This is a genomic window from Mucilaginibacter sp. (genome assembly GCF_965277465.1).
GTDB lineage: Bacteria > Bacteroidota > Bacteroidia > Sphingobacteriales > Sphingobacteriaceae > Mucilaginibacter.
The window spans coordinates 230,687-288,357 of sequence record NZ_CBDICW010000002.1; the positions used below are offsets into that span (position 1 = coordinate 230,687).

Genomic DNA, 57,671 nt, shown 5'->3' on the forward strand with positions numbered 1-57,671 from the left:
AGCTAACCGCCCGGGTGGTTACACTCGTATCATCAAAATGGAAAACCGTTTAGGTGACAACGCCGAAATGGCAATGATCGAGTTAGTTGATTACAATACAGTTTATGGTACTGATGTAGCTAAAACTGAAAAGAAATCAACCCGTCGTCGTGGTGGTGCTGCAAAAACTAAAACTGCTGAAACTGCTCCGGTAGCTGCAGAAGCTGTTAAAGCTGAACCAGTAGCTGAAGCTCCGGCTGTTGAAACTCCTGAAGCACCAGCTGCTAACGAAGAAAACGCAGAAAAAGGCGAATAATTAATTCACCTTTAGTATATTAAAAAAAGCCCTGTCCAATTTGGACGGGGCTTTTTTGTATTTTATACTTGCCTGTAAATTAATTAAAATTGTTGTTTAATTTAAATTTGGTAACCTGAAAATTATAATTAACTTGCAATTAAGGTAGTGAGCCTTGTACCTAACCTAAACCTGGGCCAAAACTAAATTATGAAGAACATGTCAACTAATTTTGGAAAACCTCTTACCAAAAAAGAAATGAAAGAAATTCAGGGTGGTAAACTACCTGGTTGTGGCTCATTAGGCCAAAACGGTGTTTCTTATTCGCAAGGATGCTGTACAGGCCTTAGCCAATGCCCTGGAACACACTTGTGCGAGTACCCAAGTAATTCATGTTTCGGAGTTGCGTAAAGTATTAAATAACCAGGGTAGCCCGGTTATTATACCAGGGCCACCCTGGTTATGACAAAATATCATCCTGCACTTATCTGCTAAAAATAATCAGTTATAAATTAAAACTATCCCCATTAGTTATATATCATTAAAACTGCAAGTTTTTTTATATTCTAACTTCCTATATTGCACCAGTTGTCATATTACTGCCTTTAGTGTCTGCCTTTTAAGTACTTCATAGTTCTGCCAACCTGTCACCAGTGTGTGCAATATGCTGCCTTATTTATAATTATCCCGACATTGTTAAACTATATTTTCTGCCAAAGCAATATTGGCACAACCCTTGATAAATAGGTGTTATAGTAAAACAATCAATCAAGAAAATATATTCAAATGGCTAAAATAATTGGAATCGACTTAGGAACAACTAACTCCTGCGTTGCAGTAATGGAAGGTAATGAACCCGTAGTTATTGCTAACAGCGAGGGTAAACGTACTACGCCGTCTGTAGTAGCTTTTGTTGACAATGGCGAGCGTAAAGTTGGTGATCCGGCTAAACGTCAGGCAATCACAAACCCAACAAAAACTATTTATTCTATAAAACGCTTTATGGGTAACCAGTTTAACGAGGTTACTAAAGAAGCATCACGTGTACCTTACAAAGTGGTTAAAGGCGATAACAACACTCCGCGTGTTGAAATTGGCGACCGTATGTATACCCCGCAAGAAATTTCAGCGATCATTCTTCAAAAAATGAAAAAAACTGCTGAAGACTTTTTAGGTACCGAAGTTACTGAAGCAGTTATTACTGTACCGGCTTATTTTAACGATGCACAGCGCCAGGCTACTAAAGAAGCCGGTGAAATTGCTGGTTTAAAAGTACGTCGTATTATAAACGAACCTACTGCTGCTGCATTGGCTTATGGCCTTGATAAAGCACACAAGGATATGAAAATTGCTGTGTTTGACTGCGGTGGCGGTACACATGACGTTTCTGTACTTGAATTAGGTGATGGTGTATTTGAAGTTAAAGCAACGGATGGTGATACACACTTAGGTGGTGATGACTTTGACCAGGTAATTATTGACTGGTTAGCTGACGAATTTAAAAACGACGAAGGTATTGATCTGCGTAAAGATCCAATGGCTTTACAACGTTTAAAAGAATCTTCAGAAAAAGCTAAGATAGAATTATCAAGCACTGCACAAACTGAAATTAACTTACCATACATTACTGCTGTTGACGGTATGCCTAAGCACTTGGTTAAAACTTTAACCAAAGCTAAATTTGAGCAATTAGCCGATAGCTTAATTAAACGTACAATTGAGCCTTGCCGTTCAGCATTGAAAAATGCAGGCTTAACAACTGCTGATATTGACGAGATCATTTTAGTAGGTGGTTCAACCCGTATCCCTGCTATTCAGGAAGCTGTTGAAAAATTCTTCGGCAAAGCACCTTCAAAAGGTGTTAACCCTGATGAAGTAGTTGCTATTGGTGCAGCTATACAAGGTGGTGTATTAACAGGTGAAGTTAAGGATGTATTGTTGTTAGATGTTACCCCGCTTTCATTAGGTATTGAAACTATGGGCGGTGTAATGACTAAGCTTATCGAAGCTAACACTACTATCCCTACCAAAAAATCTGAAGTGTTCTCAACTGCGTCTGATAGCCAGCCATCAGTAGAGATCCACATATTACAGGGTGAGCGCCCTATTGCTTCGGGTAACCGTACAATTGGCCGTTTCCACTTAGATGGTATACCTCCTGCACCTCGTGGCGTGCCACAGGTTGAAGTAACGTTTGACATTGACGCTAACGGTATATTAAACGTAGCTGCAAAAGATAAAGCAACAGGTAAAGAGCAAAAGATCCGTATTGAAGCATCATCAGGCTTATCAGATGCTGACATCAAACGTATGAAAGAAGAAGCTGAAGCAAACGCAGATTCAGACAAAAAGGCTAAAGAAGAAGTTGAAAAACTTAACGCTGCCGATGGTCTGATCTTCTCAACCGAAAAACAATTGAAAGAGTATGGCGATAAGATCTCTGCTGATAAAAAAGCACCGATCGAAGCTGGCTTAGCTAAATTGAAAGAAGCTTATGCAGCTAAAGACTTTGGTGCAATTGATACAGCACAGGCTGAATTAAGCAATGCATGGAACGTAGCTTCAGAAGAAATGTACAAAGCAGGTGCTGACGCAGGTCAGGCACAGCCAGGAGCAGGTGATGCAGGTGCACCACATGCCGAAGGTAATGCTGATGCAGTTACTGATGTTGACTTCGAAGAAGTAAAATAATTCGCTCAATTAATTGAGAGGTGATCATATTGAACCCCGGCTATTTTAGCCGGGGTTTTTTTGTTTAAAAAGATCTGTTAAAATTGGATCTGAAACATGAACTGAAACCGGGAAGTTCACATAAGAGTTTTCTTATTTGCGAAATAATAATTACAGATTCGGGCGTTTCCCTGCGGGCCGGGCTATCCGCTCATACTGCACCAGGCCTTAGCCACAGGCCGGTATCCGCTGCCTATCCCTAACGCAAACTATGATTTATCAGGCCTCGTCATGATTGAACATTCGAAGCATTCGGGCAGAGGCCCTGCGCTCATCCTTCGAGTGCCTCAGGATGACAGCCCGAGCCAAATGTTATAATCATTCGTCGTTGCAAGGAGGAACGACGAAGCAATCCTCCGGTTTGAAGAGCCGGTCTGTACAGTCGGTGACTGCTTCGTAGCCTCGTAATGATGCTGGGATAATAGGATGGATTTTTCTATGCTAATCAATAGGCTATTTTTATCCCCTTACTATCGTTATCAAACAAACTATAATCAGTACCATTATCAACATCAGGCCAGATCTTAACTGGTTTGCCGTTTACTTCAAAGGTTTTGATATGGCCTTTAAATCCATGCATCACTAATTTTATTTTGCTGTACTTTGAAGTAAATGACCCTTCAGCAGCCGACAGGCTGATGCTGCTTTTATCAGCATCAAAGCTAATCTCGCGTTTGTAATAAGAACCCTTTTGGTAATCGTAAGATGAGCCATCATCTTCATAATAAACAAAGCTGTTAGCTTCATTGCCGTACCATACGTTTACCTCTAAAATACCATCGCCTTTTTCGGCGGTGCTTTGTATCACATTTTGCATAGGGATAATGCCACCGGCTTTAACAAACACTGGCAGATCTGTTAACGGCGACGGTACATTGACCGATTTACCACCTTCATACTTTTCGCCCGAGCTTAAACGATACCAATCGCCTTTGGGCAGGTAAACATCTTCGGTTAAGCGGGTGCTTTCAACCGGGGCAATTAGCAGGGCATCGCCAAATAAAAACTGGTTCTGGTATTTTTCATTATAAATACTGGTATCCTGTGTGTAGTTGATTGCCAATGTGCGGCTAACCGGGATACCTGTTTTGTGCGACTGGTAATAACTAGAATACAAGTATGGCAGTATGCGGTAACGCTGCTCAATGTCTTTTTTGATGATAGCCTCATTCTCTTTACCCCAGCGCCACGGTTCGCGGTACTTGGTGCCTTTCATGGCATGGTTGCGGAACATCGGTGTATAAACGCCTAAAGAGTTCCAGCGCACCATTAGTTCGGGTGTAGGGTCGCCGGAGAAGCCGCCAATATCAACCCCAACCATTGACATGCCTGTTAAACCCAGGCTGTTCACCAGGCGCTGTCCTAACAGCATATGGGCATCATAGGCAGAGTTATCACCCGTCCACACCGCCGAATAGCGCTGCGTACCTGAATAGGCTGCACGGGTGAGTACAAATGGTCGTGTATTGCCTAATAATTTCTTAGTGCCCTCGTAAGTGGCCCTTGCCATCTCCATGCCGTATACATTACGTATCTCTGGCATATAATAATCGCCGAATTTTACCATCCACGGGATATTTTGTCCCCAGGCGGCAGGTTCGTTCATATCGTTCCAAAAACCGGCAACGCCCGGTTCTGTCAATGCGCTGAATGATGTACCCCACCACTTGCGTACATCTTCCCTGAAAAAATCAGGAAAATGACAGCGACCCGGCCAAACACTGCCTACAAATTTTTCGCCGGTAGGGTAGGTGGCAAAATAGTTTTTGGCAACGCCCTCGTCATACTGCTTATAGCCCGGCTCAACCTTTATGCCCGGGTCAACAATATTAACCAGCTTAAAGTTCATGGCTTTCAGCTTATCAATAAAGCTTTTAGGATCAGGGAAAGTTTCTTTGTTCCAGGTAAAGATCTTGTAATGATCCATGTAATCAATATCACAATACATCACATCCGCCGGGATATTTTGCTTGCGGAATGTTTCGGCAATATCCAATATTTCGGCAGCGCTCATATAACTCCAGCGGCATTGCTGGTAACCCAAAGTCCAGAGTGGGGGCATTTCCATGCGCCCGGTTAGCCAGGTATAGTCCTCAATAATTTTACTTACACTTTGCGCCCCAAAAAAGTAATAGTTCATATCGCCGCCATCGGCACCAAACCAGCTCATCTGTTCATCGGTGGTAGCACCAAAATCAAAATAACTTTTGTGGGTATTATCAAAAAACAGTCCGTAGGTTAGGCCGCTGTGCAGGCCGATAAAGAATGGAAAGGTTTCATACAGCGGATCAGATTTAGGGCCATGATCCGGCGCATCAGTATTCCAGTTTACGTAGGAGCTGCCCCTGCGGTTCAGGTCGCCTGTTTTTTCACCCAAACCGATAAATTTTTCATCCGGGTAAAGTTTGCGGTAGTTAACCACGCGCGATCCCTGCCAGTTGGTACCGAAACGCGGGTCATCCTCGCTTAATACTTTGCCATCAGCTGTATAAAAGTTAAACCGTAACGGCGATTTACCGATACGCAATTTTAATGAAGCGGTTGTGAGCACAATTTCATCTGCCGATTCGGTGTAGTTTAGCTTTTCGCCGGGCTTTTGGATCACCGCGAAGGAAGTATCGGCGCTGTGCTGCTTGCTGATACTAATACGGATAACGCTCGGGCTGTATACCCAGATGCGTGCCTCGGCTTCTTTGGTTTTTATAATTAAGACGTTGCCTTGTTTGGCGGTACTTTCTGTGTTTCCTAAAATCTCTGTTTGCATGTGTTGTTGGGCAATTATCCTTGATGAATAAAGTAACAATAGGATAAGGATTGAACAGTAATAACGTTTCATTAAATTGAAAATTGGTTGGAGTCAAAAGTAAATAAAAATCTCCGGGAACGTTACCGGAGATTTCTTTTCGTGTTAAAATAGGTTAAAATATGTTGAGTGTGTGCCAGTAGTATTAGTTTAGTATAATATGTTTTACAAAGCAATAATTTGTGTGTGTATGTTATTGGCAGCGTGTAGTATAGCCGGTGCGCAAATTATTAAAGTACAGCAAGGCTTATTATTGAAAAGCGGTACAAGCAACAGGCTGGGAGGGGTAAGTATTATAAATAAACGCAGCCAGGCTAAGGCAGTGTCAAATACATTGGGTGTTTTTAGCATCCAGGCTTCGGCAGGGGATACCATTAGCTTTAAGGATGATAATTACTTGGGTGCCGAGTTTGTTATTAAGGATTTTACCGACCAGGTGATATTTCTTGAACCGGCCATTCAGTTAAACGAGGTTATTGTAAAGGAACATTCATTAAATGCTGATATAAAAGAGGTTCAGCGTGGGTACCGGGAAAAGAGTGTTTTTTATACGGGTACGCCTCATTACTACTACCTGATATTAAAACCCATGACCTTTATTTACGAGAACTTTAAAAGTGAAGTAAAGGATGCCCGCCGCTTTAACCGTTATGCCCACCAGGCATTGGCATCAAAAAAAGTTGATGAACGGTTTAATGATTCCGCCATTAAAAAGGTGATCCCGATAGGGGATAATGAGGTGGAAGCATTCAGGCTTGCTTACATTCCCACCCTTAAGCAACTTAATGTATGGAATGATTACGAACTGATTAACTATATAAAAACCTCGTTCGCGAGCTTTAAAAGGAATGAGCATTTATACAGTAAACTAATACTTGGTAATTAAAATTGCTAAAAAAAAAGATCCCGCCGTTGGGCAGGATCTTTTAATATCAAACAGTATAAAGAATTAATCCCAAAGGTTTGCCGGGTAGGTTCCGTTAGCTACCAGTTCTGAAATGCTTTTTTGTACAATTGGTTTATCTTCTTTATAAGTTACACCAAACCATTTTGAATCGGTAGGGATCACCTTAAAGCTGGCCTCGCCGCTTTTTATCAGTTCATCGCCAATAAGCGGTATAAAGAACTCGGCTTTAGGATCGTTTGCATTCTTTTCGGCAAAGGCTTTAAACAATGGTGCTGTTAATTTAAATACAGCTGGTGTAAAGCCCCAAAAGTTCATAGATACAGGCGTGTTTGAAGCCAAAGGATATTCTTTACCATCTTCTTCATAAACAACGCTGCCATCTTTTGCAAAGTAAACTTTCAAGCGCTCGTTAATAGCCACCATGTTACCGTTTTCATCAACCTGGCAAACACCACGTGATACGGTACCATACTCTGATAAAGTTTTATCAACCTGGTAGCCTATAATTGAAAATTTATCGTCAGCCGCTTCGTTATTTAAAAAGTCGGCCATTTTTTTGAAGGCATCATAACCATAATAGTCATCAGCATTAATTACACAAAAAGGCTCATTGATCTGGTTGCGTGCTGACAATACAGCATGGGCAGTACCCCAGGGTTTTGCACGTTCAATCTCTTTATCAATACCAAAAGGTTTAAGGTCAAAGCTTTGAAACACGTAATCAGTTTCAATACGGCCTGCCAGTTTAGGTTCAAAAATAGCTTTAAACGGTTCTGCAAATTCCTCGCGGATTATAAAGCTTACTTTACCAAAGCCGGCTTTAATGGCATCGTAAATAGAGTAATCAATAATAGTTTCGCCGTTAGGGCCAAAACCATCAATTTGTTTCATGCTGCCATAGCGGCTGGCCATTCCTGCGGCCAATATTAGTAAGGTAGGTTTCATAATGTTTTTAAGCGCAATATAATAACTGTAAATTTGACATTTTTATCTTGTTCCTTCCGGATAATAATAATAGTTATTACAGTAAATAGTTTTTATTTGTGTAATATTTATTTAATATATCTAAAATCCTGTCCGGCTTTAATATTTAACAAAGTTTCGTATATCAAACGGATCACATTGTCAACATCTTCTTTGTGTATCATCTCAACCGTTGTGTGCATATACCTTAATGGCAATGATATTAAGGCAGACGGTACACCATCGTTTGAGTAGGCAAATGCATCAGTATCGGTACCTGTTGAGCGTGACGACGCCTGGCGCTGAAACGGAATACCTGCTTTATCTGCCGATTCTATCAGCAATTTGTTCAGGTTGTTTTGCACCGCAGGCGCATAAGATATTACCGGACCACGGCCACAGGCCAGATCGCCCTGGGTTATCTTATTGATCATCGGCGTTTGCGTATCATGCGTAACATCGGTAACAATAGCAACATTAGGTTTAATGTGATGGGCTATCATTTCGGCGCCACGCAGGCCAATTTCTTCCTGTACCGCATTTACTATGTATAAGCCAAAAGGCAGCGTTATGTTATTTTCTTTTAACAGGCGCGCAACTTCGGCAATCATAAAGCCACCAGCACGGTTATCTAATGCGCGGCCAACATAATAGCGGTCGTTTAACACCATAAACTCATCCTCGTAAGTTATTACGCAACCTACATGGATGCCTAATTTTTCAACTTCGTCTTTTGAGGTGCAGCCGCAATCTAAAAAGATATTTTTAAGGGTTGGGGCTTCTTCCTTTTCACCTGCGCCACGGGTGTGGATTGCCGGCCAGCCGAAAACGGCCTTCACAACGCCTTTATCGGTATGGATATTTACCCTTTTTGAAGGAGCTATCTGGTGGTCAGAGCCACCATTACGGATCACATATATCAAACCATCGCTGGTTATATAGTTTACAAACCATGATATTTCATCGGCATGTGCCTCAATAACTACCTTGTAGGGGGCATCTTTATTAATGATACCCACCGCAGTGCCATAGTTATCTACATAATGATCATCAATGTATGGTTTAAGATATTCAAGCCATAACTCCTGGCCTTTCCACTCAAAACCGGTGGGCGATGGGTTGTTTATATATTTTTCGAAAAATGATAGTGATTTATCATTTACAATAGCGATGTGCTTATCAGCTTCGTGTTTTTTTTTAGCCATGTTTTTGTCAAAAGACTCTGGTAGACAAAGGCAAATATAACGATATTGATGATAGGTAGAAATGAAATTGTCTGTTACTGAGAAAAGGATGCCCCTGTAAAGCATAACCCATATTTGTTAATGCCTTAATATCAAATTTACATAACAAGTGTTCCTTTGCGGCGAGTAAATTTCAAATAAGATCAGTTAGTTAGTGGAACCAGCCTGCATAAAAATGGGCTGGTTTTTTCATTTTACTTTCATTATTAAATCATAATTTAGGTTGCACTATTTATCTACACTATGAAATTATTAAAACCAGGTTGCCTTATACTTTTGCTTTTTTTAAGTGCCTGTGGTTTAGCACAATTGGTAACCGTTCCGGTTCCGGTTGATTATACGGCCAAAATAACTTTCAGCCGCGACTCAACCACAATACTCATCATTAACCAGTTTGATAGCAATACGCTAAACATCAGCAATAAGAAAAAGCTTGATGTATTTACAGCCGGTGCCTTTACTGCCGCCCGTACTGCCGAGAATTCTTTTAACACTTTAAGGCATGTTAAGGTCATTAACATGGTTGATTCGGTTGCGTTTAAGGTTAACCCTGATTCGGTAAAAACACTGGCGCTTAAATATCATGCCGACTATGTTTTGGTTTTGAAAAACTTTGCTGCCAAAATTGGCTTAACTGAGGTAGCTGGCGGTACAGCTTATTATGATATTAATGCCGAGGTAGACTTTATGCTGTACGAAAGTAATGGCTTATTTTACAAAAAATTAAAAGGTACGGTTGATGATCCGCAGTCTGACAGGCCGGATGTTGGTTTATTAGGTAACCTGCTTATCCACCCTACTGTGAAGGGTAATAAATCGGCCTTTACCAGTGCCGCCACACATGCAGCCCAAAATGCATTGCAGGATTATTTTCCCTACACCATTACGCACGACAGGCCGCTTTATAACGACGATTATTTGAAACCTGCCGTAAAACAAATTTTAGCTGGAAATTTAAACAAGGCAGACAGCCTGCTTACGCCATTAACGCATGATGTAAACCCGGAGATAGCCGGAAAATCGGCCTATAACTTGGCGGTAGTTTACGAAGCGAAGGGAAATATTGAAGGTGCTATTGATATGGCCCAGCAATCATCAGATAAAAAGAAGAGTGATTATGCCACCGCTATTTTAGCGGATCTGAAACAGGAATAACGGCCTTTTCCATGATCACATAATCCAAACCGTTTTTAGTGAAGGCTTCACCGGTTTGAATGTAACCCAATTTATGATAAAAGCCAATGGCATTGGTACGGGCATTGCACCAAATGCGGGTGCCGCCGTTTTCCGCTATATAATTAGTGATGTAATTTAAAATATTACGGCCTATCCCGTTGTTTTGCAGGCTTACATCAACAGCTAATTTTCTGAACTGAAATTCAGTGCTCTGCTGAAATACTGAAACTACGCCCACCAGTTTATCATCCTTATAAGCACCAAAGTGGATGCCTTCGCTGTCAACCTCCATTTCCATCTGGTGCTTCATCATACCCGGATATAAAACATCGCGTCGCAGTTTCCAGGTAAGCTCGGGAGGTATTTGTTCTATAATCATTACTATTTAAGTCCAGTTAGGGAGGTAAAAGGCTAAAGGTTTTGCTAAGTCTGATAATTCTATAGCACGATCAAGTGTTCACGCTTGATCGTGCCTTTCGCCTTTTGCCTACAATGGAATGTTCCCGTGTTTCTTTTTAGGATTATTAACTACTTTATTCTCTAACATTTTAAAGGCACGGATCAGTTTTAAGCGGGTTTCGGCAGGTTCTATTACCTCGTCAATAAAGCCACGTTCGGCGGCGCGGTAAGGGTTGGCAAATATGTCCGAATAGGTAAGTTCCATTTCTTTCCATTTGGCTTCCTTGTCTTCGGCTGCATTTATCTCACGCTTAAAAATAATTTCGGCTGCACCCTTAGCACCCATTACCGCAATCTCTGCCGATGGCCATGCATAGTTCATATCCGCACCAATATGTTTGGAGTTCATTACATCGTAAGCACCACCATAAGCCTTGCGGGTTATTACAGTAATACGGGGCACAGTGGCTTCGCAAAATGCATAAAGCAATTTGGCGCCGTTGGTGATAATGGCATTCCATTCCTGGTCGGTACCCGGCAAAAAGCCCGGTACATCTTCCAAAACCAATAAGGGGATATTAAAGCTATCGCAAAAGCGCACAAAACGCGCACCCTTGGTTGATGAGTTAATATCTAACACACCCGCTAAAAATGCGGGCTGGTTGGCTATAATGCCAATACTGCGCCCTGCCAAACGGGCAAAGCCTACTACAATGTTCTCTGCAAAATCTTTATGCACTTCTAAAAACGAACCTGCATCAATAATATGGTCAATAACTTCCCTTATATCATAAGGTTGTGAGGCTATTTCAGGGAGTATGGTATTCAGTTCTTCTCTTATCTCGTTCTTAGTTTCGTAAGGCAGGGCCGGGGCTGTATCTTCACAATTTTGCGGCATGTAACTCAATAGTTTTTTTACATGCTGAATGGCTTCTATCTCATTGGCGCAGGCAAAATGCGTTACGCCCGATTTGGTGGCATGGGCATTTGCCCCGCCCAGCTCTTCGGATGTTACTACCTCGTGAGTTACCGTTTTTACTACGTTTGGCCCGGTAACAAACATATAGCTGGTATTTTCAACCATTAAAATAAAATCAGTAATGGCTGGTGAGTAAACCGCTCCGCCGGCACATGGGCCCATAATGGCCGAGATCTGTGGCACAACGCCCGATGCCATTGTGTTTTTATAAAATATATCGGCATAGCCGCCTAATGATACCACACCCTCTTGTATCCGTGCACCGCCCGAATCATTGAGCCCTACAACCGGGGCGCCATTTTTCATGGCGAGGTCCATTATCTTGCAGATCTTTTCGGCATGCGTTTCTGATAGGGAGCCACCAAAAACGGTAAAGTCCTGCGAAAAAACATAGATCAGCCGGCCATTTACGGTGCCATAACCAGTTATCACACCATCACCGGGATATTTCTCTTTTTCCATCCCAAAATCGGTAGACCGGTGCGAAACCAGCATCCCGATCTCCTGGAACGAGCCCTCGTCCATCAAAAAATGTAGGCGCTCACGTGCGGTAAGTTTTCCTTTTTTATGCTGACTTTCAATGCGTGCCTTACCGCCACCTAAAAGGGCCTCGTCACGTTTTTGCTTTAATAACTTTATCTTATTATTCACAGTTCGGGTTTATAATTGCAAGATGGTAATTTTAGCTGAAAGATGGAACGCCCCGGCGATAGAAATTAAGCAGCATAGTGCCTGCACCAACTATATTAGCGCAATTAAGCTAAAGAGCAAGCCGGATTTTGTAAATTCGTATGTCTTATAATATTTCTTAAAAAATAACATTGGTAACCTATCACATCATATCTGTACTTGTATTTTTAACAGCCGTTTTTGCCTATGTAAACGACCGCTGGATAAAATGGCCACCTACCATAGGTATCATGGTAATTGCTTTGCTATCCTCTATAGTGTTGGCGGTATTAGGTAATTTAATACCGGGCATTTCATCAAAAGCATTGCTGCTGGTTTCAAATATTAACTTTGAGCAGGTATTAATGAAGATAATGCTTAGCTTTTTGCTGTTTGCAGGATCGTTACATATTGATGCCCATAAACTGAAAAAGGAGATCTGGCCGGTAATGCTGCTGGCTACCATCGGTACGTTTTTATCTACCTTTATAGTAAGTGTTTTGGCCTATTTCCTGTTCCAGGTTTTCGGCATCAATATCCCTTATATCTACTGCCTGTTGTTCGGCGCCTTAATATCACCAACAGACCCGATTGCTGTAATGGGCATACTAAAACAGGCCGGCATCCCAAAATCCCTCGAACTAAAAATAGCAGGCGAATCGCTTTTTAATGATGGGGTAGGTGTGGTTGTTTTTTTAACCATTTATGAGATTGCCGTAAACGGGATGGATAAGTTTTCCGTTGGTAATACGGCGCTGCTTTTTTTAAAGGAGGCAGGCGGCGGTATTTTATTTGGTGCGCTATTGGGTTATGTGGCCCACCTGTTTATCAAATCAATTGATAATTACAGGGTGGAGGTTTTAATTACCCTAACGGTTGTAATGTGCGGGTATTCGCTGGCCGATTATTTCCATTTGTCGGGGCCGCTTGCCATAATTATTGCGGGTATTATAATGGGTACCAAAGGCAAGGGAGATGACCTTTCTCCCGAATCCCGCGATTACCTCAGTAAATTCTGGGATTTGACTGACGAGATCTTTAACGCCGTTTTATTTTTGCTGATAGGCCTGGAAATGCTGGTTATAAAAATAAACCCTACCATTATGCTGATAGGTGGTATAATGATCCTATTGGTATTACTCGCCCGGTATTTTTCTGTTTCGTTCCCGATAATGTTTTTAAAACTTTGGATAAAGTTTGAGAAAAATGCCATTTTAATATTAACCTGGGGTGGCTTGCGCGGAGGCATTTCTGTTGCGCTGGCACTATCACTACCCGAGAGTATGCACCGGGATGAATTTGTACTGATCACCTATATGATTGTTGTTTTCTCCATAATTGTACAGGGGCTTACCGTTGGTAAATTAGCAAAGATGGCCTAATCCCTCAATGTGATATTTAGGCTGAATATAAAAAAAGGGAATTATCGAAAACCATTATTGAACTGAGTGCTTTTATATAGATAAATAAAAGGATCAGTATGAACACGTATCAGCAAAAATGGATAGAAGTTTTAACCAATGCCTATATACCGGGATGGAAAATTGAAGCACAGGGAGAAGATATACATATTGATATGCCCAACATAACCGACCTGAAACTGATCAGGGATAATTTACCTGCCACAATTGGGGCCATGGCTTTAGATATAGAAGTACCTAAAGAAAGGCTAAAGTTTATTTTTCATAATGGCTACGAAAACTTTGAATACCTGATAAACCCCAATGATCAGGATTTAAATAAGGAATAAAGGTTGGGATCAAATGAATCCAACTAAAGGAATGCCAATGATTAACTATCCAGCTTAGCCCTGGTTGAAAGTATTACAACACTGGTACCCATAATGGCTATAAATGCAAATGATGCCCTTAAGGTGGCCAACCCTGCTATAAAACCAATTACGGGTGGCCCAACCAAAAACCCAATAAAACCTATGGTTGATACGGCTGCAAGTGCAACGCCCGGAGTTAATGTTTTTGATTTGCCTGCTGCGCTATAAACCATTGGCACTACCGACGATACCCCGGCACCAACAAATAAAAAGCCGATCATCGCGGTATAAAAGTAAGGGAATATCAATGCGATCAGCAAGCCTATAGTGGTTAAGCTGCCGCTAACCTGTAAGGTACGTTTTAAACCAAAGCGGTGCGCAAACCAATCGGCTATAAAGCGGCCACCGGCCATGGTGAGCATAAAGGCAGTAAAGCCGGCACCTTGTAAAGCAATAGGGGCAGCTACTACTTTTTTAAAGTAGATCACGCTCCAGTCAAACATGGCACCCTCGCAGATCATCGAACAAAAAGCAATACTACCCAGCGTCAATAACGGAACAATCAGGCTTAAGCGTTTGCGAAGCGGGATTGCTTCTTCTTTCCCGGTTTTTACAACACCGGCATCATTATGCAAATATTTGGAAGCGGCAATAACGCCTATTACCAATATAATTAAAACGATAACAAAATGGTGGAAAGGATCAACACCATGCCCTATCATAAATGTGCCTATGCCTGCCCCGGTAAACCCGGCAAGGCTCCACAAACCATGAAAAGATGCCATAATAGGTTTATTGTATAAACCCTCGGCAGTTACGGCCTGTGTATTAACAGAGATATTAACCGCATTGCTCGAAAAGCCGAACACCACCAGGCAAATAATAAGCTGGAAGGTATTTTGCGCCAAACCCAAACTAAGCAAAGTAATACCATAGGCAATTATGGCCCCAAGCAATAGCTTTTTACTCCCTATTTTGGTGATAACCCAGCCAGAAAAAGGTAATGACAGCATTAACCCTACAGGAAGCGAAAAAAGCACCGCACCTAAACCAGCATCCGAAAGCCCCATTTTTGTTTGTACCGTTGCAATACGCGATGCCCAGCTTGCAAAGCACAGACCGGCCATAAAAAACAGGATCCCAACAGCAATGCGGAGCATTCTTTTTGAGGTGGATGGTTTAAGAATAGTAGAATCTGCCATTAATAATGCCTTAACAGTAAGTGTAAATAGCACACTTTAAGTACTGGCTGCAAAGGTATTTGAATTTATCGGGAGTTAAAAAAGATAGTTGCCTTCTTTATTATATGGGTATAAAAAACCCGGGACTATACTTTTAAGCATGCGTCCCGGGTTTATATATGTTTTAAATCTTTTTATCAGCCTTTTTCCTGGTTATAAAAAAGGTAGCCGCCGCGCATCCTATACCCGCAATAACAGCCATAACAACATTTTGAATGCCGTTATCCTGAAAAATATATTTCATCACCATTAAATAGGTAAGTGATGTTAGTATAAAGGCAAGCCCGAGTGCTTTAAATGCTGGCATATCAATTACATTTTTATGTTAAACGATCCCAGTACATGTGGGAAGGGGTTATTTTGATCATCAACCATATCAACACTAAATGTACCTTGTAAAGTACCTTTAAGGTTGGCGTAGGTTAACAATGTTATTTTTGTTTTTCCGGTACCTAACTGGTCATTTGAATACTTTCCGGCTATTACCCCCACCAGGTCGTATGTTCCAACTTTTGAGCCAAAGAACGAAAGTGTGAATATATCAGTTTGAGTTGATCCAAAGCCTATTATGGTTGTTTGCCCCTCTGTAGGCGATAAAATAGCCTCAGGAGAACCCGGGAAATAGGTGATAAATGAATCGTTTGTTTTATAGGTAATGGTTTTACCATTTATTAGTAATACAATGGTATTTACAGCACCAAGCGGTAAGCCGTTTCCATCATTAACAGTTGAACCCGTTCCGGTGCCAGTACCTGTTCCTGTGCCAGTACCCGTTCCGGTGCCAGTACCTGTTCCTGTGCCAGTACCCATTCCGGTGCCAGTACCTGTCCCGGTTCCAGTACCTGTGCCGGTACCAGTACCCGTTCCAGTACCAGTACCGGTACCTGTTCCTGTTCCAGTACCCGTTCCTGTGCTTGTTCCAGTACCCGTTCCTGTGGTAGTTCCGGTTCCCGTTGTCGTTCCCGTTGGGTATATAGGTGCGTCTAATTTACAACCAGCTATGGAGCCAATTGCAAGTAACGCTATCATGATTTTATAGTAAAGTTTTCTCATCTCGTCGCTCTGATAAAGTATTAGTAAAGGCTTATAAAAGTAACACAAATTATTTATTTTAACGCCTGTTAATAAACAATTTATAAAATTTATAGTAATTCATTCAGGGAATAATTTTCCTGATAAACGATAGAGATATAAAGCTAAAGCTGTTCTTAAACTCAGATTTTAGTTTTGCAATTGATTAGCGCAGGAGGCTATTTCTCATTCATTACCAAAGTATAAATAGCCCTCGGCTGTATGTTTAGCGGGCTGCTACTGCTAACAATTTTCAATGGTTTCATATCATCGGCTATTGCAGCTGTAGTTATGTATGGCTGGATACTTTTACTGAATTTACCTGCAGGGATATTAAGCTTTATTTGTTTGGCGCCGGTGCCATTATTTATAATAACCAGCACTAATTTTTTATCGCCGTAATAAGCGCTTATCAGCAAATCCTTATCAGCCGTATCCGGCAATTGTATACGTGCCATGCCTGGGCGTATAAACCGGCTGTAATGGCCCAATGCCCAAAGGTTTTTAGTAACCTGAAAATTACCCGACTTAAAATCCTTATTCGGATCAAGGGCTAAAAGGTAATAACGGGTGTTAAAGTCGGCTTTGCCTGGTTCCCATGAGTTCCAGAACTGCCATGCCGAAGCATTTCCATCTGCCAGGTCATGGTGTATCAGCTTTGCTAAAAATATAGCGCAATCTATAGCGCTCCGTTTATCTTTTGATCCTTCTTTAAATCCATCAGCTAACATTGAATATTCCGATTGCCAGTAAGCTACCTTGTATTTGCCGGCGGTATCGGCAAGTTGTTGTCTTATGTTAATGGTGTTCTGTACGCCATCTTCGGTAAAATAACCGTGCCCGGCAGCATACCTGCCCAGGTGTTTTAAATCACCCAAATAAAGCGGACTCCCGATTTGCCAAAACTGCTGTATCTGGTTGCCTGTTTCGCTGTTTTTTGGGTTATTGTATAAATAGGTTAGCATCCCCGCTTCGGGGATCAGGATCTGGGTTGATAGTTTTTTTGCAGTTAAGGCCTCATCCAATGTTTTAACAACATGATAAATTTCTTTATTGGTGTAAGGGCTGCCTTCCTGGCTGGCCTCACCATATTTATCATACCATTCCCACTGTGGCTCATTTACAGGGCTGATTAAGTTAAAGCGGATATTTTCATGGTTAAAATGTGCCAATACTTCGGCTAAGAAGTTTGCATAGGCCTCGTATTTATCAGCCTTAAGGTTGGCATTTTTACTTTTAGTGGTTTTATAACCCAGGCCATTTTGTGTATAATAAACGGGAGGGCTATTTACAAAAGCTATCAGGTTTTCAACGCCATAATCCCGGGCTTTTTTAATGAACCATAAATAGCCCTGTTCTTTGCTCCAGTTATAAGTACCGTCGGCATTTAAAAAACACTCAACCCTGCGGTTGGGGTCTTTAATACCGCTGCTGTCGCCTTGCTCTGCTGTGCCTGCGCCAATGTTAAATCGCCACGCCGAAAGGCCTATCCCTTCTAAATTTCCTTTTTTATCGATGCCCTTACTGAACAATAGCTTCGCCATGTGCTCCTTAGTGCTATCCGCCCAATATTTACCCACCGGATCGCTGAACCAGCAACCCGAAGCACCAAAATTTTGTATGGTTTGTGCTTTTTGTTTGATATTGACTGTTACTGTAACCGGGTTTTGTGCCCGTAAGCCTAAGCTTGTTAGCAGGATAAGGGCAGAAAGGATATGGCGTTTAGCATTCACAAGCAAATGTTGATGCCGTAAAAATAGCATATCGCCAATATTATATGTCAATTATACAATAAAAAAAGCCCCTTTTCAGGAGCTTTTGTATCGCTTTAATATTTTATCAGCAATTGCCTTCGGGTCCGCAGGTATCACCTTCAATAATTTTAAAATCAGGTTTAGGGTTTTCCTGCTGCCATTCGCCAAAGGCTTTAGCTAAAGTTTGCTCAAACACGGGCACAGCCTGCGCGCCTGATATGGCGTATTTATTATTCATCACAAAAAAGGGTACGCCCTGTATGCCCAGGTATTGCGCGGTATCAATATCGTGCTTTACATCCTCGGCAAAGGTATCGCTTTCTAAAGTTTGTTTAACCTCGGCAGCATCTAAACCTATGGCCCGGCCTAAGTCAATCAGTACATCGTTATCGTCAATATTTTTGCTGTCGGTAAAATAGGCTTTAAATAATTGTTCTTCGGCCTCAACGCCTAAACCATGTTTTTTAGCAAGGTGGCTAAAGCGGTGGGCCTTAAAGCTATTGGCAACTACGGCTTTATCCATATTATAAGTTAACCCAGCCTCGGCAGCCATTTTGGTTACATGGGCATTCATTTGCTGTGCATGCTCCAATGTCCAGCCTTTTTTGTCGGCAAGGTATTCATCTATACTAACGCTGGTATCTGTTTCCATGTCAGGGTTGAGCTGAAAGCTGCGCCATTCAATTTCAACATCGTCTTTATGTTCAAATTGCTGTAAAGCGTCTTCAAACCTGCGTTTGCCGATATAGCAAAACGGGCACATCACATCCGACCATATTTCAACTTTCATAACTCTCCTTTTTACTATACCAAAGATAATTTACTACCTTAACATCACCGTAAGCTGAAAGTAAAACTTTACCTGTCATCACCCCAAAAATCTGCAATGAAAACTATTTTCAAAAGCCTATCCATCAGTATTCTGCTTGTCTTTAACCTGCATGTTAGCACCACTGCGCAAACCAATGCAAACACAACCAGTGGCAATTTATTTAGTGCCGGGTATGCTGCCGGGTTTATTGGTGGTTTGTACGATGCCTACTATCCTTATAAACAGCTAAAAGAACATGGTAATTTTGGCCTTGGCGCCCCTGCCAAATTAGATGGTGAACTGCTAATACTGAACGGCAAACTTTACCAAACCCAAAGCACCGGTAAAACCACTTTAATGAGCGATACCGGGAAAACGCCTTACGCTATCGTCTGCTTTTTTCATGCAGATAAAGTTTATAAACCGGGCATGGTGTTGACCAAAGCAGCCCTGTTCCACTACCTGGATAGTGTGCTTACCAATATAAACGGTATCTACGCTATCCATATTAAGGGGAGTTTTAATTATGTTAAAACAAGGGCTTTCCCGCCGGTTGAGCAAAAGCCTTACCTTCCATTGGCTGCTATGCTAAACAAGCAGCATTTTTTTGAGTTTAAAAACATTAGCGGCGATCTGGTTGGCTATAAGTTACCTGCATTTATGGAAGGCGCACATATCAGCGGTTATCATTTTCATTTTTTGGCAGATAATAAAGAAGCTGGCGGCCATATGATAGACTTTATTGCCAGTGATATTACGATTGAGGTACATACCCTGAACAGCTATACGATGGATCTGCCACAAAACGACGACTTCAAAAACTTCGACTTTAAAAAGGACAGGAAAGAAGAGATTAAGAGCGTGGAGAATGGAAAGAAACAATAACAACGGGTGTTTTTAGTTTTAGATACAAGGATTTTAATTGATGACCATGCGGTTCACCCTGATATTTACCTGTTTTTTAATGCTGATGGTTTGTAGTATATCGGCACAAAATACTTTTACCAATCCATTGTTGCCTGTTGGTCCTGATCCCTGGGTGGTATACCATAACGGATATTACTACTACACAAATTCAATGGGCAACCGGCTTGAGCTTTGGAAAACCAAAAGCATGGCCAATTTGGGTAAAGCCCAACATAAAGCAGTATGGCTGCCGCCTGTAAATAAGCCTTATTCTAAAGAATTATGGGCTCCTGAAATGCATTTTTTACGGGGTAAATGGTATATGTATTTTGCTGCTGATGATGGCGATAACCAGCATCACCGCTTGTATGTACTCGAAAATTCATCAGCCGACCCAATGGAAGGTGAATGGGTATTTAAAGGACAGATTGCCGATGATACCAATAAATGGGCCATTGATGCTTCGGTATTTGAAAACAAGGGGCAGTTATACATGATCTGGTCGGGCTGGGAAGGGGATGTTAATGGGGAGCAGAATATTTATATCGCTAAAATGGCAAATCCTTATACCATCAGCAGTAAAAGGGTCAGAGTATCAAGCGCCATATATGATTGGGAAAAACACGGCGACCTGAGCGATGCTCCTCACCATGTAAATGTTAACGAAGGCCCCGAAATGCTTAAGCATGGTAATAAATTGTTCCTCGTTTATTCGGCCAGTGGCTGTTGGACGGATCATTATGCTTTGGGGATGTTAACCGCATCAGCCGATGCCGACCTGCTTGATGCCGCATCCTGGATAAAATCAAAACAACCTGTATTTAAAGAAAGTGTTGAAAACAGCGTGTATGCGCCGGGCCATAACGGCTTCTTTAAATCGCCAAACGGGAAGGAAGACTGGATAATATACCATGCTAACCCAAAGCCCGGTTGCGGCTGTGACGGGCAACGATCGCCCCGCATACAAAAATTTACCTGGAACCCGGATGGCTCACCAAATTTTGGCATACCGGTTAAAACAGGCGACGCTTTGGCTGCGCCGGGGGAATGATATGGGGTATATTGAACTAATATATTTGAATTAAAACTTGTGCCGGAATGTGGAGTACCTCATTCAACTTGCGTATCATATTCAGGCTTAGTTTTCTTTTGCCCGAAAGGATCTCCGATTTTCGGGAACGATAACCAAGAATTTGTCCTAATTCTTTTTCGGACAGTCCCATCTGGTCTAATCGGAATTTTATTGCCTCTAATGGATTTGGCGATGGTACAGGGTAGTGTACAGTTTCATATTCTTTTACCAGAATACTTAACACTTCCAATTCATCAGACTCAACTGAATCTACTTTAATGTCAATTTGCATTAACTCATAAACACGGGCTAATGAATTGTTATATTGTTCTTCTGTTTTAATCGGCTTTAACATAACTTATTATTTTAGCATCAATGTTATCATATTGTTTATATGTTCCAAACCAAACAACAAAAACAATCTTTAAGCGGTATTCAATATCAACTATAAGGCGATAGCTATTTCCATGAATATTAAATACTACCCTTTTATTATTAAGTATCGAGGCATTTCTATATTGTGCCTTTAGCTCGCCTGAATTGTTCCATTCTGCGGTGTTTACTTCATCATACCAGCTAAACAACGCTTGTTCGGCCAAATGGAAATCCTTTGCATATTCCTTTAAAGTTTTAACAGCTATAATACGCATATCTAAATACAAATATACAATTATGTTACCAAAATGGGAACAAATCATTAATTAGTCTTCAGGGCTATTATTTGCCCCACAAAAAAAGAGCTCACCACCGGGCAAGCTCTTTTCTTTTTTCTTAATACACTACTGTTATTTAAAATCATCGGCAGTAACGCCTTGGTTTATTTTAACATCAGTAACAGTCATAACAAAAGTTTGTGCCTGTCCGCCGGCCGATTGTGTTATGGTTTGTTTATAAGGCAGCATTACATTGCCTATTTTGCGGTAATCAGCAAGTTCAAGGGTTTGTAAAATACTGGTAGCACCTGTTACCGTAGTGCTTTCGTTTTTAACCAATAGCTTACTTTTTACATCGTAATACTCACTATTTGTTTTTCCGGTTGGGTCTGTTACATCAATTTGATAGGCATCATTACCGTCAACTTTCTGGATGCCCTTAACCACTAACTTAAATGCAGGGTTAGTAAGGTAATCTATTTGCTCGGTTAAGGATGTAAATACCTTTTTCTGTGCTATCTCTTCGGCAGTAAGGTCTTTTTTGTTAGGTCCCTGCTGCTGGTAACCTTTATCGCCATCAAAAGCTTCTTTCATAACTACGTTACCGCCCATTGTTACGGTCATAGTTTCCTTGTTAGGGACCATTTTTTTCTGGGTAACATTCAGGTTCATGCCCTGCATTGACATGGTTAGCGTTGCCGAAACAGAGGTAACCTTCTTTAATTCGGCTGTGCCGCCAACAGCATCAATATAGCTTTTAATTATATCGGTAGCTTTAACATCAGGTACAGCGGCTGACGCAGCCCCTTCAACTATCGGGTTAGCATAAGTATCGTACAACTTAACAGGGTAGCCGCTCTTCTTAAGCCCATCAAGCATTTGTGCGGTATTACCTACCACTACCACACGGGCATTATCATAGCTAAAGTATTTTTTAGCAACGCGCTCAATATCATCGGCAGTAACTGCGTTAACTTTTTGCAGGTAGGTAGAATAAAAATCAGCAGGCAGGTTATAGATCAGCCTGTTCCGGGCAAATGTTGCCGTACGTGCCGGATCTTCGAGCCCAAGCGCGAACGAACCATTATAAAGCGCTTTAGCATTCTTAAGTTCCTCATCGGTTACCTTTGTGGTGCTGATGCGTTTTACCTCGTTTAAAAATTCAGTAACTGCACTGTCAACCTTAGCATTCCTTACAGATCCCTGTGCCGAAAATACACTCTGGTATCTTTCTGTTCCTATTGAGGAGTAAGCGCCATAGGTAAAGCCATGTTTTTCGCGCAGGTTCATAAATAAACGACTTTCGGCGCCGCCGCCTAAAATATAATTGGCCAGTATGGCTGCAAAATAATCAGGATCGTTTTTCTTCAGGTCAACCAGGTTCATTACGTGGATCTCAGATTGAACCGCACTTGGCACGTTCACCACATCAATTTCAGTTTTAGCAGGATTAGACACCACCGGAATTTTAAGCAATGCCAAAGGCGCGCCTTTCCATGCACCGAAAACTTCGTTAGCTAAAAGCTTTGCATCGGCAGGTGTTATATCACCAATAAAAGTTAAATAAACCCTTGATGTGGTGATGTATTTGCTGTAAGTATCCTTAATATCCTGTAAAGTGATACTGTTAATGCTTTCTTCAGTTTCATACTCGCCAAGCGGATGGGTTTTGCCGTAGACAAGGGCATTATCAACCCGGCTTGCAATTGCAGGTGCACTTTTAGCCTGCGATTTAATACCGGTGATAGACTGGCTCTTTAATTTATCAAAAGATTCCTGCGTAAAAGCGGGTTCTTTTAAAGCCTGGCCCATCAGGGTAAAAGCACTTTTAAAATAACGGGTAAGCGAGCCAACGCTACCACCCGATGCGCTCAGCTCCACATTGGCGCCTAATTTTTCAACAGCGTTATCAAACGTTGCTTTGGGCATAGTTTTGGTGCCCTCGTTTAGCATTGCACCCATCAGGTTGCCAACGCCAGCTTTGCTGCCTTCAATGGTAGGCCCGGCATCAATAAAATATGTGGCCGATACCTTTGGCAGGCGATGATCCTCAACAACCAAAACCGTGATACCGTTTGGCATTTTGTAAATAACCGGATCTTTAATGGTTAAAACCGGGGCAGGGCCGGCTGCGGGCTGTTTGCTGCGGTCAATAGTTATTTGTGCCTGTGCAAATTGCATCAATAATGCGCCGGCAGCTATCAATATGTATTTCTTCATGATGTTTTTTCGTGATATAATTAATTATTGAGCTTTGCCTTTTCCGGGCAGATAATACAATACCAGGCGCTGGTTATTATTCAGATATTTGCGTGCGGCATCCCTTATCTCTTCGCGGGTTATTGACCTTATCAGTTTCAACTCTTCATTAATATTGTTGGTATCCTTATGATCAAAAGTGTAGCCATTGGCAAGGTTTTCGGCTATGCCTAACATGCGGGTATTGGTGCTCACAAAGTTATTTTCAAACTGGTTTTGCAGCTTCTCATAATCATCAGGAGTGATTAAATCTTTTTGCAGTTTAACTATCTCTTCGTCCATGTCAGTTAGCAAGCCGGCAGGTGCTGCGCCATTGTTGGGCAACGCACCTATTATGTACATGCCATAATCTTCGAGCGGGTAATTAAAGGCAATAACCTGTAAGGCATCCTTTTTTTCATCAACCATTTTTTTATACATGCGTGAGCTTGCCCCGCCAGACAGAATAGAAGAGATCATTTGCATCACTTTTGAATCGCGGCTGTCCCTGCCCGGTACCCGGTAGGCAGCAATCATAAACGGAATTTGGATGTTGGCATCATAAGCCGTATCAACAATAGTTTTGGTGATAGGCGCTTCCTCCACCTTTTTGTAAACAACATCTGCACCGCGTGGCACAGGGCCAAAATAGGCGGCTACCAATTCTTTGGTTTTAGCTATATCAATATCGCCTGCAATAGTTAATACAGCATTATTGGGCACGTAAAACTGTTTAAAAAACTCTTTGAACTCATCCAGCTTGGCTGCGTCTAAATCCTTCATTGATCCGATAACGCCATTACCGTAAGGGTGGGTAGGGAAAAGGTCGTGGCCGATGTCATTAATTAAATTACCATAAGGGCGGTTATCAAAGCTTAAACGTTTTTCTTCCTTTACAACTTCATTTTGCGTTTTTACGCCTATTTCATTTATTACAGGATGCATCATCCGCTCGCTCTCCAGCCACAAGCCTGTTTGCAGCTGGTTTGATGGGAATACCTCGTAATAAAAAGTTCTGTCTTGTGTAGTGTTGGCATTGTTCTGACCGCCATTGGCTGATACTATCTTCATGAACTCGCCGCGTTTAATGTTCTCGCTGCCCTCAAAAAGCAAGTGTTCAAAAAAGTGCGCGAAGCCTGTGCGGCCTGCAACCTCATTTTTTGAGCCTACGTGATACATAACTGACACCGCCACTACGGGCGCGTGATGGTCATCGTGAAGAATAACGTGCAGGCCGTTCGGCAGGTCGTATTCTGTAAATTCTACTTTTTGTGCTTTAGCCTGAAAACCCAAAAGGGCCACTGCTGATAGGGCACAAAAAACGTTTTTCCTTATTTGCATATTGTGAATTTGATTTATGGCTAAAAATATTAATTTATTCTTAGCTGGCTTAGTAAATAATGTTAATTATTACTAAATAATACAAATTACACCGGGATAATACGCTGTGCTATAAGGGTAAGGATACAATAAATGATATTGCCTGTTTGGGATAGTTACAATATAATATTTAAAATGAAGTGTAAAAAATGTTCGCCCGGCGGGTATTAAACTTTCGGGCGAACATTTGGGCTGCATTATTTTACTGCCGGTAAGGTTTCTTTTACCTTACTGCAATTGGACATGCCCATATAAGGGTCCTTACCTTTTTCGGTTTCGCTGATAAAGTATTGCTGTTTCATTTCGCAATACTGGTGATAAAGGGGTGCTTTGTTCAGCTTCAGATCTTTTAATACGGTATAAAGGTTATTTGATAAACTGGCAAAGTGTTCGCGCTGGTGATGCAGCATATCAACCTCGCTGATGTGCCTGCTATCAAACTGAAGCTTTGCCGAGTAGTTGGTCCACATAGCAAGCTGGCTTTTATTCATGCTTTTTACGGGTACACTGTTTATGGCAGATAAAAGAGTTTTAGCATCACTTTTTGCCAGGCTTGCATCGCCTGCTGCCAAAGCATTTTTAAGGGCGATGTAGTTATCAATAACTGCATTTATGGGTTTGCTTAAAGCTGCATCCTGTGCATTTGACCGGGTTGTAACTATTAAAGCTATTATAATTGAAAGACTGAATATTTTTAATGATCTCATGTTGTTTAATTTATGTGGTTATATTAAAGTTGAAAAATGGTTCCCTGCAGTTACCTGCAGGGAACACATAAGTTTATGTATTTGTTAGCTGCCTAAAAAAATACGGCTATCCTTAGCTTGGCAAAAAATGGGGTACCGGCGGTAAAGCTCATTTGGTCAACCGGGGCGGCTTCACCTTTTAGCCTGCTTACTTCTTCGGCCTCAAACTCGTTCCATTTAGTATTCAGCAGGTTTTCTATGCTGATGCCGAACTCATACCTTTTTTGGGTGTAGTTTAACTTAAGGTCGGTTACAAAATAGCCGTCGGCTCTTAGGGTGTTGGTGTTGTTGCCAGGTCTGCTGTGCAGGTAGCGGTAGCTAAGGCCACCGTTTATGCCGTTATTGAGCTTAAAATCCAGTCCGCCGGTACTGGTAAATGTAGGGGCAAGGGCAAGGTAACCTGTATTTTTGGCACTATCAGCCAGGCGGGGCCTGGCAAGGTTCACGTTAAGATCAGCAAACAGCCAGTTAGCCAACTGGTACCTTACCGATACATCAACACCCATCCGGCGGGTTCTGCCGCCGGGTGCAATATCGCCATCATCGGTATAAACAAACTCCTGCTGCAGGTATAAATACCACAGCGCAGCATTGATGTATAAACGCGGAACAGGTTTCCAGTTAAGCCCCAGATCGGCACCGTAAGCGGCAGGCAGCACATCCAGCCCATTGTTGCCAATAACCGCAATGGCATTGTTTGAATGAAAACCCTTGCCAGCCTTTAAGTACAATTGCAAAGCAGCATTGGCCGTGTATTGGATATTAACCTTAGGGCTAACAACTGTTTTGTTTTTGGCCGAATCCTGAAAGTTAAAGTGGAAATAATCAAGCCTTGAACCTACGTTGAAAAGCCATTTACCACTCTCTAAAGTTTCATCCAAATAAACGCCGGTATTGTTTTGTTTAATGTCGCCGCGGGTAATATCATCCAAAAACTGGTATTGTTCGGTAACATGGCTGTAAGCCGTGCCATAAGTTTGATCAAACCTTGAACTTAAGCCAATTGACGACGTAAGTACAGCATTACCCAGATAATTTTTTTTGGTAAGCTTGCCGTTATAACCAAACATATCGCGCTCCTCGTGCTGCTGCCTTTCATCGCCGTTCAGGCTGTCTTCAGCAAAAAAGGTTGAGTTTACATGCAGATCGAATGTGTAATGGGTATAGTAAAGTTGGTTTTCGAGGGTAAGGTTGTTTTTTAAATCAGATGTTAGTTTTACAATGGCATTGGTGCGCGTGCTGCGGCCGCCCTGTGCGCTGTCGATAGTAGCAAAGCGGCCTATCTTTATTGGCGACTGTACCTGGTAGGGGTTGCCATTATCATCAATGGCATTGGTGCCGCTGGCAACTGCGCGCTCAGGAATCTCGCCCGAGGCTCTCCAGCTGGTTTTAAAGGTTGATGCGGTAACGCTGAGCTTATTATTAGCGCCTAACATGGTAGTAAATTTACCGAACAGGTTAAAGCGTTTATACCGTTCGCCAAAATCAAAAGGGCCATTGGTGTAATTATATTCGCCGGCTATGTAGGCATTGGTGCCGTTTTGTTTGGCTTTGGTGCTCAGCAGATCTATCATACCCATAATCCGGGCGGTTTTAAACTGGCCTGCTTCCAGGCTGATCATGCTTTTATCCAATGCATCCTTAGTGGTATAGTTAAGGTAGCCGGCTGTGGTGAAATCGCCTTTTTCGGTATAGTAAGGGCCTTTCCCGAAATCATAGGTCGATACGGTTTCAGGGATGAGGAAGTGCAGGTCCGCATAACCCTGCCCGTGGATGTGTGACGCCATATTAACCGGCAATCCATCTACCGAAACATTAAGATCAGTACCATGATCTGCATCAAAGCCGCGGATAAAGATCTGCTCGGCCTTGCCGCCACCCATGTGCTGGGCAATAAACAAGCCGGGAACCAGTCGCATCAGATCCTGGGATGAATTTACCGGGCGCAGGTTCAGATCGAGCGCACTCAGGGTATGGAACGAGCCGCTGTTTAGCGTAGGTGCTATGCGCACTTCCTGCAGGTTAATAGCCCCGCGGTCAAGTGTGATTAAGGTGCGTTTAATATTGCTTTCAACACGCAATTGTTTATCGGTATAGCCCATATAAGTTATGAGTAAGGTAGCGGTATCAACAGGTAATGAAAGCTGAAAGTTGCCGTACTTATCAGTCACGGTAGCTTTGTTAGCTATATGGGTACGGATGTTGGCATATTCAACAGGCTGGCGGGTAATGGCATCAATAACCTTACCCTTGTATATTTTTTGTGCGTAGCCGGCAGTTATCCCCAAAGTAAAAAGGATAAACATACCAGCAGCTTTTTTAAGCAGAGAATGCATTTTTATATGTTTTGCGTTCCGGTTTTTATAACCGGAACGATGTAAATAGAATAGTTTATGGTGTGGCGGTTTATTTATTGCTGTCGGTTTTATGGCGTAGAACCCACCCCTGCCACTACACGGGCTTGCTCGCGCTCCCTCCAGGGAGGGGAATTAACTAATGCTTATGGCCTTTAACAGAGCAAACGATAAAGTGCAATAAGAATCAGATGCTGTAATTAAACAGCAATAAAATTTTAAACAGCAAAAAATAAAATGGGTTATAACTATCCGAGCCGGGGCGGCTGGAAAATAGGGAGGTAAACCTTAGGCAAGGTAATGCGGCGTTCAGGTACCTGAATTACCTGCAATACCTGCGAGTAAAAACCTACTTCGGGCTTTTGTGTAAATAAAGCCTCCTGGAAAAGGTTTTTTTGCGATTGGCGCTCGTCGCTTCTCTCTTTTTCTTCTGCCTGTTTTATCTTCTTCATAAAATAACATTTGCCGTTACAGTGCAGCCAGGGTTTATTCCGGTTTTCACAAAGTTTGGTGGCAATGTAGTTTCGGTTGAGTTCAAAACCAGCATAAATAAACAGGCGCGAGAAGTTAGCAGAGACAATTGAAGCGATCAATAGCAGAACTGTGAACCTTTTGAGCATAATTGGTGCAAATGTAAAAACTGTTAATGGAGTTACAACAGTACTTACCACCGATTTTTAAAAAAGGTTGCTTTTAATAAGCTTGCGTTTTAAACAAAAAGGGCGTTTTATACATGATGCAGCCTGTATTGCTCATCGTATAAAACGCCCTTGATATCTTTAAATTAAATATTATTGATTGCTGCGCTTAAGCGTAAAATGCATTTTAGTGCCGTTAAAATCAACATTCATCCCGATAGAATCGGCAGCAGGGTAGTATTTACCAGTATGCGGAATGTCCTGCCCGTTTGATGAAACTTTAAAGCTCAGGTCATTACCGGTTAGCTTTCCATCAGTAATGTCTGCGGCACCTTGCGGCGAATCTGCCGAGCCTGTTATTTTATCACCATCAATTTTAAGGTTATAAGTTACCGGGATCTCATTACCATCGGGGGTTTTTAATGATCCGGTCCATTTGCCGGTTAAGTCGGCCACTACAGCCATGCAAACCATAAAGCAGCATACCAATGCCGTAGTTGTTAAGATTTTGATTTTCATTGTTTAGTTTTTTATAAGATATAGTAATTATACAAGTGTTACAACAAGCTTAAAATTAAGCTAAAAAACCCTGCCTTTATGGGGCAGGGTAATCGGTTTGGGTGGTATAGTGTTTTTAAATTATTTGGCTCTTTTAAGTACGGTATGTGTTTTTTGCCCACCAAAATCCACATCCATAGCTATTGAGTCCGCATAAACCTTACCTGTATGCGGGTAGTCATTGCCCTGTACCGTCACTTTAAAAGAGAAGGTATCATCTTTTATTTTACCATCATCAACGGTAACTGTTCCGCCGGGTGATGTAGCTTCGCCGGTAAGTTTTTCACCGTCAACTTTAAAGGTGTAAGAAACAGGCAGATCCTGCCCGTCGGGCGTGGTAATGCTTCCACTCCATTTACCAGTAATATCTGCTATAACAGCAAAACAAACCACAAAGCAGCACAGCAGTGCCGTAGTTGTAAAAAATCTTTTTTTCATAATTGGTGATCTTAATTCCCTAAAAATAAAGTTTTTATTAAATAAAAGTACTGTAGAGAATAAAATATTTTTTAAGCGGACAATTTGTTCATTAACCCTGCTCTTATATCCCGGTAGCGGGTGTTTTTCTATGGTATCCGGGTTAACGTAGCGTGCGATTTAATATCGCCCATACTAATATCAACCCCAACCGAATCGCCATAAAACTTACCGCTATGGTCAATTTCCATGTTATTTATCATCACATTAAAAGTAAAAGTGCTGCCTGTTATTTTACCGTCGTTAATGGGCAGTTCGCCTTTTGGTGTTTTTGCCGTGCCTGATAGCTCTGCGCCATTGATCTTAAAATGATAAAGCAGCGGATATTCATCACCCTGGTCGGTTTTAAGCGTGCCTGTCCACTTGCCGTTCAAATTTTCAACAGTTGCAAAGCCGGTTAAAAAGCAGCATAATAAAATTACGGTGGTAATAATTTTTGGAGTTTTCATAACTCAGATTTTTTATTTAAATTGATAACTTATGATGTTGTTACCTGTTGTTTTTCAATCATTAAAGGTAGAATTGGTATTAAATTTTATCATAAACAATATGTTAAGTTTGTTACCAATGCTTAATGGCGGCTTGTGTTTCTATTAACATAGCCGCCTTTACTAACATTTATATACCAATTATAATTTTATGTATTCAGTTACCCGTTACCTGTTGGTTTTTTGCTGCCTTTGTGCCTTTGGTACCTTACATGCCCAAACTTTTAACATAAAAGATTACGGCGCTGTAAACGATGGTAAAACAGTAAGCACCGCCGCTATTCAAAAAGCCGTTGATGCCTGTAACCAAAATGGCGGCGGCAGGGTATATGTGCCGGCGGGCGTATTTGTAACAGGTACCTTCCATTTAAAAAGCAATGTAAACCTGTACCTTGAAAGCGGCGCAGTATTACAGGGCAGTGCCGAGCTGAAAGATTATGAAAGCTATACCAAAGAAGGTTACGGCATTAATTACTACGGCATATTATATACCCTGAATGCCGAAAACGTTTCCATAACCGGGCCCGGAACAATTGACGGTAATAACAAAGTTTTTTTTGAGTTTGATAAGGCGAAGAAAATTGATGCCAACAGCGCCCGTTTTACCCGGCAAAAAGATAATTACCGTAAAGTAGATAACGGCATTGGCGATGGCCCGGTGGTGCCTAAAGACCGCCCAAGGCAAATGGTAATTTTTAGTAATTGTAAGCATGTACAGCTACGCGATATTTCTTTGTTAAACTCACCGTTCTGGACGCTGCACTTTGCCGATTGTGATGATGTAAGCGTTAACGGCATCTGTTTATGGAGCGGTTTATTGGTACCCAATGCCGATGGTATTGATGTAACCAGCTGCACCAATGTGATGATCACTAACTCCGATATTCGTGCTGGTGATGATGCGCTGGCCATTGTGGGTTATGACCATCATTTTGAGATCCCGGGGTTTAATGGCTTAAAGCATGTTTCAGAAAATATTATTGTTAGCAATTGTAACCTGCAATCGTACTCAAGCGGTATCCGCATTGGTTTTTTAGATCAGAACACGGTTCGCAACATCCACGTAAGTCATTGTAATATTACCAACTCAAGCAGGGGTATTGGCATTTTTTTGCGGGATGTGGGTTCGTTAGAGAATATCACCTTCAGCGATATGACCATTGAAACCAAATACCATACCGGCGATTGGTGGGGTAATGGCGAGCCTATCCATATTTCGGCTGTGAGGGGTAAAGCAGATGTAACGCTTGGCGTTATAAAAAATGTGGAGTTCAATAACATTACCTGTAAAGGCGAGAACGGTATTTTACTTTACGGATCAGACCAAAGCATTATCCGGGATGTGCGTTTTAACCATGTATCAATGGAGTTTACCAATAGCAAACTGAACGATGTTATGGGTGGCAATATTGACCTGCGTGGTTGTTTGGATGAGCGCGAACAATTGTTTGCTCATGATATTTCGGGCCTTTATGCGCACTATGTAAATGGCTTAACCCTTAATGATTTTAAACTAACCTGGGATAATACCATCAGCCAGCCATATATTACCAATGGCATAACGGTTGATAATTTCAAGAACCTTAAAATTGTAGATTACGAAGGAACGGCAGCACCTGCGAGTAAAAACGGTTATGCCATTATACTAAAAAATGGCGACGGTGTTAAAACCAACAGCAAGGCTACCATAAGTAAAGAGCAGGTTGAGGGGTTTGAGCGTTTTAAATAAACTTCACACTGGCAGTCCGGTTAAAGAGAACGACTGTCATCCTGAGGTGCTCTAAGGGTAAGTGCAGCGGGCTTTGCCCGCATGTTGGATATGTATTTCTTACACTATTCTACCCAATTAAAATCACCATTGCTGTTTAATAAGTTAAAATACAGTTAAAATTGGGTAATTATCCTTTATTATAAATTTTTATAGAACCGTACTTTTGATATACAGTAAGTTTACAATAAACAAGCTTGTTTTTAGGATTGCGATATACTTATAAAGGGGATATGATAAAGAACATCTTTTTACTGGCTATTACTTTTTGCAGTCTTTCTGCTTTTGCACAAAAGCAGGATTATCCTATTCAGCCCGTACCTTTTACCAGTGTAAAATTAACCGATCAGTTTTGGACCTCAAGGATCGAAACTAACCGTACTGCAACCATCCCGGCATCATTTGCCCGTTGCGAAAGTACAGGCCGTGTAAAAAACTTTACCATGGCCGCCGAGCATAAGGGTAAATTCTGCACCACCTATCCTTTTGACGATACCGATATTTATAAAACCATTGAGGGTGCTTCTTATTCATTAGCCGTACATCCTGATGCTAAATTATCAGCCTATATTGATTCACTGATCACTATTGTAGGTAAGGCGCAGGAGCCCGATGGTTATTTATACACCGCCCGCAGTATTGATCCTATTCACCCGCAATCATGGGCCGGCCCCGAGCGTTGGGTTAACGAATCAAAAATGAGTCACGAGCTTTACAATTGCGGCCATATGTACGAGGCTGCTGTTGCCCATTATATGGCAACAGGCAAACGCAATTTTCTTAATATCGCCATAAAAAATGCCGATCTGTTGGTGCGCACCTTTGGCCCGGCTAAAAGGCATGTTGCCCCCGGCCACGAAATTGTAGAGATGGGCCTGGTTAGGTTATACCGCGTTACCGGCAAAGCCGATTACCTGAGCCTGGCTAAATTTTTTATAGATCAGCGCGGCATTAAAAAGTATGATGCCAAAAGCAAAAACGTTTATGAGAATGGCACCTATTTTCAGGATAATATCCCGGTTATTGACCAGGACGAAGCCGAGGGCCATGCCGTACGCGCCATGTATCTTTATTCGGGGATGACAGATGTTGCGGCGCTTACAGGCGATACCGCTTACATAGCAGCTATTGATAAGATCTGGAACAATATGGTTACCAAAAAAATGTATGTGCAGGGCAGCATTGGTGCCGTTGGCGATGGTGAACGTTTCGGTGATAATTATGAGCTGCCAAATGCTACTGCTTATAATGAAACCTGCGCAGCTATAGGCAGCGTTTTCTGGAACCAGCGTATGTTTTTGCTGCATGGTGATGCTAAGTACATCGATGTAATGGAAAAAACCTTATACAATGGTTTAATATCGGGCGTGGCTTTAGATGGTAAGTCGTTTTTCTATACTAATGCCATGCAGGTAAGCAACAGCTTTTCGCACCCTGATCTTGAGCGCGGCCGTTCGGGTTGGTTTGAGTGTTCATGCTGCCCCACCAATGTGGCAAGGTTGCTGCCATCAATTCCCGGTTATATCTATGCGCAAAATGGCAATGATGTTTATATCAACCTGTTTATCAGTGGTACCGGAAATTTAATGGTGAATAAAAAAGCGCTTAAAATAACCCAGCAAAATAATTACCCCTGGGATGGCGGATTGACATTTACTATTGATCCCGCTTCGGCAATGGATATGAACCTGAAGATTCGCATCCCTGGATGGGCAAAAGATCAGGCTATCCCCTCAAACCTGTACAGCTATGAACAATCATCGGCACAAAAAATAACGATAAAAGTTAACGGCAAAGCTGTTGACTACCAAACGAAGAACGGTTATGCCGTTATCAGCAAAAAATGGAAAAAGAATGATAAGGTTGAGCTTACCCTGCCAATGGATGTGCAAAGGGTAGTTGCCAATACCAGCCTTGCTGATGATAATGGCAAAGTTGCCCTGCAGCGCGGCCCTATAATGTATTGCGCCGAGTGGGCCGATAACAATGGTATGGCTACCAATTTAATTGTGCCGAAGGGTACCGTTTTTACAACAACTTATGAGCCCGCATTGTTAAATGGTATAACAGTTTTAAAAGCTGAGGTAAAAAGTGTTAATATTGATGAAGCAGCACAAACCATAACCACCGAAAACAAAACAATGACTGCCATTCCTTATTATTCGTGGGCCAACCGCGGTAAGGGCGAAATGACGGTTTGGTTTCCGGAACAGGTTAAGTATGTGGAATTATTAACCAAATAACCATTTAACCAATGAAGAAGATTTTAATACTGACCTCCTTCGCTGCGGCCCTGTTTTGCAGGGCTTCGGCGCAGGAAATTACTATCAACAAAGGATGGAAGTTTTCTACCGGAGATTCAACGCAATGGGCATCACCAACTTATAACGATCACAACTGGAAACCTATTGATTTATCCTATAACTGGGAACGGCAGGGTTACCCCAGCTATGATGGCTTTGGCTGGTATAGGCTGCATGTGGTTATCCCATCATCATTAAAAGAAAAATCATTTCTGAAAGATAGCATCCGGATAGATCTGCACAATATTGATGATAACGATGAGCTTTATTTAAACGGAAAGCTGATTGCCAGATACGGCGGTAAAGGCGGTGATATTAAACAATCAAACTATGGCCCGCGCAGCTATGTAATAGCAGCCAATAACCCCGCCATTTTATGGGATAGAGAAAATGTACTGGCCGTACGCGTATTTGATACCGGCGGCGATGGCGGTATGTATGGCGATAAGTTCCAGATCAGCATGGCCGATATTATGGATCATGTAAACATCAATACCGATGCTGATTTTAGTTATGGCGATAATAACAGCCTGAATAAATCAATCAAACTATCGGCAGCGGGCAGCTATGATTATAAGGGTAAATTATCATTCACGGTAACTGATCCTGAAAACGGCACCGTGCTTTATGAAAAAACAAATGATGCTGATTTTTCAACAGGCAAACCGTTTACCTATACCTTCAATATAGCCAGGCTCGAAAAAAAATCATATAACATCAGCTATAAGTTTACAGAAGAAAAATCAGGAAGATCTGTCAGCAAATCAGAGGGTACACCTTATGTGCTTACGCCTTACCCAAGCCCTAAACCACGTATAAACGGGCCCGATGTTTATGGCGCGCGCCCCGGTCATCCGTTCTTATACTTAATCCCGGCTACGGGTAAAAAGCCGCTTACTTATTCGGCTGCGGGCTTGCCTGCCGGTTTAACGGTTGATGCAGGTACGGGTATTATTTCGGGTGTGGTAAGTCAAAAGGGAGAATATCCGGTAGTAATTACCGTACATAACAGCCTTGCTACTAAAACTAAAAAATTCACCATCAGCATAGGCGACAATATTGGTTTAACACCTGCATTAGGCTGGAACAGCTGGAACGCATGGGGCCTTACCGTTAACGATCAAAAGGTACGCACATCAGCCAAGGCATTTGCCGATAAACTGAGCGCACACGGCTGGAACTATATTAACATTGATGATGGATGGGAGGCAGCACAGCGCCAGCCAAACGGCGAGATAACGCCTAATGAGAAGTTTCCGGATATGAAGGGGCTTACTGATTATATCCACAGTATCGGTTTAAAAATGGGTATTTATTCATCGCCCGGCCCGCGTACCTGCGGCGGCTATTTAGGCAGCTGGCAGCACGAGGATCAGGATGCTAAAACGTATGGCGACTGGGGTATTGATTACTTAAAATACGACTGGTGTTCATACAGCGAGGTTACCGTTAAAACTCCTGCACTGGCCGACCTTAAAAAACCTTACGAAGTAATGCGTGCTTCGCTGGATAAAATTCCGCGCGATATTATGTTTAGCCTGTGTCAGTATGGCTGGGGCGATGTATGGAACTGGGGAGCCGAAGTTGGTGGTAACAGCTGGCGTACAACCGGCGATATTGAGGATACCTGGAAAAGTATGTCGGGCATTGGTTTTCACCAGATAGCCGAGGGGCCTCACGCACAACCCGGGCATTTTAATGATCCGGATATGTTGGTGGTTGGCAAAGTAGGCTGGGGCGATAACCAGCACAACAGCCGTTTAAGCCCTGATGAGCAATATACCCACATCAGCCTTTGGAGCTTATTATCAGCACCGCTATTAATTGGTTGCGATTTGGGCAAGCTGGACAGGTTTACTTTAGGTTTGCTTACCAATGATGAGGTTTTGGCCATAGATCAGGATGCTTTAGGCAAAGAAGCACGCCAGGCCGTTAAAAAAGACGAATACCAGGTTTGGATAAAAGATCTTGCCGACGGCGGCAAAGCTGTGGGCTTGTTCAATACATCAGATAAATACCAAACCATCACTCTTAACCGCGATGAAGATGGTTTAAAAGGCCTTACCAAAATCAGGGATGTATGGCAGCAAAAATATTTAATAACCAGTGGTAATACATACACCGTTAAAGTAGCGCCTCATGGGGTTATGTTAGTAAGGCTGAGTAAATAAAACCCGGCCTGTATAAAGAGAATTAAAAAGGATAAAAGGAATAAAAAACAACAATATGAGCGTAATTTGGAAAGGGGTTTTCCCGGCAGTAACCACAAAATTCAATGATAACGATGAAATGGATTTTGAAGCATTCGATAAAAATATCGAAGCACAATTAGAAGCAGGTGCCAAAGGTATCATCATCGGCGGTTCATTAGGCGAAGCCAGTGTATTAACTGAAGAGGAGAAGATTGAGCTGTTAAAACAAACAGTTAAAACAGTAAACAAGCGTGCTTACGTAATTTTTAACATCGCGGAGCAAACTACAAAAGGAGCCTTATTTTTTGCAGACTGTGCACTAAAATATGGTGCCGATGGCTTAATGATGCTGCCGCCTTTACGTTACCTTGCCGATAAGGACGAAACCATACAATACTTTGCTACAGTTGCAAAAAGTACACCGCTTCCTATCATGATCTACAATAACCCGCACGATTACAAAATCGAGGTTACGTTAGATATGTTTGAAGAACTTTCAAAATATGATAACATCCAGGCGGTAAAAGAATCAACCCGCGATGTAAGCAACGTAACCCGTATGATCAACCGTTTTGGCGACAGGTTTAAGCTTTTATGTGGTGTGGACACCCTGGCTTTAGAGAGCATATTTATGGGTGCCGATGGTTGGGTAGCCGGTTTGGTTGATGCTTTCCCACGGGAAACTGTAGCCATCTTTAACCTGGCTAAACAAGGCCGCCACCAGGAAGCTTTGACTATTTACCGTTGGTTTTTACCTGTGCTTGAGCTGGATATTCATCCTAAATTGGTACAGTACATAAAACTGGCCGAGGTTGCTACTGGCTTAGGTACCGAAAACGTAAGGCAGCCACGTTTACCATTGGTAGGCGAGGAGCGCAAAAGAGTTTTAGCTATCATTAATAATGCCGTAGCTAACCGCCCCGAACTGCCTGCCGGTAGCTGGGGTATTGAAGCAGAAGTAGCTGTTAATTAGTAATAAGCTATTGTTACTTTGACTGATGGGATTTGCAATCCAATTGCAGGGCGCTTAATATTTCCATATCAGCCAAAGTTATTACGGGCGGCAGTGCAATAACACTACCGCCCGTTAAGGCGTTAATGCCTGAACAAAAAATGTAGGCTCAAAGGCTTATATTAAAACATTAGGAGCATATTGATCAGTAAATATGAACACAAGAAATTTAATAGGGTACAGTTATTTGCCCGAATTAGGCAATAAATTTAATGCCGTTGATCCTGCCTTGGGCGTTGATCTTCCCGGCGATTTTTATGCCGCCAGTTTATCCGAAGCGGATGCAGCAGTTAACCTTGCTGATAAAGCTTTTGCCGTTTACCGCAATATTGGTAAAACTAAAAAAGCAGCCTTTTTGCGCAGCATAGCCGATGAGATAATTGCCATTGGCGATACCCTGATTGAGCGAGCTATGAGCGAAAGCGGCCTGCCGGCACCCCGCCTGCAGGGCGAACGCGGACGTACAACCAACCAGCTTTATATGTTTGCCGATCTGTTGGACGAAGGATCATGGGTTGAGGCAATTGTTGATACCGCAATGCCTGATCGTAAACCTTTACCAAGGGCCGATATTCGTAAAATGATGGTACCGATTGGTCCGGCTGTAGTTTTTGGTGCAAGCAACTTCCCAATGGCATTTTCTGTGGCTGGCGGCGATACTGCTGCGGCCCTTGCTTCCGGTTGCCCGGTTATTGTTAAAGCGCATCCCGCACATCCGGGTACCAGCGCTTTGGTAGCCGAAGCCATTAAAAAAGCTGCTGAAAAAAATGATATTCCCGAAGGTGTTTTTTCTATTTTGTACGATAACGGCTATGCCGTCGGCGAAGCATTGGTTAAGCATCCCAAAACCAAAATAGTAACTTTTACAGGGTCGCTAAAAGGTGGTATGGCGCTGCTGAAAATGGCGCGCGAGCGTGATGAACCTATCCCGGTATTTGCCGAAATGGGCAGCATTAACCCGGTATTATTAATGCCACAGGCATTAGAGAACCGTGCCGAAGAACTGGCCAAAACCTATACCGATTCCATCACCATGAGTGCTGGTCAGTTTTGTACCAATCCAGGGTTATTATTAGCAGTAAAAAGCGCCGGTTTAGATAGATTTAAGCAAACACTTGCCGAGGGTATTGCCAATATAAACTCTGCCACTATGCTTACACCGGGCATCTGTGCCAACTTTGATAAATTATCAAAAGGTATGCTTGCATCTCCCAATGTTTCTATAATAGGTCATTCTGATAAATTGAATGCCGAAAAAGTAAACCAGGGTGTGGCCATAGTAACAGAAATTACGGCAGCGGCATTTTTAGCTGACGAAAAATATAAAGAAGAAGTATTTGGTCCGTACTCAATGTTAGTTGTTGCCGATGATATGGCGCAATTAGAACAGGTAATTGATTCACTACATGGTCAGTTAACGGCAACTGTAATGGCCGAAAAGGAAGAACTTGCGGCTTATAAAAACATTACCGATAAGCTGGCTAATTTAGCTGGCAGGGTAATATTAAATAACCCGCCAACAGGTGTTGAAGTTGGTAATGCCATACAACATGGCGGCCCTTTCCCTTCAACATCCGATAGCCGTTTTACATCAGTAGGTACCTCATCAATCAAACGTTTTGTAAGGCCTGTTTGCTGGCAAAACTGGAGCGATGATTTATTGCCTGATGAATTGAAAACCGGCAACCCGCTAAATATATGGCGCTTGTTTAATAATGAATGGACTAAATAGACATTGGTTATTGGGCATTTTAAATATTAAATGCCCAATCCCTAATGTCATAATGACTAAAAAATCCAATGACAAAAACTTTTTTCTGCATAGATGCGCATACCTGCGGCAACCCGGTTAGGTTGGTAGCCGGTGGCGGCCCAAACCTGGAGGGGAATAACATGAGCGAGAAGCGCCAGCATTTTCTGAAAGAATATGACTGGATCCGCAAGGGGTTGATGTTTGAGCCACGCGGGCACGATATGATGTCGGGCAGTATCCTTTATCCGCCTCATGATCCGGCAAATGACGTAGCTGTTTTGTTTATTGAAACCAGCGGTTGCCTGCCAATGTGCGGGCACGGAACCATAGGCACCATTACCATTGCTGTTGAAGAAGGCCTGATCATCCCAAAAACTCCGGGCATTATCCGCATGGAAGCCCCTGCCGGTTTAGTACTGATTGAATATAAACAGGAGGGAAGCAAAGTTAAATCGGTAAAGCTTACCAACGTTGCCTCATACCTTGCTGCCGAAAATTTAGAGGTTGAATGCCCCGACCTGGGGATGTTAACCATTGATGTAAGCTATGGCGGTAACTATTATGCCATTGTTGATCCGCAGCCAAACTTTAAAGGCCTGGAAAATTACACTGCCGATCAGCTGATTTCATGGAGCCGTGTTTTAAGGCAAAGGATAAATGAGAAATATACCTTTGTTCATCCGCAAAATCCAACCATTAATGGCTGCTCGCATATTTTATGGGCAGGTAAAACCATATCGCCCGAAGCTACTGCCCGCAACGCAGTTTTTTATGGCGATAAAGCAATTGACCGTTCACCATGCGGTACCGGTACATCGGCCCGTATGGCGCAGTGGCATGCAAAAGGCAAACTGAAAAAAGGCGATAAGTTTATCCACGAAAGTATCATTGGCAGCCAGTTTATTGGTACTGTTGAAGACGAAGTGATGATAGGCGACCAGCCGGCTATAATACCCGGTATTGAAGGCTGGGCAAGGGTTTATGGTTACAATACCATCAAAATAGATGATGAGGATCCGTATGCTTATGGTTTCCAGGTAATATAAAAAAATGAACCTCCTTTTTGGAGCTATTGAAATTAGATAATGAGTAAAGCAATTATAATTGGCGGTGGTGTTATAGGTTTGTTTTCGGCCTACTACCTGCATAAATCAGGTTGGGAAGTTGATATACTGGAGCAAGGCGATCTGGCCGATAATTGCTCGTATGGTAATTTAGGTATGGTTACGCCAAGCCACTTTGTACCGCTGGCATCGCCGGGTATTATTGAGCAGGGTATCCGCTGGATGTTTGATAGTAAAAGCCCCTTTTATGTAAAACCATCATTAAGTAAAGACTTAATTGGCTGGGGGTTAAAATTTATGAAAAGCGCCACCAAAAAGCATGTAGAGCGCTCCGCCGGAGGCTTAGCGGATATATCGTTATTCAGCAAAAGCTTGTACCACGAGTTTGAAAAAGAATCGGGGATTGATTTTGGCTTACAGGATAAAGGGATCCTGATGCTGTTTAAATCGCCGCATGTGGAGGAAGAGGAAATTCACATGGCCGAAAAAGCCGCTACTCTCGGATTAGATGCCCAATACCTGAGCCCTGCGGAAACCCGCAAACTGCAACCGGATATAGAACTGGATATTTTAGGGTCGGTACATTATCGTTGTGATTCGCACATGTCGCCCAATAAACTGATGGCGGGCTTAATAAAATACCTTGAAACGGCGGGTGTTAAAATTCACCGCAATACAGAGGTGCTTAAGATCAATCAAAACGGCGGTAAGGTAACTTCGGTAAGTACGAAAGATAAAGAGTATACAGGCGATACCTATTTAATAGCGGGGGGCTCATGGTCGCCGGCTATAGCTAAAATGGTTGGCTTAAATGTGCCGTTGATGCCGGGTAAAGGTTATTCATTTATGGTAAATGATCCTGCTAAGCCGATGACGGTTCCATCTATACTTTGCGAAGCAAGGGTTGCCATTACCCCCATGAATGACGGAATCCGCTTTGGTGGCACGATGGAGATCGGCAAGATCAATAAACAGGTAAACATGAACCGGGTTAAAGGTATTGTTGAATCGGTACCCAAATATTTCCCTGATTTTAAGTTGCCATTACCCGCACAAAAAGATGTATGGTTCGGCTTTCGCCCATGCTCGCCGGATGGTTTGCCTTATATTGGTTTAACTGGTAAGTATAAAAACCTGGCCATTGCAACCGGTCATGCTATGATAGGCCTGGGACTTGGCCCTGCAACAGGCAAACTGATAGCTGATGCCTTTAACGGCGAAAAACCTGCTATTGAAGCCAGCTTATTTGCGGCAGACAGGTATCAATAAAATATTGCTGTTTTATACAAAGCAATCTTATAAATTATATGGCAGGCTATTAAGTTTGTGTAATATGTTTAATGGTTGCTTTGTTTGTTTTAATTGTTTTTGATTGATGCCGATGGTTGATCCCCTTTCAACCCTGTTAACAAGTTTCTGCGTAGCTAACTCAATCAACCAAAATTCATTATAATTGCTTTATGAAAGTACTGCCTTTTACCATTCCTGTACCACATGATCATTCAATCATTGTGCAGGAAGAAGTATTGCCGCACTTTTATACTTATCTGCACCGCCATGCCGAGATCCAGATCACCTGGATAAAAACAGGCGAGGGGACATTATTAGCAGGCAACAGCATGCACGCTTTTAGGGATGGTGAAATTTATGTGCTGGGTGCTAACCTGCCCCACCTGTTTAAAAGCGACCCGGTATACTTTCAGCAGGATAATGATAAGGATGTGCAAACGGTTACTATATTTTTTAACCCGACTGGTAAATTATCCGCCCTGTTTGGCCTGCCCGAGATGAAAACCGTTAGTGCCTTTATTACCCAGATGCAAAGCGGGTTTAAAATACCTGATAGCCTGTACCTGGATATTGTGAAACGTATAGAAACCATACAGCAAGCCAGCGGTGCAGAGCAGCTTTATACTTTTATTGAGCTGCTTAACGTAATGAGCAGCAATAATGAGCTGCAGCCATTATCATCAGGCAGCTATGCGTTTTCTATGACCGACCCTGAAGGGATGCGTATAGCCAATGTATATAACTATATAATGCAGAACTACAGCAGCGCTCTTACGCTTGATGATGTAGCCATGCAGGCGCACCTTACTCCAACCGCTTTTTGCCGTTATTTTAAAAAGCACACCCGGCATACCTTTGTTAATTTTGTGAATAAGGTGCGCGTAAATGAAGCCTGCAAAATGCTGGTGAATGGTTCGGCAAAAAGTATAGCTACCATTGCTTACAGCTGCGGCTTTAACAGCATTACCAATTTTAATTACGTGTTTAAAAGCATAACAGGCGTTTCCCCGCGCGATTATGTGAACAGTTATTCAAACACGATCGAATAGATAAGCAGTAATACATTGCCACGTATAGGCATCCCTCTATCAGGGAATTTTATAATAATATATCGGTGCAAAAACACCCTCGCTGGTGGTATAGTAGCCTGTTCCATCTGGCGTAAATCCTATGGCTTCGCCTTGTTTTTCTTGCAGATAAGGGAGTTCTTTTGGTGTATTTAACATAGTTTTCCAAACAGGCTCATTACCTTCACGTTTCCAGTAATAAACCTTGGTATAGCTTTTTAATAGTACCTGCCGGCCATCTTTTGATATATCGCCTGCGGTTATCCATTTAAATAACTTGTACCCTTTAAAAAACAGCTTGCAGCGTTTGGTCATTACAACGGTGTCGTTCGTTTTATAATCCAAAGGTGATGTATATACGGTTACGGAATCCTGCCTTTTACTTACAACATATAAAAGCCTTTCAATAGTGTCAAGCATTAGGGTTTCGGCATCTCTTGGCCCGTCAGGATATTTTAAGTGTATAGGTGCGGCCTCAGCTTTTGATAACGGTGTGTTTGCCCAATCCGTTTTTTCTTCCATACGGTAAACCGTTAAATACGGTCTGTCGGCAGCATTATCGCCAATGTCGCCCAAATACACATAGCTTTTTGAATTAACAGGGCCCGGTCCAACGGCAATGTCTTCACAATCGTGTACGCCCAGTTTTTCCTTTTTGTCACCCTTAAAATAGATGGTTGATTTTAAGGTACCGTCAGGTGTTATCGCAAAAAAGCGACTTGTATCGCCGCTGTCATTATGTACATAGTATAAGTCGTTGTTAATGCCCGACGCCGCAATTCCTGAAATTTCATTCATTTGCTTAGTGCTCAGCATGCCCACTTTATCAAACTCCTTGCTCAGCATCCTGTGGCGGCCATAAGCACCCACAAACAGGATCACCACTAACGGTACCAGTATCTTTATTTTTGCAGCGCGGCTCATAGCTAATTATACGTAAACAGCATTATAATGTTAATAACGCAAAGAAACGTTTTTAGTGTGAAGATTTTATTAAGGATGACTTTGCACCACAGTTAAAATAAAATCAGAAAGAAATTAGCTTGAATTAATCTTTCCAGAAGAGCGTGTTTGGGTGAAAATGTTTCCAGGAGTGCCAGTATTCCTGGTAGGCCTGGATCTTATTAAGCTGGCTGCCCTTTAGTGTACCGGCTGTTGAAAGGCCATCCCAGTTCCATACCGAGGCTGTTTCCTGGTCGGTAATAGTGCCGGCGGTATCTAACTTAAAGTGTAATGCTTTACCTTTTACTGTGCTGTTAAAAGCATGGTAAGTAAGGCTGTCATGTTCTAAGGCAATTAATAGCGGGGTATGGTTTACCTGGTCATTTACCAGTCGTTTTTTATCAAGCTGCCTCCAGTCGTAAGCCTTTGCCTGCCCGTTAATTATTATACCAACCATCCAGCTTTTTCTAACCAGCGAATCTTTGTTCTTTAAAACGCTGTCTTTATCTACCGATTGCAAGCGGTCGTAATTTTTAAGGTCATTATAATCGCTTAAATAATGCACATCCGGCTGTAAAATAAGCGATGCCGGGTGTTTGTTTAGCCATGCACCCAAAGTTGATTGTTCATAAGGCAGCTCGGCTAAATGTTCGCCTTTAAGTTCGCCAACGGCGGCATTGCCAGTGGCCTGGTACCACCATGTTTTTGTGGCGGCATCTTCTATAATAGCATTGTAGTGCCTGGCACCCACCAGCCTGAAGTTTTGCCTTTTTCCATTTACCACCGGGCTGTAAACCCTACCCGTACGGCACATGGTGCAATAAGTTACCAATACTGGTTCATTACCCACGTTGTCCTGTATTTTATGGTGATAGCCTAAGTATACAAGCGGGTAAGCCTTGGCAATACCATTATTTACAACGCCGATAACCACCATGCTTTCGGGCACTTTATTGTAAATAGCATTGCTGAATTTTATGGTTTGCGGCTCTTCAAACATGCTTTCGGCTTTAAACATCACATCAGTAAAGTAAAAGCTTACCAGGCAAAGCACAAATACCAATAGCTTGGCTATTTTGCCAGTAATTGAATTTTTGAGCAGATATTTAAAAAAGTAATAAATAACTATAATAGCACCAATTATACGTAAAGGCATCACCAATTTTTCAAGATAGTAACATACCGTGATGGCATTAAGATCCTGGCTACCTGGAAAAGGCATCAGCAGGTAAGCATGGATCAAGCCAGGAACAACTAACAAAAAAATACCCGCCCAAAATATGGAAGGTTTGGTTTGTGCCTTCATTTAATTTAGAATGTAAAAATTGGTTATAAAAGGTTTTAATCTATTAAAAATTAAATATAGGTAATAGCACTGATAATTTCCTATTCAGATAAATTGTATTTAAAGCTATTATAAGATAGAGGGGAAGTAGGGCTATCCTTTTTAGGTAGAAAAGAAGGGATATAAAAGCAAAATAGTTTAGCACATAATTGTAAAAACAACCTGATGCTAAACTATATTAAAGTATTTTGAAGCGGAACGTAACCGGATTAATGGATGCCCTTACGAACTAATTTTTGAAAAGGTACCCTGATTATATTCACAAATCTGCCGTTAACGTTTTCGTCCATATGGGTATCAATACCAAATACGGTTTCCTCACGGTCAAGCTCACAAAAGGTGCCAAACAGCCTGTCCCAAACGCTTAATACGTCGCCATAATTACAATCGGTATAAGGTAACTGGTAGTGGTGATGTACATGATGCAGGTTTGGTGTAATAAATAACCAGCCCAGTATTTTATTTGCCCGTGGCGATAGCCTGAACTCGGTATGTGCAGATATATTGGCAATTGTTTGAAAAGTTTGCCTTAATATAAGCACGCCGATTGCAGGGCCCAATAAAAACGTCCAAAGCATTAAGCAACATGTACGTACACAGGTTTCGCCCGGATGCTCCCTTACTGTAGTTGATACATCAACTTTCAGGTCGCTGTGGTGCACCAGGTGAAATTTCCAAAGCGGATCGATTTTGTGCATGGTTACATGGTAAGCATATTCGCAAAAATCAAGCAGGAAAAACAAGCTGATGTAATAAACCCAGGGATTGGTATGGTACGGGATAAAGTAAATTAACCCCCAATGATGTGCATTGGCCCATATTGAAATAACTACTATAAAACCGGTTAAAAATAGCTGGATAGGCAGGGCTGTAAAAATAAACATTGCATTAACTGCTGTATGTTTCCATTTGTTTTTTACACCATTAAGCGAAACCATAGTTTCAGCAAACCATAAAGATGCAATTACTCCGGCGTATAAAATTAGCTGGGTTACATCCTCATGCTTAGAAAAAAAATCACGCAATTCTGACATAGGGGAGTTACTTAAAATTTGATCAGTTAACGTAAATATTATTTGTTGTTTTAAATATAATACTGTTTTTAAACTTTTGCAAGTTCCATTTCCACATCGGGTTTTGAAACATCGGTAAGGGCAACTTTACCACGTTCTTTCCTTAATATCCTGTTAAACAGTGATATTTCGCGGTCAAAAAGAAATTGAAAAAACAACTTGGTCCATGAGGTATGATAGTAAAGTGTATCATAATACTCGGGTGCAGTTTTTCTTATTAATGGTAATTTATTCCATGGGATAGACGGGAAATCATGGTGCTCATTATGAAAGCCCACATTAAACGCAACTGTGTTTAAAGGGCCATAATAGCTGTAAGTTTCCTGTTCAACACTGTGGGTAAGGTAATGCTCCTGTATCCAACGGGCGCCAAGCGGATGTAAGCCAACCGAAAAAGAGAAGCTTAACAATAAAAATGTTACGGAATGCCATCCCATAAAGTACCATATTGCAGTGGTAAAGGCGGCCTGCAGCAAAAAGTTAGTGATGATCCAGCCATCAATAGGGTGGATCTCTTTTAATCTTGATAAACGGAAGATCTGAAATACCGGGAAGAATAATAACCACAGTGCTTTTCCGAAAAATGAATTGCTGATCAGTTTTGCTTCCCATTTGTTGGGTAAATCAGCATCAAGCTCATGCACACCTTGAAACGAGTGGTGCTTAATATGATATTTTTCAAATGATATAGCGCTTGGCAATATTTGCGGCAGGTTGGCAAACATGGATGCCCAGCGGTTAGCATTACGATTTTTGAATAATAACTGGTGCGTACACTCGTGTATCATTACAAATAAAGCATGATCGGCAAAGGCACCTAAAAGGTAGGCTGCTCCCACAACATACCACCATGATTGATCGGCTAAAAACCAGGCCAAAACTACCTGAAATGATACCAAACCAATAATAGCAAATATGGTTAACGGGTTTTTCCCAATTAATTGTCTTAACTGAGGGAATTGTTTGAGGATTTTTTTGGTCCTTATCCGGTGAGGCTCAGACTCTTGCGAATAAACGAAATCGGTTCTTTTTATCATTAGTTTGCATTAGGTGCATCAATGGGTAAATATAACGATATGATGCTTAAATATAATTTTATTGTAAATTTTAATTCAGTAAAATGTAAATATTACATTCTGAACTACATAAACTCTACTTAACGCTAAATTATTATCATTAAAGTAAATTATAAAACAGCTTCGCAGAGCTGATAGGAATAAAATTTTACCTCAATGTATTGAATTGTTTGTTGTGTAAATATCTGTTCTAATTCTGAGGAAAATTTGATTATTTGGGCTGCTCGGTAACCGGATGACTGTTTTCAGGAAATTTACCGGCTTTGTAAAAAATGCGCATCATACTTGGCAGTACAATGAGCAACAGGGGCAAAGCCACCAAAAAGCCACCGATAACAGCTATTGCCAATGGCTGATGCAGTTGTGCACCTGCACCAATCCCCAGTGCAAGCGGCATCAGCGCTATAATAGCCCCTAATGCAGTCATCAGTTTAGGCCTTAACCTTGTAGATATGGAATATACTACTGCTTCATCAATACTGTTTTCAACGCCTTTGTTTAAATTATCCAATGCCCTTTGTTTAAACTGTAAAAAGGTGAATATGGCATTTTCGCCAATGATGCCTACTATCATAATAAGCCCGGTATAACTACCCACATTTAACGGGGTATTGGTAATAAGCAATGCCAAAAAGCTGCCCGATATACCCAATACGCCAATGATCAATATTAAAACGGCTATCCGGAATTGTTTGAACAGGAAAAGGATCACCGCAAATACCAGCAGGCTCGAAGTTATCAGAATGATCAGCAACTCCTTAAATGATTGTTGCTGTTGCGCATAATCGCCGCCATACTCCACATGATAACCTAATGGGAGGCTTATTTTTTGTGCTATAATTTTCTGTATGGCAGGGATAACCGTACCCAGATCGCTTCCCTCTAAGCGCGCGCTTACTATACCTATTGATTGCAGGTTTTCGCGGTTCACTTCGGCATCGCCGGCTCTAAGTTTTACCATCGCCAGTTCGCTGATAGGCACCAGCTTGCCGCTTGGTACAAAAACTAATTGGTTTTGTATACCCAGTACATTTAAAGCACGGTTACCGGGGTAAACCATGCGGATAGGCGACAGTTGTTCGCGCTCCAGCATGTTACCTATAATATTCCCCTCTAATGCGGTTTGTATCTGGAACTGTAAGTTAGCCGGGGTAATATTATACTGGGCCAGCTTGCTGTAATAAGGGTCAATACTAACGGTTGGGCCTGCAATAACTATCCCGTTAAATACATCGGCGGTGCCTTTTATAGTGCTAACCACATCGGCAGTTTGTTTTGACAGGCTTTGCAGCTTTAACGGATCATCACCAAATATTTTGATCTCAATGGGCTTGGCCGATGTGGTAAGGTCATCGAGCATATCGGTAATTACCTGCCCAAAATCAATTACCAATGCGGGCTGGTTGGCCGCTATTTTTTTACGCAGATCGCTTATTACTTCCTCGGTGCTTTTATCCCTTTTCTTTTTAAGCTGGATCAGGTAATCGCCGGTATTAGGCTCCGTGATAAAGAAACCCATTTGCGTACCAGTACGTCGCGAATAAGCTTCTACTTCAGGCTGTTTGGTAATTATTTTTTCAACCTCGCGCAGCATTCGGTCAGTTTCATCTAACGATGTTCCCGGTGGCGAGGTATAATCCAATACAATACTGCCTTCGTCCATCTCTGGTAAAAAGCCGGTTGCTAATAAGGGTGGTACAATTACAATGGCAACCACCAAACCCGCAACTATCAGCAAGCTAACATAGGGGCGCAGTATAAACCATTTAACCCAGCGTTGTTTTTTAACATGATGTATTTCTTCCTGCTTAGCCTGTATGGTGTTTACACTTTTGTGGCGGCTCAATAAAATATAAATCACCGGTAGCCCTATCCATGTAACAAAAAACGAGCATACCAGCGTAATAATCATGGTATTGGTAAGTACATGAAAATACGCGCCCGCAACGCCCGTCATCAGCATAAAAGGAATAAATATTACAATAGTACTTACCGATGAACCCAGCATAGCCGGGAACAAATAATCAATAGCCGTTTTTATCAGTTTAAGCGGATGCTCAAGCGGGTGCTCCTCGTGCGTGCGGTGAATTTGCTCAACCACCACAATGGCATCATCAATAATTAAACCCAGGGCTGCAGCAATGGCACCCAGCGTCATGATGTTTAAGGTATAACCTATTGCGTACAGCACAGCAATACTTAGGCAAAGCGTTACCGGGATGGTGATCAATATAACCGCACTCGCTTTTATCGACCGCAGAAAAATAATTGCTACAATTATGGCCAGTAACAAGCCTATCCATAAGCTATCGCTTACGCTTTGGATAGAATCTTTTACAAAGTCAGCCTGCTCATAGTAGGGCCTAATGGTAACATCCTTCGGCAATATTTTTTGCAGCTGGGTAACCTTATCGTCCATATCAGCCGACAGGGATACCAAATTGGCATTGGGTTGTTTTATTACAGCTATCAAAACACCTTCGTGCCCGTTGGCATTAATGCGGGTGTATTCTATCCCTTCCTGTATGGCTATCTCAGCAAAATCTTTTAGCCTTACCACCCGCTTTTTATTATTGCTGATCACCAGGTTTTCTAACTGGTCTTTTGCGTTAATGGTTGCATCTGTTACGGTGAGGTACAGCATTTTATAATCAGACAAATACCCTTCTGATTTTACAAAGTTGGTAGTGCTTAGCGTAGTGCTTATAATATCGGGCGTTAAGCCAAGCGAACTCATTTTTTGGCGGTTAAGGGTTAGCCAGTATTCCTTGGCCTTACCACCAATAACCCTGATCTCAGATACCCCGTCAACCTGCGATAAAAAGGGCTTAACAGTATAAGTTGCCAGTTGCCTTAATTCAATAGGGCTACGGCTATGGCTCTCCAGCGTATATCCGCTTACAGGCAATATCGAGGGGTTCATTTTTTGTACCGATATATTAACATCGGCAGGCAGGTCATTCTTTATCTGGTCAATGCTTGATTGGATGCGCTGCTGGCTCAGGTCAATATCAGCCCCCCAGTTCATATAGGCCGAGATCTCGCAGCTGCCGCGGCTGGTAGTACTGCGTACCAATTGCAGATCGGGCACTTGTTTAATGGCGTTTTCGAGCGGTTTGGTAACCGTAACCATCATTTTATTTACCGGTTGTAAACCCTCATCGGCAATGATCTTTATTTTGGGGAAGGTGATTTCCGGAAACAGGGAGGTTTGCAGTTTTGAATAAGCAAACAGCCCGCCCATAATAATAATGGCCAATACCAGGCTGATGGGCTTTTTATGCGTAATAAAAGTATCCTTTATGGGCGTCATGGTGTTACTATTTTAACTTTGGCCGTATCCGGCAATCCATAATTACCACTGATGATAATTTTATCCTGCGGCGAGAATTTTGGTGATAATATTTCGATCCTATCGCCCGCCTGGATGCCTTCTTTAACCGGTACTTTTATGGCTGTAGTTGCATTTATAAGTTTCATTACCCAAAACTCCGTTTGCGTTTCGTTAGCTAAAACAGCCGATTTTGGCAGTGAATTGGTATTGCTTTTTGTCGATTTGATTATGCGTGCCTTAGCAATTAAATTTTCGGGGATCTGTTGGCTGTTGTTGATCTTTAATACTACACCCTGGGTTTGTGAAACGGTATCAACCGTTGGCATAAATGAGCTTACAGTGCCGCCAACTTTTATACCGCCGGGTAGGGTAAGGTCAACATTTTGCCCGATTTTTACATATTGTTTAAGCTCATAAGGCAGCTGCATTAAAAATACAAAGCTTGCGCGGTCGCTTATTACAGCCAATGGTTCGCCATCAGCTACATAATCGCCTTTTTGGTGGCTCAACTGTGATATGTATCCCTGCGATGCCGCCTTTATCCGGTTAACGCCGCTAAATTTAAAAGTAGTATCTAAAATATTAATACTGTTGCCAATGCTTTGCGCCTCTTTGGTTTTAATGGTGAACAGGAACTGGCCCTTGCTTACGTTTTGGCCCAATTGGGTGTTAACCTGTTCCACATAACCGTTTGCGTTTGATTTAACGTAGTTTTTTTGCAGCGTGGTTGATGTTGCACTCAGGTTAATATAATCAGTTAGCGTACTGTCATTAACGGTTGTAACCGTAACCGGGGTTTGTGATTCAACTTTGGCATCGGCACCATCATCAGCAGCTTTATCCTTGCTTTGGCAGGAAAATAACATCAGGGAAATTCCCGCAACAAAACATATTTGCCTGGTGAGGGGGTATTGGAGTATAAATGTTTTCATGTTATCGGTTCCAGTAATTTAACTGATTGATGAGCTGTAGTTTATTAATAGTGGTTGTGGTACGCAGGTTTTTTATTGTTAGATAGTTGTTAACCGCCAGTATCAGATCGGCTATCCGCAGATCACCGGTTTGTAAAAGCTGGGTATCAACCTTTATCAGGCTTTCGGTATATTTTATCTGCTCGTCTATCTGTACTAAAAGGTTTTCGTTCTCGCTTATCTGCTGCCTTATCTGCGCTATTTGCTGGCGGTACTGCACATTAAAAAAGGCCTTATAGCTTTGGCGTGTTTCTTCCTGTAAGAATAGTTTGCGGTATTGCATTTTTCGCTGGCCACCATCGTAAATAGGCATGGTGAAAGTAAAGCCCGCGCTAACGCCAAAGTTTTTATAGGCCTGCCCCATAAAATCAGAATTGTAGCCACCATCGGCCAACAAGCTCACTTTGGGTTTGTAGCTAAAATCAATAAGCTGGTGGCTGTTGATAAGCTTTAGGCTATCAATTTTATATTGCCTGAAAAATATGCTGTTGCCTGCATCCGGAAGCATGGCTTGCTGAATGTTAGGCTCCTGTAGTTCTATCAGGGTAGTATCGGCTATTCCTGTCAGGTAATTAAGCGTGGTATAGTCGTTTTTATATTGCAGGCGCGATTGCAGCAGCTGCAATTGCTGCTGTTTTAAGGTGACTAAAAAAGTAAGGTAATCACTTTGGCGGTAAACGTTTGACCGGGTTAGCTTTTTTAGCAGTTCTTCTTCCTTTGTTAGCAGCTCAATAACTTCGCGGTTAAATTTAAACTGTTGCAAGCTGCCGAAGGCCGTAATATATTGGGCAGTTATAGCCTTTTTTAAATCCTGCTCAGATATTTTGCTGGCATTACCAACCGATTGCGAGATGAGGTTAAGTGCTTCCACCTGCGCGTTGATATTATTTTTACCTACAATGGCCTGGTTAACCCCCATTAAAGCATTAAATGTATGCTCGTTTGTTATGGCTCCGGCATAGCCATAACCATCAATGGTTGGTGCATACAGGCCACCGCTGTTTAAATTTATCTGCGGCTTAAGGCCTGCACGTAAACGCAGGCTATCCATTTGGTTCAAGGCCACCTGGTTGCGCAGATCTTTTAAAAGCGGGCTGTTATTTTTGGCAGTTTCGAGGTAATGATCAAGCGAATAAGTTTGCGCTAAAGAAACAGAACAGGTAAATGCGCACAATATAATGCTGAAGAGCAATTTCATTCAATTATCAGTAAGGATATTTATAAGCTAAACTATTATATAATTCTGGATTAATTTAGGACGGGCAATAATGTTACATACGCTTTCCTACCCGGTATTTAGTGTTTGTTATCGTTAAAATCAATAATAAAAGTATGGTATTTATCTATAAATGAGTATTTAAGCGAAAATTTAAAATTCTCACAGATCTGTTTAGAAATAGTTAAACCCAAACCACTACCCTCCGAGCCTGATGATTTATGGAAACGGGTAAATATTTTTTCGTCGGGTAGTGCTTCACTATTCCCGGTGTTTTGGATAATGAATCTACCGGCATCCAGGTTAATAATTATCTCCCCGTTTTTATGATTATGCCTTATGGCGTTACTTATCAGGTTGCTTAACAGTATTTCTGCTAAATACTTGCTGGCATAAATTTCTTTAGGCGCTAATTTATAGGTAAGCTTTATGCCTTTATCCTGAAAAATCTCTTCAAACTGCACTATCATTTCCTCGGCCAGTTCGTGCAGTTTAATTTGTTGCTGTTCGTGCAGCAGGCGGTTCTCAATTTTCACCAATAGTAATAAAGATTGGTTTAAGCGGTTCAGCCGGGATGCTGCGCTGTAAAGATCATTCAATAACTTACTCTGCCTTTCGCTGAAATTCTCCGTTTGTATCAGGGTATCCAGCTTTGAGTTGATAACTGCAATTGGGGTCAGTAACTCGTGTGATGCATTTTCAGTAAATATCTTGAGGTCTTTATATTCATGTTTTGCCTTTGCAGCCATATCGGCTACTGCATCATTCAGCTCCTTAAATTCTTCAATAGAGGTATTTAACTGCGGGATCTCGTGTGTATCGGCAATATTAAAAAGCCTTAGCTCCTTCATAATGCTGTAAAATGGCTGCCATATCCTGTTTAATATTAGTCGGTTGATAACCAACAAAACAAAAAGTAACAGCAGGATCACGCCAATAGTAATAGCAAATATCAGGCGGATCAGATCCTCAGTTTCTACCTTCGATTCAATGATCTGGATCTTATAATATTTATCGCCAACGGTAATTGAACTGATTAACCCACGGCCAGATTCGTACTCGCCTTGCTGTTCTTTATGATGCCGGTGCTTTCTGTGGATCTCTTCTTCGCTCCATTTTTCAAAATACTCGGTATTGATAAACTCGCGGGTTACCGAGCCCGGCTGCACCTGCTGAAAAGTGATCTGCTGATCGTTTGATTGAAAGGTTTGCGGTAATTGGTGGTTTAATTTTACGTAATCAAATATCTCCTGCTCTTCCACCATCAGGTCGCGATCCTTTTGATTGGTGAGTATCAGGCTGATTGCCTGGTAATAAATTATACCCGTTATCAGCATCACTACTATTGTAGTAATAAGGTTTACGCGGTTGTAACGGGCTAAAAGTTTCATTGGTCGGTAAACTTATAACCCATACCATAGGCGGCCTGTATATAATCGTTACAGCCTGCCTCCATTAATTTTTTACGGATGTTTTTGATGTGCGAATAGATAAAATCAAAATTATTGGCCATATCAATACCATCGCCCCATAAATGTTCGGCAATGGCATTTTTTGATACCACTTTACCTTTGTTGGCAATAAAGTAAAGCAATAGCGCATATTCCTTACGTGTAAGTTTAACCGCTGATTTATCAACCTTAACATCTTTGGCTAAAAGATCAATAGTGATTTCGTTAAAAATTAATTGGTTGCTGCCATTGTATGATTTACGGCGAATTATGGCCGAAACGCGTGCCTTTAATTCGGACAGGTGGAAAGGTTTTACCAGGTAATCATCGGCTCCAATGTTCAATCCTTCCAGGCGGTCGTCTAATGAGTTCTTTGCGGATATGATGAGCACACCGTCGGCATGCCCGTTATCTTTTAAACTTCTTAAAATATTGAGGCCGTTACCACCGGGCAGCGTAATATCAAGCAGGATACAATCATACCTGTACAGGTTTACCTTGGTCATAGCATTGGCATAACTGTCTGCAGTTTCGCAAATATTGCCTGCTTCGGTAAAATATTCTTCAATACTTTCGCGCAGGCCTTCCTCATCTTCAATGATCAATATCTTCAAAGTATTTTTTTGTTAAATGTACAAACTCAATTTTGTAAAGATTTTGGATTATGCAAAATCAATAAGCCCGGCAAACAGTTTTAATACAGCTTTTACAGTTAACTTAGCCTTCATTTACCTTAAAAATAATTAATTATGTGGTGGATCTACGCATTACTATCGGCCCTGTTTGCAGCCCTAACTGCAATATTTGCAAAAATCGGAATTAAAGGTGTAGATACCGATCTGGCAACAGCTATCCGCACCGTAGTTATTTTATTGCTGGCCTGGGCCATAGCCATTTTTAAGGGCAGTACCGAAACTATTGGAGGCTTAACGCGCATTAACTGGATCTTCCTGGTGCTCTCAGGCTGTGCAACAGGCCTGTCGTGGATCTGCTATTTTAAGGCCCTGCAACTGGGTAAGGTATCGCAGGTAGCGCCTATTGATAAGCTTAGCGTGGCACTGGCCATTATTTTGGCGGTGGTGTTTTTAAAAGAATCGCTTAATGTAAAGCAAATAGTGGGGGCTTTAATGATAATAGGGGGCAGTGTTGTGCTGATATTTGCCTGATTTATTGCTTTGTGTAACAAAAATACTGCTGTATTTTAAAATTCAGTTTTAATCCAGAGTTATCATTCAAATTTGAAGGATAGATTACTTGGGATAATACATGAGGAATATTTGCATTCTGTTTTTTTTAGTCATTATATCATTGGGTGCTAACGCGCAGGGTAATAATGATAAAGGTAAAATAAGCGGTAAGGTAACAGATGCTGTTACCAAATTACCGGTTGATTATGCCACCGTAAGCGTTTACAAACAGGGCAGCACTTCGCCGTTTAATGGTGCCAGCACTGATCCGAAGGGGAACTTTAAAATTGATAATATATCGGCTGGCGAATACAGCATAACAGTTGATTTTTTGGGCTATAAGCGCCAAACTATTGATCATGTAAGCATCAGCAGTACAGCTAAAAATATTGTATTAGCTGCTATTTTATTGGCACCTGTTCAAAACCAGTTAAAGGGGGTGGTTATAACGGCCAGCGCCCCAACGGTTGAAAACAAGATTGATAAATTAGTTTATAACCCCGCTAATGACCTTACCGCACAGGGCGGCGTTGCATTGGATGTTTTAAAGAAAGTACCAATGATCACGGTTGATATTGATGGTAATGTTGAGCTGATGGGTAATGCCAATGTACGCTTTTTAATAAACGGTAAACCATCGAGCATTTTTGGGGCAAGCCTTGCAGATGCACTGCAATCCATACCTGCCAGCCAGATAAAGAGTATTGAGGTGATTACCAGCCCTGGCGCAAAATACGATGCCGAAGGTACCGGTGGTATAGTTAACATTGTTTTAAAGGATAGTAAGATACAAGGCATAAACGGCAGTGTTAACCTATCGGCAGGTACAAGGTTAGAGAACGGATCATTTAACCTGAATGCCCGTAAAGGGAACTTTGGCGTTAATGCATTTTTTAGCGGAAATGAGCAGTTAAACAGTACGGCAATTAATACTACCAACCGCACATCGTACAGCAAAACAAGGGATACCGTTACCCAGCTGTATCAAAAGGGGAGCAGTGCTTTTAAAAGAAGCGGTTACCAATCAGGCTTTAGTTTAAACTGGAGCATCACCCCAAAGGATGAACTAACGGCAGCTATTAACTTTAATCATTTTGGTAATCATGGTGGTGGTATAACCAACCAAAATCAAAGTACCTATTCGTCATTAAATAATACCACGTTAGATACGCTAAGCTTGGCAAATTCAAACAGCCGTTTCAGTGCAAACTCAACCGATTGGAGCGTGGCCTATAAAAAAACATTTGCTAAGGAAGGGCAGGAGCTTAATGTACTGTTTAACTCCAGCTACGGTACAAACAATAATGATTACAGCTTACAGCAGGATTATATTACCGCAGGCCTGCCTGCAACAGGCTCCGTAAGCAGCAACCCCGGTAAAGACAGGGAAACAGATATTTCTGTGGACTATGCACAGCCGATAGCTAAAGATTTTACTATTGAAACAGGTGCCAAGGCTGTAATTGAAAACCTGAATAATACGGTATTGAGCCAAAAGCTTAGCAATGGCAATTATGTGCCCGATCCTTTTCAAACGTATTCATTTAATTACAAGCGCGATATTTTTGCCTATTACCTTTCATCGTCATTTTCATTGTTTAAAAACTTTATTGATGGTAAGGCAGGGTTAAGGTACGAGCATACCAGCACTACTTCTGATTTTCCCGGAACTAATATCCCGTCGTACGGCATTTTTGCACCATCGTTTGTGATTTCGCATAAGTTAGATAAAACGCAGACCATCAAATTCAGCTATAGTTACCGTTTAGAGCGGCCCGATTACCGCTCACTTAACCCTTTCTATAACATCAGCGATCCGCACAATATCAGTACCGGTAATCCGGATCTGAAACCTGAGTTGGGGCATAATTTTGAGCTGGGGTACAATAAGTCATTCAGCAAGGGGGCAAATATTTACATAGCGGCATTTTACAGGTATAACACTAATGATATACAATCATTCACCACATTTTATTCGAGCTTAAAAGTAGGCGATTCAACCTATTCCAATGTTTCGCTTAACCAGCGTTATAATATTGGCAAGGAAACAACAACGGGCATAAACTTATATGGATCATTACCGGTAACCAGCAAACTTAGCTTACGCTCTAACATGTTTTTTGCCGATAGGATAACCGATAATCCGGGCAGCCCGCAGGTTAGCGGCTTTGCTTACCGCATTAACCTAAACGGCAGCTACGATTTTGGTAACAACCTGGCCGCTGAGCTTTTTGTAAATTACCGTTCATCGCAAAAGGGCATACAAGGTACAAACCCGGCATTTGCATTCTATAACATTGCCGTGCGCAAGCAGATAATGAATAA

At 41.9% G+C, this 57,671-nt stretch carries 48 protein-coding genes (2 of these 48 running past the window's edge); 19 read left to right on the forward strand and 29 right to left on the reverse strand.

The features are described from left to right. The 3 genes from rplQ to dnaK form a co-directional block, all read left to right on the forward strand. Positions 1-295: the 3' portion of a 50S ribosomal protein L17 gene (gene rplQ, locus ACQY4U_RS13355; protein WP_428329935.1), read on the forward strand. The gene continues 260 nt to the left of window position 1, outside the view; the window shows 295 of its 555 coding nt (coding positions 261-555); its start codon lies off the left edge, out of view; the stop codon is at positions 293-295. A gap of 198 nt (positions 296-493) precedes the next feature. Further along, positions 494-685 (forward strand): class IIb bacteriocin, lactobin A/cerein 7B family, encoded by a 192-nt coding sequence (locus tag ACQY4U_RS13360; RefSeq protein ID WP_428331749.1) that lies wholly within the window; start codon positions 494-496, stop codon positions 683-685. Positions 686-1,054: 369 nt separating this feature from the next. Next, complete coding sequence (dnaK, locus tag ACQY4U_RS13365) at positions 1,055-2,965, forward strand: molecular chaperone DnaK (protein WP_428331750.1); 1,911 nt, start codon at positions 1,055-1,057, stop codon at positions 2,963-2,965. A gap of 484 nt (positions 2,966-3,449) precedes the next feature. Here the strand turns inward: dnaK and ACQY4U_RS13370 are convergent, their stop codons facing one another. Then, positions 3,450-5,768: a glycoside hydrolase family 31 protein gene (locus tag ACQY4U_RS13370; protein ID WP_428329936.1), complete on the reverse strand. Its 2,319-nt coding sequence runs from the start codon at positions 5,766-5,768 to the stop codon at positions 3,450-3,452. A 229-nt stretch (positions 5,769-5,997) separates the two neighbouring features. Here ACQY4U_RS13370 and ACQY4U_RS13375 point away from each other — a divergent pair, with 229 nt between their 5' ends. After that, entirely contained in the window at positions 5,998-6,693 is a 696-nt protein-coding gene (locus ACQY4U_RS13375) for a hypothetical protein (RefSeq protein WP_428329937.1), read from the forward strand. Positions 6,694-6,756: 63 nt separating this feature from the next. Here the strand turns inward: ACQY4U_RS13375 and ACQY4U_RS13380 are convergent, their stop codons facing one another. Then, positions 6,757-7,659, reverse strand: coding sequence for a nucleotidyltransferase family protein (locus ACQY4U_RS13380; protein WP_428329938.1), 903 nt, complete (start codon positions 7,657-7,659; stop codon positions 6,757-6,759). Positions 7,660-7,766: 107 nt separating this feature from the next. Continuing rightward, complete coding sequence (locus ACQY4U_RS13385; protein ID WP_428329939.1) at positions 7,767-8,882, reverse strand: M42 family metallopeptidase; 1,116 nt, start codon at positions 8,880-8,882, stop codon at positions 7,767-7,769. A gap of 282 nt (positions 8,883-9,164) precedes the next feature. On the opposite strand from ACQY4U_RS13385, the gene ACQY4U_RS13390 reads away from it, so the two are divergent. Next, positions 9,165-10,076 (forward strand): DUF6340 family protein, encoded by a 912-nt coding sequence (locus tag ACQY4U_RS13390; protein ID WP_428329940.1) that lies wholly within the window; start codon positions 9,165-9,167, stop codon positions 10,074-10,076. On the opposite strand, the gene ACQY4U_RS13395 is transcribed toward ACQY4U_RS13390, so the two are convergent. Further along, positions 10,048-10,476: a GNAT family N-acetyltransferase gene (locus ACQY4U_RS13395; RefSeq protein ID WP_428329941.1), complete on the reverse strand. Its 429-nt coding sequence runs from the start codon at positions 10,474-10,476 to the stop codon at positions 10,048-10,050. The genes ACQY4U_RS13390 and ACQY4U_RS13395 overlap by 29 nt on opposite strands. Positions 10,477-10,584: 108 nt before the next feature. Beyond that, the gene (locus tag ACQY4U_RS13400; protein ID WP_428329942.1) at positions 10,585-12,126 is read right to left on the reverse strand and encodes an acyl-CoA carboxylase subunit beta; all 1,542 of its coding nucleotides are present in this window, start codon (positions 12,124-12,126) and stop codon (positions 10,585-10,587) included. 170 nt (positions 12,127-12,296) lie between these two features. Between ACQY4U_RS13400 and ACQY4U_RS13405 the strand changes: the two genes are divergently transcribed. Continuing rightward, positions 12,297-13,526, forward strand: a complete 1,230-nt coding sequence (locus ACQY4U_RS13405; RefSeq protein WP_428329943.1) for a cation:proton antiporter — start codon at positions 12,297-12,299, stop codon at positions 13,524-13,526. 98 nt (positions 13,527-13,624) lie between these two features. Then, on the forward strand, positions 13,625-13,894 hold the full coding sequence (locus tag ACQY4U_RS13410) for a hypothetical protein (protein ID WP_428329944.1): 270 nt from the start codon (positions 13,625-13,627) through the stop codon (positions 13,892-13,894). A 41-nt stretch (positions 13,895-13,935) separates the two neighbouring features. Here ACQY4U_RS13410 and ACQY4U_RS13415 read toward each other — a convergent pair whose 3' ends face one another. The 5 genes from ACQY4U_RS13415 to ACQY4U_RS13435 form a co-directional block, all read right to left on the reverse strand. After that, entirely contained in the window at positions 13,936-15,117 is a 1,182-nt protein-coding gene (locus ACQY4U_RS13415; protein ID WP_428329945.1) for an MFS transporter, read from the reverse strand. A 163-nt stretch (positions 15,118-15,280) separates the two neighbouring features. After that, positions 15,281-15,463 (reverse strand): hypothetical protein, encoded by a 183-nt coding sequence (locus ACQY4U_RS13420; protein ID WP_428329946.1) that lies wholly within the window; start codon positions 15,461-15,463, stop codon positions 15,281-15,283. Positions 15,464-15,468: 5 nt separating this feature from the next. Then, entirely contained in the window at positions 15,469-16,209 is a 741-nt protein-coding gene (locus tag ACQY4U_RS13425) for a hypothetical protein (RefSeq protein ID WP_428329947.1), read from the reverse strand. 197 nt (positions 16,210-16,406) lie between these two features. Beyond that, positions 16,407-17,960 (reverse strand): glycoside hydrolase, encoded by a 1,554-nt coding sequence (locus tag ACQY4U_RS13430; RefSeq protein WP_428329948.1) that lies wholly within the window; start codon positions 17,958-17,960, stop codon positions 16,407-16,409. A gap of 106 nt (positions 17,961-18,066) precedes the next feature. After that, positions 18,067-18,771: a DsbA family oxidoreductase gene (locus ACQY4U_RS13435; RefSeq protein ID WP_428329949.1), complete on the reverse strand. Its 705-nt coding sequence runs from the start codon at positions 18,769-18,771 to the stop codon at positions 18,067-18,069. 96 nt (positions 18,772-18,867) lie between these two features. On the opposite strand from ACQY4U_RS13435, the gene budA reads away from it, so the two are divergent. Then, the gene (gene budA, locus ACQY4U_RS13440) at positions 18,868-19,677 is read left to right on the forward strand and encodes an acetolactate decarboxylase (RefSeq protein WP_428329950.1); all 810 of its coding nucleotides are present in this window, start codon (positions 18,868-18,870) and stop codon (positions 19,675-19,677) included. Between the two features lie 40 nt (positions 19,678-19,717). Next, positions 19,718-20,749 (forward strand): glycoside hydrolase family 43 protein, encoded by a 1,032-nt coding sequence (locus ACQY4U_RS13445; RefSeq protein ID WP_428329951.1) that lies wholly within the window; start codon positions 19,718-19,720, stop codon positions 20,747-20,749. Between the two features lie 16 nt (positions 20,750-20,765). On the opposite strand, the gene ACQY4U_RS13450 is transcribed toward ACQY4U_RS13445, so the two are convergent. The 10 genes from ACQY4U_RS13450 to ACQY4U_RS13495 form a co-directional block, all read right to left on the reverse strand. Continuing rightward, positions 20,766-21,125: a helix-turn-helix domain-containing protein gene (locus tag ACQY4U_RS13450; RefSeq protein ID WP_428329952.1), complete on the reverse strand. Its 360-nt coding sequence runs from the start codon at positions 21,123-21,125 to the stop codon at positions 20,766-20,768. Then, a complete protein-coding gene (locus ACQY4U_RS13455) occupies positions 21,109-21,420 on the reverse strand; it encodes a type II toxin-antitoxin system HigB family toxin (RefSeq protein WP_428329953.1) in 312 nt (103 codons plus the stop codon). The genes ACQY4U_RS13450 and ACQY4U_RS13455 overlap by 17 nt, the downstream gene beginning before the upstream one ends. A 135-nt stretch (positions 21,421-21,555) precedes the next feature. Further along, positions 21,556-23,643 (reverse strand): insulinase family protein, encoded by a 2,088-nt coding sequence (locus tag ACQY4U_RS13460; protein ID WP_428329954.1) that lies wholly within the window; start codon positions 23,641-23,643, stop codon positions 21,556-21,558. 24 nt (positions 23,644-23,667) lie between these two features. Continuing rightward, positions 23,668-25,002 (reverse strand): M16 family metallopeptidase, encoded by a 1,335-nt coding sequence (locus ACQY4U_RS13465; protein ID WP_428329955.1) that lies wholly within the window; start codon positions 25,000-25,002, stop codon positions 23,668-23,670. Positions 25,003-25,238: 236 nt separating this feature from the next. Beyond that, on the reverse strand, positions 25,239-25,748 hold the full coding sequence (locus tag ACQY4U_RS13470) for a DUF3347 domain-containing protein (protein ID WP_428329956.1): 510 nt from the start codon (positions 25,746-25,748) through the stop codon (positions 25,239-25,241). A 92-nt stretch (positions 25,749-25,840) separates the two neighbouring features. Then, positions 25,841-28,123 carry a TonB-dependent receptor gene (locus tag ACQY4U_RS13475; RefSeq protein ID WP_428329957.1) on the reverse strand — a complete coding sequence of 761 codons (2,283 nt, stop codon included), beginning with the start codon at positions 28,121-28,123 and terminating at the stop codon, positions 25,841-25,843. A gap of 266 nt (positions 28,124-28,389) precedes the next feature. Further along, a complete protein-coding gene (locus ACQY4U_RS13480) occupies positions 28,390-28,761 on the reverse strand; it encodes a hypothetical protein (protein ID WP_428329958.1) in 372 nt (123 codons plus the stop codon). A 171-nt stretch (positions 28,762-28,932) separates the two neighbouring features. Then, complete coding sequence (locus ACQY4U_RS13485; protein WP_428329959.1) at positions 28,933-29,298, reverse strand: hypothetical protein; 366 nt, start codon at positions 29,296-29,298, stop codon at positions 28,933-28,935. Positions 29,299-29,418: 120 nt separating this feature from the next. Then, positions 29,419-29,775 carry a hypothetical protein gene (locus tag ACQY4U_RS13490; protein ID WP_428329960.1) on the reverse strand — a complete coding sequence of 119 codons (357 nt, stop codon included), beginning with the start codon at positions 29,773-29,775 and terminating at the stop codon, positions 29,419-29,421. A gap of 128 nt (positions 29,776-29,903) precedes the next feature. Then, positions 29,904-30,263 carry a hypothetical protein gene (locus ACQY4U_RS13495; RefSeq protein WP_428329961.1) on the reverse strand — a complete coding sequence of 120 codons (360 nt, stop codon included), beginning with the start codon at positions 30,261-30,263 and terminating at the stop codon, positions 29,904-29,906. A 190-nt stretch (positions 30,264-30,453) separates the two neighbouring features. Here ACQY4U_RS13495 and ACQY4U_RS13500 point away from each other — a divergent pair, with 190 nt between their 5' ends. The 8 genes from ACQY4U_RS13500 to ACQY4U_RS13535 all read left to right on the forward strand — a co-directional run bounded on the left by ACQY4U_RS13500 (position 30,454) and on the right by ACQY4U_RS13535 (position 42,733). Then, the gene (locus ACQY4U_RS13500) at positions 30,454-32,031 is read left to right on the forward strand and encodes a glycoside hydrolase family 28 protein (RefSeq protein WP_428329962.1); all 1,578 of its coding nucleotides are present in this window, start codon (positions 30,454-30,456) and stop codon (positions 32,029-32,031) included. A gap of 272 nt (positions 32,032-32,303) precedes the next feature. Beyond that, positions 32,304-34,313: a glycoside hydrolase family 127 protein gene (locus tag ACQY4U_RS13505; protein WP_428329963.1), complete on the forward strand. Its 2,010-nt coding sequence runs from the start codon at positions 32,304-32,306 to the stop codon at positions 34,311-34,313. Between the two features lie 11 nt (positions 34,314-34,324). Further along, positions 34,325-36,544, forward strand: coding sequence for a putative Ig domain-containing protein (locus tag ACQY4U_RS13510; protein WP_428329964.1), 2,220 nt, complete (start codon positions 34,325-34,327; stop codon positions 36,542-36,544). Between the two features lie 55 nt (positions 36,545-36,599). Further along, positions 36,600-37,538 (forward strand): dihydrodipicolinate synthase family protein, encoded by a 939-nt coding sequence (locus ACQY4U_RS13515; RefSeq protein WP_428329965.1) that lies wholly within the window; start codon positions 36,600-36,602, stop codon positions 37,536-37,538. A gap of 193 nt (positions 37,539-37,731) precedes the next feature. Continuing rightward, positions 37,732-39,309: an aldehyde dehydrogenase (NADP(+)) gene (locus ACQY4U_RS13520; protein WP_428329966.1), complete on the forward strand. Its 1,578-nt coding sequence runs from the start codon at positions 37,732-37,734 to the stop codon at positions 39,307-39,309. 68 nt (positions 39,310-39,377) lie between these two features. Further along, on the forward strand, positions 39,378-40,376 hold the full coding sequence (locus ACQY4U_RS13525) for a 4-hydroxyproline epimerase (protein WP_428329967.1): 999 nt from the start codon (positions 39,378-39,380) through the stop codon (positions 40,374-40,376). A 39-nt stretch (positions 40,377-40,415) separates the two neighbouring features. Further along, positions 40,416-41,663, forward strand: coding sequence for an NAD(P)/FAD-dependent oxidoreductase (locus tag ACQY4U_RS13530; RefSeq protein ID WP_428329968.1), 1,248 nt, complete (start codon positions 40,416-40,418; stop codon positions 41,661-41,663). 191 nt (positions 41,664-41,854) lie between these two features. Beyond that, complete coding sequence (locus ACQY4U_RS13535; RefSeq protein ID WP_428329969.1) at positions 41,855-42,733, forward strand: AraC family transcriptional regulator; 879 nt, start codon at positions 41,855-41,857, stop codon at positions 42,731-42,733. Between the two features lie 39 nt (positions 42,734-42,772). Here the strand turns inward: ACQY4U_RS13535 and ACQY4U_RS13540 are convergent, their stop codons facing one another. From ACQY4U_RS13540 to ACQY4U_RS13580, 9 genes are all read right to left on the reverse strand, one after another. Continuing rightward, a complete protein-coding gene (locus ACQY4U_RS13540) occupies positions 42,773-43,675 on the reverse strand; it encodes a hypothetical protein (protein ID WP_428329970.1) in 903 nt (300 codons plus the stop codon). 124 nt (positions 43,676-43,799) lie between these two features. After that, entirely contained in the window at positions 43,800-44,999 is a 1,200-nt protein-coding gene (locus ACQY4U_RS13545) for a DUF3179 domain-containing (seleno)protein (RefSeq protein WP_428329971.1), read from the reverse strand. Positions 45,000-45,247: 248 nt separating this feature from the next. Then, positions 45,248-46,072 (reverse strand): sterol desaturase family protein, encoded by an 825-nt coding sequence (locus tag ACQY4U_RS13550; RefSeq protein ID WP_428329972.1) that lies wholly within the window; start codon positions 46,070-46,072, stop codon positions 45,248-45,250. Between the two features lie 68 nt (positions 46,073-46,140). After that, the gene (locus ACQY4U_RS13555; protein ID WP_428329973.1) at positions 46,141-47,148 is read right to left on the reverse strand and encodes a fatty acid desaturase; all 1,008 of its coding nucleotides are present in this window, start codon (positions 47,146-47,148) and stop codon (positions 46,141-46,143) included. Between the two features lie 250 nt (positions 47,149-47,398). Further along, complete coding sequence (locus tag ACQY4U_RS13560; RefSeq protein WP_428329974.1) at positions 47,399-50,500, reverse strand: efflux RND transporter permease subunit; 3,102 nt, start codon at positions 50,498-50,500, stop codon at positions 47,399-47,401. Then, positions 50,497-51,387 (reverse strand): efflux RND transporter periplasmic adaptor subunit, encoded by an 891-nt coding sequence (locus ACQY4U_RS13565; protein ID WP_428329975.1) that lies wholly within the window; start codon positions 51,385-51,387, stop codon positions 50,497-50,499. Before ACQY4U_RS13565 ends, ACQY4U_RS13560 begins: the two co-directional genes overlap by 4 nt. A gap of 67 nt (positions 51,388-51,454) precedes the next feature. Further along, on the reverse strand, positions 51,455-52,690 hold the full coding sequence (locus ACQY4U_RS13570) for a TolC family protein (RefSeq protein WP_428329976.1): 1,236 nt from the start codon (positions 52,688-52,690) through the stop codon (positions 51,455-51,457). 98 nt (positions 52,691-52,788) lie between these two features. After that, the gene (locus ACQY4U_RS13575) at positions 52,789-54,099 is read right to left on the reverse strand and encodes a sensor histidine kinase (RefSeq protein WP_428329977.1); all 1,311 of its coding nucleotides are present in this window, start codon (positions 54,097-54,099) and stop codon (positions 52,789-52,791) included. Continuing rightward, positions 54,096-54,773, reverse strand: a complete 678-nt coding sequence (locus ACQY4U_RS13580) for a response regulator transcription factor (RefSeq protein WP_428329978.1) — start codon at positions 54,771-54,773, stop codon at positions 54,096-54,098. Before ACQY4U_RS13580 ends, ACQY4U_RS13575 begins: the two co-directional genes overlap by 4 nt. Before the next feature lie 135 nt (positions 54,774-54,908). Between ACQY4U_RS13580 and ACQY4U_RS13585 the strand changes: the two genes are divergently transcribed. Together ACQY4U_RS13585 and ACQY4U_RS13590 are read left to right on the forward strand one after the other, a co-directional pair. Beyond that, a complete protein-coding gene (locus ACQY4U_RS13585; protein ID WP_428329979.1) occupies positions 54,909-55,325 on the forward strand; it encodes an EamA family transporter in 417 nt (138 codons plus the stop codon). A gap of 100 nt (positions 55,326-55,425) precedes the next feature. Continuing rightward, positions 55,426-57,671, forward strand: the 5' portion of a protein-coding gene (locus ACQY4U_RS13590; protein ID WP_428329980.1) for a TonB-dependent receptor domain-containing protein. The gene runs 220 nt beyond the window's last position; only the first 2,246 of its 2,466 coding nucleotides appear in the window; its start codon is at positions 55,426-55,428; the stop codon falls past the right edge of the window.

Bases quoted from the DNA above. Each gene is read 5' to 3' on its own strand.
- ACQY4U_RS13540 (WP_428329970.1), bottom strand. From the start codon at position 43,675: ATGAGCCGCGCTGCAAAAATAAAGATACTGGTACCGTTAGTGGTGATC.
- ACQY4U_RS13385 (WP_428329939.1), bottom strand. From the start codon at position 8,882: ATGGCTAAAAAAAAACACGAAGCTGATAAGCACATCGCTATTGTAAAT.
- ACQY4U_RS13515 (WP_428329965.1), top strand. From the start codon at position 36,600: ATGAGCGTAATTTGGAAAGGGGTTTTCCCGGCAGTAACCACAAAATTC.
- ACQY4U_RS13550 (WP_428329972.1), bottom strand. From the start codon at position 46,072: ATGTCAGAATTGCGTGATTTTTTTTCTAAGCATGAGGATGTAACCCAG.
- ACQY4U_RS13465 (WP_428329955.1), bottom strand. From the start codon at position 25,002: ATGCAAATAAGGAAAAACGTTTTTTGTGCCCTATCAGCAGTGGCCCTT.
- ACQY4U_RS13485 (WP_428329959.1), bottom strand. From the start codon at position 29,298: ATGAAAATCAAAATCTTAACAACTACGGCATTGGTATGCTGCTTTATG.
- ACQY4U_RS13420 (WP_428329946.1), bottom strand. From the start codon at position 15,463: ATGCCAGCATTTAAAGCACTCGGGCTTGCCTTTATACTAACATCACTT.
- ACQY4U_RS13375 (WP_428329937.1), top strand. From the start codon at position 5,998: ATGTTATTGGCAGCGTGTAGTATAGCCGGTGCGCAAATTATTAAAGTA.
- ACQY4U_RS13495 (WP_428329961.1), bottom strand. From the start codon at position 30,263: ATGAAAACTCCAAAAATTATTACCACCGTAATTTTATTATGCTGCTTT.
- ACQY4U_RS13460 (WP_428329954.1), bottom strand. From the start codon at position 23,643: ATGAAGAAATACATATTGATAGCTGCCGGCGCATTATTGATGCAATTT.
- ACQY4U_RS13390 (WP_428329940.1), top strand. From the start codon at position 9,165: ATGAAATTATTAAAACCAGGTTGCCTTATACTTTTGCTTTTTTTAAGT.
- ACQY4U_RS13445 (WP_428329951.1), top strand. From the start codon at position 19,718: ATGACCATGCGGTTCACCCTGATATTTACCTGTTTTTTAATGCTGATG.
- ACQY4U_RS13505 (WP_428329963.1), top strand. From the start codon at position 32,304: ATGATAAAGAACATCTTTTTACTGGCTATTACTTTTTGCAGTCTTTCT.
- ACQY4U_RS13520 (WP_428329966.1), top strand. From the start codon at position 37,732: ATGAACACAAGAAATTTAATAGGGTACAGTTATTTGCCCGAATTAGGC.
- ACQY4U_RS13560 (WP_428329974.1), bottom strand. From the start codon at position 50,500: ATGACGCCCATAAAGGATACTTTTATTACGCATAAAAAGCCCATCAGC.
- ACQY4U_RS13535 (WP_428329969.1), top strand. From the start codon at position 41,855: ATGAAAGTACTGCCTTTTACCATTCCTGTACCACATGATCATTCAATC.
- ACQY4U_RS13490 (WP_428329960.1), bottom strand. From the start codon at position 29,775: ATGAAAAAAAGATTTTTTACAACTACGGCACTGCTGTGCTGCTTTGTG.
- ACQY4U_RS13395 (WP_428329941.1), bottom strand. From the start codon at position 10,476: ATGATTATAGAACAAATACCTCCCGAGCTTACCTGGAAACTGCGACGC.
- ACQY4U_RS13470 (WP_428329956.1), bottom strand. From the start codon at position 25,748: ATGAGATCATTAAAAATATTCAGTCTTTCAATTATAATAGCTTTAATA.
- ACQY4U_RS13545 (WP_428329971.1), bottom strand. From the start codon at position 44,999: ATGAAGGCACAAACCAAACCTTCCATATTTTGGGCGGGTATTTTTTTG.
- ACQY4U_RS13435 (WP_428329949.1), bottom strand. From the start codon at position 18,771: ATGAAAGTTGAAATATGGTCGGATGTGATGTGCCCGTTTTGCTATATC.
- ACQY4U_RS13585 (WP_428329979.1), top strand. From the start codon at position 54,909: ATGTGGTGGATCTACGCATTACTATCGGCCCTGTTTGCAGCCCTAACT.
- ACQY4U_RS13525 (WP_428329967.1), top strand. From the start codon at position 39,378: ATGACAAAAACTTTTTTCTGCATAGATGCGCATACCTGCGGCAACCCG.
- ACQY4U_RS13370 (WP_428329936.1), bottom strand. From the start codon at position 5,768: ATGCAAACAGAGATTTTAGGAAACACAGAAAGTACCGCCAAACAAGGC.
- ACQY4U_RS13570 (WP_428329976.1), bottom strand. From the start codon at position 52,690: ATGAAATTGCTCTTCAGCATTATATTGTGCGCATTTACCTGTTCTGTT.
- ACQY4U_RS13555 (WP_428329973.1), bottom strand. From the start codon at position 47,148: ATGATAAAAAGAACCGATTTCGTTTATTCGCAAGAGTCTGAGCCTCAC.
- ACQY4U_RS13475 (WP_428329957.1), bottom strand. From the start codon at position 28,123: ATGCATTCTCTGCTTAAAAAAGCTGCTGGTATGTTTATCCTTTTTACT.
- ACQY4U_RS13510 (WP_428329964.1), top strand. From the start codon at position 34,325: ATGAAGAAGATTTTAATACTGACCTCCTTCGCTGCGGCCCTGTTTTGC.
- ACQY4U_RS13410 (WP_428329944.1), top strand. From the start codon at position 13,625: ATGAACACGTATCAGCAAAAATGGATAGAAGTTTTAACCAATGCCTAT.
- ACQY4U_RS13500 (WP_428329962.1), top strand. From the start codon at position 30,454: ATGTATTCAGTTACCCGTTACCTGTTGGTTTTTTGCTGCCTTTGTGCC.
- ACQY4U_RS13425 (WP_428329947.1), bottom strand. From the start codon at position 16,209: ATGAGAAAACTTTACTATAAAATCATGATAGCGTTACTTGCAATTGGC.
- ACQY4U_RS13480 (WP_428329958.1), bottom strand. From the start codon at position 28,761: ATGCTCAAAAGGTTCACAGTTCTGCTATTGATCGCTTCAATTGTCTCT.
- ACQY4U_RS13415 (WP_428329945.1), bottom strand. From the start codon at position 15,117: ATGGCAGATTCTACTATTCTTAAACCATCCACCTCAAAAAGAATGCTC.
- ACQY4U_RS13575 (WP_428329977.1), bottom strand. From the start codon at position 54,099: ATGAAACTTTTAGCCCGTTACAACCGCGTAAACCTTATTACTACAATA.
- ACQY4U_RS13530 (WP_428329968.1), top strand. From the start codon at position 40,416: ATGAGTAAAGCAATTATAATTGGCGGTGGTGTTATAGGTTTGTTTTCG.
- ACQY4U_RS13360 (WP_428331749.1), top strand. From the start codon at position 494: ATGTCAACTAATTTTGGAAAACCTCTTACCAAAAAAGAAATGAAAGAA.
- ACQY4U_RS13565 (WP_428329975.1), bottom strand. From the start codon at position 51,387: ATGTTATTTTCCTGCCAAAGCAAGGATAAAGCTGCTGATGATGGTGCC.
- ACQY4U_RS13455 (WP_428329953.1), bottom strand. From the start codon at position 21,420: ATGCGTATTATAGCTGTTAAAACTTTAAAGGAATATGCAAAGGATTTC.
- budA (WP_428329950.1), top strand. From the start codon at position 18,868: ATGAAAACTATTTTCAAAAGCCTATCCATCAGTATTCTGCTTGTCTTT.
- ACQY4U_RS13380 (WP_428329938.1), bottom strand. From the start codon at position 7,659: ATGAAACCTACCTTACTAATATTGGCCGCAGGAATGGCCAGCCGCTAT.
- ACQY4U_RS13450 (WP_428329952.1), bottom strand. From the start codon at position 21,125: ATGTTAAAGCCGATTAAAACAGAAGAACAATATAACAATTCATTAGCC.